The sequence below is a fragment of the Bradyrhizobium sp. USDA 3650 genome (assembly GCF_054057395.1).
The window spans coordinates 1-56531 of sequence record NZ_JBSRZG010000001.1 but is presented as its reverse complement, the minus strand read 5'-3'; the positions used below and the strand labels follow the sequence as shown (position 1 = coordinate 56531).

Genomic DNA, 56531 nt, shown 5'->3' with positions numbered 1-56531 from the left:
AACATCAATCGCATAGGCAAAGCCTTCGGCAGCGATTCCGCCATGGCTCTTGACCACGATCCCGTTCAACCCCAGCAACACGCCGCCGTTGGATTTGTTCGGATCCATCTTGTTCCGCAGGGCCTGGAAGGCGTTGCGCGCAAAGAGATAGCCGAGCTTTGACAGCCAGCCCCGCTTCATCTCGTCCCGGAGCAATTCCGCCATCTGCCGCGCGGTTCCCTCCGCGGCCTTCAGCGCGATGTTGCCGCTGTAGCCTTCGGTGACGATGACGTCCGCCACTCCCTTGCCGATGCCGTCGCCCTCCACGAAGCCGAGATAGTCGAGCTCGGGCAGGTTCCTGGCGCGCAGGATTTCGCCAGCCTCGCGAATTTCCTCGTGCCCCTTGATCTCTTCGACCCCGATATTGAGCAGGCCGACCGTGGGACGCTTCTTGTTGAACAACACGCTGGCCATCGCCGCGCCCATGATGGCGAGCGACACCAGATGGTGGGTATCGCCGCCGATGCTGGCGCCGAGGTCGAGGACCACGGAATCGCCGCGCCTGGTCGGCCACATGCCGGCGATGGCCGGACGATCGACGCCCGGCAGCGTGCGCAGGTGAAAGCGCGACATCGCCATCAGCGCGCCGGTATTCCCGGCCGAGACCGCGACATCCGCCTCGCCCTTTTTCACCGCATCGATGGCAAGCCACATGGAGGAGGTCCGGCGGCCGCGCCGCAGCGCCTGGCTCGGCTTTTCCTCCCCGCTGACCGCGACATCGGTATGGATGATCTTCGAGGCGGCCTTCAGCGCGGGGTGGCGGTCGAGCTCGGGCTCGATCTTGGCGCGGTCCCCGATCAGCAGGAATTCGATCTCGCGATGCCTGTGAAGCGAGATGGCGGCGCCTGGGATGACCACCGCGGCGCCGGCGTCGCCCCCCATGGCGTCAAGCGCGATGCGAACCTTGCTTGGCATAAAAGTCCTGGAAACCTGGTCTGGTGCGGTCTTGAACGAGCGGGGCCGCAAATGGGTTCGCCACGAAAATGGCGGTCGGTCAAGCGCCACGCCGCACCCGGACCGGGGCGCGACAATAGCGTTTTGCTATCCCGAAACAACCTCTTGCCCCCAGCCTTTTGCATTCGGGAGCATCGGGCCGCGGACGGACTAATTCACAAGAAACACATCGAAATCAAACAGATAATTCGACCTTTCAAACCACGATCGCAAACACCTCGCGCCCCGTAGCAAAGCGGTCCTCTGGGAAAGACGGCGCCTATTGATCTTTCTTCTTGTCCTGGAGTGCCTTCAGGTCCGCAAAGGGATGGTCCTCCGGATCGGGGGCGGTGACCTCGGGCTCAAACACCACTCCCGGCTTCCGCGGATAGGGATCGACCGCCAGGAACAGGGCGTCGGTGGCGAGCCGGCCGAGGTCGATGATGCCATTGACGATCGCCTCCGGGGGGTCGGCGACCTGCTCCTGATCGTCGTGCCCCTCCTCCATCAGGTCGGCCAGGCGGCGGACCTCTGCCTCGGGGGCAAATATCAGGTTCACCTCCTCATCGATCTCGCTCTCCATCGGGTCAAGCGTGACCACGCAGGTCTGGCCGATCCGGGCGCGGACGTGCCCCGTGACCTGGATCTGGTTGCCGCTTTTCGGCACAACATCGAAATCAGCCTGGACCGAGACAACCTCGCGCAAGCCTGCCGTCTCAGCCATGGCCTGCCGCTCGGCGGCCGAGGCCTCGAGCTTGCGATGCAGGCCGGTGTCCGGGATCTGTGCAACGACGACGGGCACCTGCCAGGGATCGGGCGCGGATGCGGTAATCGGTCGGCTCATGGCGTGACATCCTCAGGGAACGCTGGGGGAAACTTGAAAGACGCGGCCAACAATGCGGCCTCGCCGGTCCGGGCGAGGTCGGCCTCGGCAGCCCTGGCATAGGCCGCGAGCCGCTGCGCCTTGTCCATGCCGGCCCCATTCAAGATATTCTTGCAGATCGCCGATGCCAGCGCCTCGCCGCCGCTTTCCATGGCCTGATCGTAGGCCTGGACCCGGCCGTAAAACGCCTCGCCGAAAGCCCGCATCCGCTTCGGCACGGTCTGGTCGCCAATCCCCATCTCGCGCAGATTGTCGTCCATATCCTCGCAGAAGCGGTCGAACAGCGCCTGCGACAGCTCGGTGGCGCCCTGTCGGGAGGCGCCCTCGACCGTGCGCAGACGGCGCAGCAGCAGCCAGAGGTGCAGCAGCAACAGATCGAAACGCCCGTTAACGGTATCCGGCACGCCCAAGTCGCGGTAAAATATGGGTTCTCGCGCCTGCGTCACGATCATGCCATAGATGGCTTCAATGGTGCCCGGCGAGGCTAGGCGGGGTTTCCTGAAGTGATTGAACGGCCAAAGCATTGTGGTTTCCGCAAGCGGGCGCGCGCGTGTTGCATTCAGAGCCTCCGCCCGGTACTTCAGCGCCTCGCGCGACGCAAGGGGACGGAATCAGTTCCGCTATGACGATAACGAACCAGACCAGCCCGCGTGCAGACAAGCGGCGCGGCCTTCAAGCACGTTGGCGCGGCTTGCGCCTGTTCGCGGCCGCGGCCCTGGTTGGGGCTGCGCTTGCGGGCTGCACCGGCGAGCAGTTCCAGAAGGGGTACATCCTGCCGCCCAACGCGCTGGAGCAGATCCCGATTGGCGCGAGCCAGGACCAGGTGCTGATCGTGATGGGCACCCCCTCCACGGTCGCAACCCTCGACGGCGAGGTGTTCTATTACATCTCGCAGCGCTCCGAGCGCATGGTCGCCTTCATGAACCAGAAGGTGGTCGATCAGCGCGTCATCGCGGTCTATTTCGACAAGAACCGGCGCGTGCGCCGGCTTGCGAATTACGGTCTCCAGGACGGCAAGATCTTCGACTTCATCAGCCGCACCACGGCGACGTCGGGCCAGGAGATGAGCTACCTCGCGCCGATCTTCAAGCTGCTCAGCTTTAACTGAGCCTTCAGCCTGCGGCTTCGTGCGGCTTGCCGTTGCGCGTCCTGTTCCCTACGCTCCCTGCAAAACAAGCTGCAGGGAGTGGATTCGTGCCCAATAAATTGCTGTCCCGCCGTCGCGTGCTCACCGGCGCTGCCGCTATCTCGGCCGCAGCGATCTTGCCGCGATCGAGCCTGGCGGACTGGAAGCCCACCGAAAACGTCCGCCTCGTCGTGCCGGCTGCCGCCGGCGGCTCGACCGACGTGATGGGTCGGCTTCTGGCCGCGCATCTGCAGACCGCCTGGGGCCAATCGGCCGTGGTGGAAAATCGCTCCGGCGGCGGCGGCACGATCGGCACGGCCGAGGTGGTCCGCGCCAAGCCGGATGGTCACACCATCCTGATCGGCAATCCCGGTCCGAACGCGATCGCCTACAGCATCTTCAAGAACCTCACCTACAAGCCGGACCAGCTCCAGCCGGTCTCCAACATGATTCGGATCCCGAACATCGTCTCGGCGCATCCCAAGACCGGCATCAAGTCGATCGCCGAGCTGGTCGCCTATCTCAAGGCCAATCCGGACAAGCTGAGTTACGCCTCGTCCGGCGTCGGCCAGAGCCCTCACCTCACCGGCGCCTGGTTCCTGCAGCTCACCGGGCTGAAGATGACGCACATCCCGTTCCGCGGCGCCGGTCCCGCGCTCCAGGCGGCGCTCGCCGGCGACATCCAGATCCTGTTCGACAACCTCTATCCGAGCCTGCCGCAGGTGCAGAACGGCACCCTCACCGGCCTCTGCGTCACCACGACCGAGCGCAGCGAGCTCGCGCCGAACCTGCCGACCATGCGCGAGAGCGCGCCGGAGCTTGCGGCTTTCGACGTCTCGTCGTGGTTCTCCGTGTTCTTGCCGAAGGGTGTGCAGCCCGCCGTTGTCGAAGCGCTCAACCTTCAAGTGAAGGCGATGCTCGAGCGTGACGACATCAAGAAGAACATCGTCGCCATGGGCGCCCGCGCCGACTACGGCACGCCCGACCAGTTTGCCGCCTTCGTGGACGCCGAGACGAAGAAGTTCGCCGGCATCATCCAGAAGGAAGGGCTGCAGATGGACGTGCAGTGACGGGGGCGGGCTGCGGCGCCGGAGCTTTGATCCAGTTGAAAACGAGGAGCACCGCCGCCGCCAGCGCAACCGCCAGGAGGGTGCGCGGCTGAAGCGAGCCTGATCTCCTGGCTCCGGTTTGCGCTTTGCCGCAGCTTGGACAGAGGGTCGTGCCCATCGGCATATCGCTACCGCACTGATTGCACCTGGTCATCTCGAACTTCATGGTGCCCAACCTCTCCAGAAGAATCGCCGCACCCGGCTGGCAGCCGACAAAAAACCCGCGGCTTGCACCGCGGGTTTGTCGCAGGAACGCTGCCTCTGGTTCAGTGCGCGAGCACCGCGAGCAGCAGCAGCGCCACGATGTTCGTGATCTTGATCATCGGGTTCACCGCCGGGCCGGCCGTGTCCTTGTAGGGATCGCCGACGGTGTCGCCGGTCACGGCCGCCTTGTGGGCGTCACTGCCCTTGCCGCCGAAATGACCATCCTCGATGTACTTCTTGGCGTTGTCCCAGGCGCCGCCGCCCGAGGTCATGGAGATCGCGACGAACAGACCTGTCACGATCACGCCGAGCAGCATCGCTCCGACGGCCGAGAACGCCGCCGACTTGCCAACCGCCCCGCCCCCCGCGATCGCATAGATCACGAAGTAGACGAAGATCGGTGACAGCACCGGAAGCAGCGAGGGGATGATCATTTCCTTGATCGCCGCCTTGGTCAAAAGGTCGACCGCCTTGCCGTAATCCGGCTTGTCGGTGCCTTGCATGATGCCCGGCTTCTCACGGAATTGGCGCCGGACCTCCTCGACGATCGCGCTCGCCGCGCGGCCCACGGCGGTCATGCCCATCGCGCCGAACAGATACGGCAACAGACCGCCGAACAACAAGCCCACCACGACGTAGGGGTTGTTGAGCGAGAAGTCCGGTTTGACGCCGGCGAAGTAGGCGTGGTGCGCGGAGTCCGCAATGAAGAACTTGAGATCCTCGTTGTAGGCCGCGAACAGCACCAGGGCGCCGAGACCGGCGGAGCCGATCGCGTAGCCCTTGGTCACCGCCTTGGTGGTGTTGCCGACCGCATCGAGCGCGTCGGTCGATTTGCGAACCTCCTTCGGCAGGCCCGCCATCTCGGCAATGCCGCCGGCGTTGTCGGTCACCGGGCCGAACGCGTCGAGCGCGACGACCATCCCGGCGAGCGCAAGCATCGTGGCGGTCGCGATCGCGATGCCGAACAGGCCGGCGAGGCTGTAGGTGACCAGGATACCGGCGATGATGACGAGCGCGGGCAGCGCGGTCGATTCCATCGAGACGGCGAGGCCCTGGATCACGTTGGTGCCGTGGCCGGTCACCGAGGCCTGGGCGATCGACTTGACGGGACGATAGTCGGTGCCGGTGTAGTATTCGGTGATCCAGATGATCAGCGCAGTGACGGCGAGGCCGACCACGCCGCACTCGAACAGCGCCATGCCGGTGTAATCGACGCCGGCGAGCTTGCCGAAGCCGATCAGGTAATAGATCACGCCGGCAATGCCGACCAGCGACAGGACGCCGGTTGCGATCAGTCCCTTGTAAAGTGCGCCCATGATCGACTGGCTCGGCCCGAGCTTCACGAAGAAGGTGCCGATGATCGAGGTGATGATGCAGATGCCGCCGATGGCGAGGGGCAAGGTCATCATGTCGGCGAGGATCGGCGTCTTGGCGAAGAAGATCGCCGCCAGGACCATGGTGGCGACCGCGGTCACCGCATAGGTTTCGAACAGGTCGGCGGCCATGCCGGCGCAGTCGCCGACATTGTCGCCGACGTTGTCGGCGATGGTGGCCGGGTTGCGCGGATCGTCTTCGGGGATGCCGGCCTCGACCTTGCCGACGAGGTCGCCGCCGACGTCCGCACCCTTGGTGAAGATGCCGCCGCCGAGACGGGCGAAGATCGAGATCAGCGAGGCGCCGAAGCCGAGCGCCACCATGGCGTCAATGACGACGCGGCTGTCAGGCGCAAGCTTCAGCGAATGGACCAGGAAGCCGAAATAGAGGGTCACGCCGAGCAGCGCGAGACCCGCCACCAGCATGCCGGTGATGGCGCCCGCCTTGAAGGCAAGCTCGAGACCACCCGCGAGCGACGTCGTCGCCGCCTGCGCGGTGCGCACATTGGCGCGGACCGAGACGTTCATGCCGATGAAGCCGGCCGCCCCCGACAGGATCGCGCCGATGGCAAAACCGATCGCGACATAGAGCCCCAGGAAATAGGCAAGCAGCACGAAGATGACGATGCCGACCATCCCGATCGTGGTGTACTGACGCCGCAGGTAGGCCTGTGCGCCTTCGCGCACCGCTGCCGCGATTTCCTGCATGCGCGCAGACCCCGCATCCGCGCTCAAAACCGAAGACGTCGCCCAGATCGCGTAGACGACGGAAAGCACTCCGCAGAGCACAATCAACCATAATGCTGTCATGTGATTTTTTGCCTCAGATCCTTGATGAACGTACCCCCGGCGCCTTTTGTTTTTCCGTCGTGCGGTGCGGCGCCTTGATTTTGAACAAGGCCGCTCCTTGCCCGAAGGCGCGGCCCTAGTCGGTCACGACCTTGCCAAAATCAAATTGAGGGTGCAACGCCAGATAAGGCCGAAAAGCCGATCTCGGCAGGTATTTAGCCGGTCGTGGGAGCCCGGACGCCGGTTTGGAGCAATTCCTAGAAGTGGCTGTAGGACAGCCGCTTCAACACCAGCTCCTGGCCCTGCCCGTCCAGGAAGCGCGGCCCCTCATGGCCCGCGACGATCGTGCCGATGGCCGTGACGGCAAGGCCGGCCGCCCGCCCCAAGGCAATCAGCGCGTCGCCTTGCGCCGGCGGAACGGTGCACAGCACCTCGTAATCGTCACCCCCGGCCAGCAGCGTCTCAACGGAAACGACGTTGCCCGCGATCAGGCCGGCGGCGGCAGCCGAGAGCGGCACGCTGGTCACGTCGATCGTGGCCGAGACGCCTGACGCCGCACAGAGCTTGGTCAGGTCTCCGGCAAGCCCGTCGGACACATCCATCGCAGCCGTTGCATGGTCACGCACGCCGTGCGCGAGAGCATTGCGCGGCTGCGGCACGCGATAGCGCGAGATCAGCGTCTCGCGCGCGTGCGGATCGGAGGCCAGCGCATTCGCCACCGCGCCGCCCTTGAGCACATCGAGGCCAAGCGCGGCGTCGCCGATCGTCCCAGTCACCAGGATACGGTCGCCCGGTTTGGCGCCGGTGCGGCCGACCATCCGGCCCTGCGGCACGCGGCCAAAGGCGGTGATCGAGATCATCTGCGGCCCCGGCGTCGACACCGTATCGCCACCGAGCAGTGGACAGGCGAAGGTTTTCGCATCCTCGCCGAGCGCGTCCGCGAACGGCCTGAGCCAGGTGTCTTCCCTGCTGCGCAGCGCCAGGGTCAGCACGAAGCCGGCCGGCGCGGCGCCCTTGGCAGCGAGATCGGACAGGTTCACCCGCAGCGCCTTGCGCGCAATGGTATCGGGCGGATCGCTGGCAAGATAATGCACACCCTCCACCACCGCGTCGGTGGTGACGACGATGTCGCTGCCGAGCGCCTGCAGGATGGCGGCATCGTCCACCAATCCCAACGCACCGGGATCAGTCGCCAGCGGCTTGAAATAGCGCGCGATGAGGGAGTCTTCGGCGGAGGGATTGTGCGGGCTGGTCATGAGCTCGATCCGTCATCTCCCGCCGTCATTGCGAGCAAAGCGAAGCAATCCAGACTGCCTCCGGAGATACAGTCTGGATTGCTTCGTCGCTACGCTCCTCGCAATGACGACCCCATATCTACCCCCGCCCGAACTCCTCACCGCGAAACTGGCGGCCGATCTGGTCGAGCACCGCGTTGACCATGCCGGTCTCCTCGCGGTCGACGAAGGCATTGGCGACGTCGACATATTCGGACACGACGACGCGGCCCGGCACGTCCTTGCGGTGTTCCAATTCATAGGCCCCTGCCCGCAGCACCGCGCGCAGGATCGCTTCGATGCGCTTCAACGGCCAGCCCTTCGACAGCGCCTCGTCGATCAGCGGATCGAGCTTCTTCTGGTCGCGCACGACGCCGGAGACGACGTCGCGGAAGAACGCCGCTTCCGCCGGGAGATATGTGTCGCCCTCGACCTCGTTGCCGAGCCAGTGGCTCTCGAACTCCGCAAAAATGTCGTTGATGCCGGCGCCGCCGATATCCATCTGGTACAGCGCCTGGACGGCTGCGAGCCGCGCCGCACCGCGGCGGTTCGCCTTCTTCTCCGTGCCAGCCGGCGGCTTCTTGTTGTTATCGGCCATGATCAAGCCCGCGCCAGCCGGCGCTTTATGCGCAGCATCGCAATCGCGGCCCGCGCAGCATCGCCGCCCTTGTTCAACTCGCTGGCACGCGCCCGCGCCCAGGCCTGCGCCTCGGTGTTGACGGTGAGGATGCCGTTGCCGAGCGGCAGCTTGCGCGTCACTGCGAGGTCCATCAGCGCGCGGGAAGATTCCTGCGAGACGATCTCGAAATGGATGGTGTCGCCACGGATCACGCAGCCGAGCGCGATCGCAGCGTCATAGGGCTTGCCATTGGCGGCCGCGGCATCAATCGCGATGGCGATCGCCGCGGGAATCTCCAGTGCGCCGGGAACCGTGATGATGTCGTGGGTCAGACCGGCCGCCTTCAGCTCGGCCACCGCGCCTTCGAGCATCGCGTCCTGGAGATCGTCATAGAACCGTGCCTCGACAATCAGCGCGCGTGCGCCGGAAATGTCGGTCTGGTCCTTCAGGGGTGCGCGCCGCGCGTCTGCCATCGTCAAATCCGTTCCACAGGTGTTGGCGCTATGTAGTCGCCACCAGCGGGTAAGCCAAGTTTAAAGACGCCGTCACTTCATTTCCGTCAGCCGCGCCGCGTAGCGGGCCATCAGATCGACCTCGATATTAACGTCATCCCCCGCCTTCCAGCCGCCGATCGTCGTGACCGTCAGGGTGTGCGGGATGATCAGCACGGAAAAGGTCACGTCCTTCACCGTATTAACCGTCAGCGAGACGCCGTCGAGCGTGATCGAGCCCTTGGTCGCGATGAACCGCGCCAGCTCCCGCGTCGTGGAAAGTTCGAACCGCGCCATCTCGGGCAGGTCTTCGCGGCTGACGAGGGTCGCGATGCCATCGGCATGGCCGGCGACGATATGCCCGCCGAGTTCGTCACCGATCTTGAGCGCTCGCTCCAGATTGAGCCTGGTGCCGACCCTCCAGTGCTTTGCGGTCGTCAGCGCCAGCGTCTCGGCCGCGGCATCGACGTCGAACCAGGTCCTTTGAGCAGAGTCCTTGCCACCTTCGACGCCGGAAGCAACCACGGTCAGGCAGACGCCGTTGCAGGCGATCGAGGCGCCGTCCGCAATGGTGGTCTGGTCGTAGCGGCAGGCGATGCGTAGCCGGTGCAGCTGGCCCTGCGCCGTCGGCGTGAAGCCGACGATCTCGCCGATATCGGTGACAATGCCGGTGAACATTACGCGCGCTCGTAGATGGTGAGAGTATCTTTGTCGAAGGTCTCGCTAGCATGAACCTTGTAGGCCTGCGACTGCGTGATTTTCGACAGCGGCAATGCGGCGAGCGCATCCACCCCGTCGGCGCCTACCGCCTCGGCGCCGCGGAACAGCCAGATCTCGTCAACGAGGTCAGCGGCGATAAAGGACGCCGCAACGCGGCTGCCGCCCTCGACCATCAGCCGCGTGATGCCCTTGCCGGCCAATGCATGCAGCACCGCCGCAAGATCGAGTCCCGCGGCGTTGCCGGGCGGCACGCGGATCACCTGCGCGCCGGCCGCACCGAGCCGCGTGGCGGCCGCGGCCTCCGCGAGTTCGGAACCCACCACCCACAGCGGAATCTCGCGCGCGGAGCCCACGAGCTTGCTCGCGCCGGGAATGCGCAGGCTCTGATCGAGCACCACGCGCACCGGCGAGCGCGCTGCCATGCCCGGCAGGCGGCAGTCGAGCTGCGGATCGTCCGCCAGCACCGTGCCGATGCCGACCAGGATGGCGTCGCTTTGCGCGCGCAGGAGATGCACCCGGTTGCGCGCCGCCTCGCCGGTGATCGCGACCGGCTTGCCCCCGGCCGCGCCGATCTTGCCGTCGGGCGAGACCGCGAGCTTCAGGATCACATGCGGGCGGTGATCCCTGATACGACGGAAATGCCCGGCATGATCGAAAGCGGCTTCGCGCGCGCACAGACCCACATCCACCATGATGCCGGCCGCGCGCAACCGAGCATGGCCCTGACCGGCGACGTCCGGATTGGGATCCTCGATCGCGGCCACCACCCGCTTGATGCCGGCGGCGATCACGGCGTCGGCGCATGGCGGCGACTTGCCGAAATGCGAGCACGGCTCCAGCGTGACGTAGAGCGTGGCGCCGCGCGCGGCCTCGCCTGCGCGCCGCAGCGCTTCGGGCTCGCCATGCGGTCGTCCGCCTGGTTGGGTCCAGCCGCGGCCGACGATCACGCCGTCCTTGACGATGACGGCGCCGACGGCGGGATTGGGCCAGGTACGTCCCTGCCCGCGCCTGCCGAGCGCCAGTGCAAGCTCCATGAAGCGCCGGTCGGCATCCCTGGACTCGCGCGCCTTCTGCGCGAATTGATCTTCCAGGATGCGGAAGATCATTTGCGGATCGCGGCGAGCCGCGCTTCCTCCTCACCGGAGAGCTCGCCGAGCACGTCGGCGAAATCCTTGGCCTCGCGGAAATTGCGGTAGACCGAGGCGAAGCGGACATAGGCGACGTCGTCGAGCGTGCGCAGATGCTCCATCACGGTCTCGCCTATCACTTCCGAGGAGATTTCAGCCTCGCCCCCGGTCTCGAGCTCGCGCACGATGGTGGAGACCATCTTCTCCACCCTTTCAGGCTCGACCTGCCGCTTGCGCAAGCTGATCGACACCGAGCGCATCAGCTTGTCGCGGTCGAACGGCACGCGGCGGCCGTTGCGCTTGATCACCGTGAGCTCGCGCAGCTGCACGCGCTCGAAGGTGGTGGAAGCGGAAATTGCAGGCGACGCACACGCGCCGCCTGCGGATCACGGAAGAGTCCTCGGTCGGACGCGAGTCCTTCACCTGCGTATCGAGACTGTTGCAGTTCGGGCAGCGCATCCGTTGACCTTGACCGGTTGTCTTGGACCTTACTGATAGATCGGGAAACGGTCGGTGAGCGCCTTGACCCGTTCCTTGATCGCGGCTTCCACCAGCGGCGCCTTGCCGTCGGAGGATTGCGCGATCGCGTTGAGGACTTCGGCGATCATGCCGGCGACCTGCTGGAATTCAGCGACGCCGAAGCCGCGGGTGGTTGCCGCAGGCGTGCCCAACCGAATACCGGAGGTGACAAACGGCGACTCGGGGTCGAACGGAATGCCGTTCTTGTTGCAGGTGATGGCAGCGCGAACCAGCGCCTTCTCCGAGGCGTTGCCCTTCAGGCCCTTCGGCCTGAGGTCAACCAGCATCAGATGGTTATCGGTGCCGCCGGAGACGATATCGAAGCCGTGGCTCTTCATCGCCTCGGCCAGCGCCTTGGCGTTCTCGACGACGTTCTTGGCATAGACCTTGAAGTCCGGCCGCAGCGCCTCGGCGAAGGCGACTGCCTTCGCCGCGATCACATGCATCAGGGGGCCGCCCTGCAGGCCCGGGAAGATCGCCGAGTTGAATTTCTTGGTCAGCGCCTCGTCATTCCACAGCATCAGGCCGCCGCGCGGACCGCGCAGCGATTTGTGGGTCGTGGTGGTGGTGATGTGGGCATAGGGCACGGGCGAGGCATGCACGCCGCCGGCGACCAGACCGGCGAAGTGCGCCATGTCGACCAGGAGATACGCGCCGACGCTGTCCGCGATCTCGCGGAAGCGCTTGAAGTCCCAGGCGCGCGAATAGGCCGAGCCGCCGGCCACGATCAGCTTCGGCTTGACCTCCTCGGCCTGCTTGGCGACCGCGTCCATGTCGATGATCTGGTCCTCGCGGCGCACCGTGTAGTGCGCGGCCTTGAACCATTTGCCGCTCATGTTGACGGGGGAGCCGTGGGTGAGATGGCCGCCGGCCGCAAGATCGAGGCCCATGAAGGTGTCGCCAGGCTGAAGCAGCGCCAGAAACACCGCCTGGTTCATCTGGCTGCCGGAGTTCGGCTGCACGTTGGCGAAGTTGGCGCCAAACAGCTTCTTGGCGCGATCGATCGCGAGGTTCTCGGCGACGTCGACCCACTCACAACCGCCGTAGTAGCGCGCGCCCGGATAGCCTTCCGCATATTTGTTGGTCATCACCGAACCCTGCGCTTCCAGCACGGCACGGCTGACGATGTTCTCGGAGGCGATCAGCTCGACCTCATGACGCTGGCGGCCGAGCTCGCCCTTGATTGCGGCTGCGATTTCCGGGTCAGCCTGCTCGAGCGAGGCGGTGAAAAACGAATCGGGCGCGGAGGCGGTTTTGGCGAAGGTCATCTTGCGAATATCTCCACCGCCGCAGCCTTTTGGCGGGCTACGGGCGGGTCTGGTGTGGCGATCGGAAGCGGCGTGCGCGATCTACCACATCGCCCGCAACAGGCCAAGTAGTTGCGGGTCGGACCTGAGATTTATGCAAGATATGGTGGGATTGGAGGATTTGGACGACGGGGCGGTATCCGGTCGTCCATGTCCTGAAAGGCCCGCTTTGGGCTCGAAAGGCCGCGTGGATGCGAGCGGCCAGCCTCTACAGCCCGGTATACCCCGCCTTCACGGGATCCACGCTGCCGTCGAGCTGCCGCAGATAGGTGAGGCCGCAAACCGTCAACCTGTGGGTGTCTTTCTCGCCGGCTTCCATCAACGTATTGAGGTAGTTAGTCACCTTTTCCCGCGCCTCCGCGCTCGCCGCCGACGTGCGGTTGGCGAGCAAATCGTAGGTATGCATGATCCGGTCGATGGCAGCTTCCATGGCACCCTCTGGTTCTTGCCGCGTTTGGGAGTTGAGATCAGGCAACCGCTTTGGCCTCGGACTGCGCCTCGAACCTGACGATGGCCTTGTTTGCCAACCTGATCTTGTTGAATTCGCCGTGCTGGAGCAGCTTGATGACGATCTCAAGCAGGCTTTCGTCGGTGACGAGGGTGTCCCGGATCGCGCCGGAGCGGCGAAGATAGTTCGCGGCGATGGCATAGGCCTCGCTCACGAGTTCCACGTTCATCACCCCCACGCCACGCTCGACCAGCATCGTCCGCCCTCCGATCGAAGGGGATAAGCACCGAACCGGGAACTCGTTCCCTCCGGTTGGGGATTTTTTTCGCAACCGCGAAATGGAAGAAACGCACCGGTCCGGACACAGCCGGGCCGGCGCGCTTGGGGAAGTGAGGCACGTTCGGGAGGCTTGCCGGTCTTGTTGCGGGCCGGCTTGGCCTTGTCCCGTCAAAAAGAACTCAGAGACGATACAGGATCTGGTCGGTCCAGAATCGCTCGAGGCGGTGCAGCGACTTGTTGAGGGTCGAGAACTCCTCGCCCGAGATGCCACCGACCTGCTCGACCGTCTTGACGTGCTTCTGGTAGAGCGAGTCGACGATGCGGCGGACTTCCTGGCCCTGCGGCGTCAGGCGGATGCGCACCGAGCGGCGATCGACGCGCGAGCGCTGATGGTCGAGGAAGCCGAGCTCGACGAGCTTCTTCAGATTGTAGGAGACGTTGGAGCCGAGGTAATAACCGCGCGTGCGCAGTTCGCCCGCGGTCAGCTCCTTGTCGCCGATGTTGTAGAGCAGCAGCGCCTGCACCGAATTGATGTCCGCACGGCCGCGGCGATCAAACTCGTCCTTGATCACGTCGAGCAGCCGGCGATGCAGCCGCTCCACCAGAGTCAAGGCTTCCAGATAGAGCGTCTGCACCGAACCCTGCTGGCCGGAGACGCGCTCTGCGGTATCTGCCGCAGTTGCGACGGCTTTCATCATGACACTTCCCCTGTTGTCGTTTTTATCGACACTCATTCGACGAAACTTGTGTCCCGTCTGATAGGTGCAACTTAAGGGGCCCGTTTGAAGATCGGCTTAAATAAGAGAATAAAGAGATCATGAATTTAAGACAGTGAATTGCGGATTAAGCCTGTGCCACAAGCACTTTTCGCAATAGTCTGTTGACTCTCGCAAGGTCCTGTTCACCCTCCGTCCGCCGCGATTGTCGCATTCCAGAACAGCCCCGCCCCGTTTCGAAACGGCCGCGTAAGAGCTGTGGCGGAACAGGCTGGTTAGCGAAAACTTACGTCGAATTTTACGCAACCAATGGTCAACCAAGCGCGACAATCTCGTGTCCCGGTCCAGCACAGCGAAGCGCAGAGTCGGGGCACGAGAGTTTGCTATGGCGGCCGTTCGCGCGCGGCCATCCAGGCGAGTGCGAGATAGGCCGCCAGCATGAAGGCTTCGACGCCGACCACAATCAGGCTGCCGCCGTAGATGCCCGGGAACATCAGCTCGATTACCGCCATCGACACCACGGTCGTCAGCCACACCACGGCGCCCCAGGGCGTCGCCAGCCACAGCCCGACCGCGGCAACGAGTTCGATCACGGCGAAGTAGATGGTGGAGGCCTGCCAGGCCATCGACTGGTTCTCGAACGCCTCGTCCTCGCCGCCGACGAAGCCCGTCACCTGCGCCCAATGATAGAGGCCTTTGAGGATCGAGAGCAGCGCCATCACCCGCAGGAACAGCACGAGCCGGCGCGTCCAGACATTGTCGTCGGATTCAGCTCGCTCCGACGAGATCGCCGCCACCGACATTGCGCTGTCTCTGGCATTGTCTCGGACGGCGTCCCTGGCACTGTCGCGGGCCGCATCGCGGGTGGAGATCTCGGACATGCCCCCTTCTGGCTGCTTTGCCCCGCAAAATCAATCGGCTGCCATCTTTTGCGACAGGTCAAGCCGCGGTGACGGGAACCATGCGAGCTGGTATAAGAATAATTCCAGCCGGAGGAAGAGTGATGGCGATCAAATACGGACGTCCGATCGAATTGCGCGAGGTCTCGCGCCGGGATGGCACTGGGGCCTCCCCTGCCCTCGATCTGACCGTCCGCCCGCGCCGCAACCGCAAGGCCGAATGGGCCCGGCGTATGGTGCGCGAGAACGTGCTCACGACGGACGATCTGATCTGGCCGCTGTTCCTGATCGACGGCAACAACAAGCGCGAGCAGATCGCCTCGATGCCCGGCGTCGAGCGCCTCAGCGTCGACCAGGCCGTGCGCGACGCCGAGCGCGCGATGAAGCTCACCATCCCCTGCCTCGCGCTGTTTCCCTACACCGACCCGTCCCTGCGCGACGAGGAGGGCTCGGAAGCCACCAACCCGAACAATCTGGTCTGCCAGGCGGTGCGCGCGATCAAGAAGGAGTTTCCGGAGATCGGCATTCTCTGCGACGTCGCGCTCGATCCCTTCACCAGTCATGGCCATGACGGTCTGATCTCCGACGGCAAGATCCTGAACGACGAAACGGTCGCCGTGCTGGTGCGTCAGGCCCTGGTGCAGGCCGAAGCCGGCTGCGACATCATCGCGCCCTCCGACATGATGGACGGCCGCGTCGCCGCGATCCGCGAGGGTCTGGATCGCACCGGGCTTCTTGACGTGCAGATCATGGCCTATGCCGCAAAATACGCCTCCGCCTTTTACGGTCCGTTCCGCGACGCCATCGGCTCGGCCAAGACGCTCACCGGCGACAAGCGCACCTACCAGATGGACAGCGCAAACACCGACGAGGCGCTGCGCGAGGTCGAGCTCGACATCGCCGAGGGCGCCGACATGGTGATGGTCAAGCCCGGCATGCCCTATCTCGACGTCGTCCGCCGCGTGAAGGACACGTTCGCAATGCCGACCTTCGCCTACCAGGTCTCCGGCGAATACGCGATGATCGCGGCAGCCGCCAACAACGGCTGGCTCGACGGCGACCGCGCCATGATGGAGAGCCTGCTCGCCTTCAAGCGCGCTGGCGCCGACGGTGTGCTGAGTTATTTCGCACCGAAGGCGGCGGAGAAGCTTCGCGCGCAGGGGTAAGCCCCAATGTCGTCCCGGCGCAGGCCGGGACCCATACCGCGTGATCTATCGGGGGCGTGGGGTATTGGTACCGGGGAAGCGATCAACCCCTGAGCCTTCGCCAAACTGCTTGGCGTGGTTATGGGTCCCGGCCTTCGCCGGGACGACACTATTCGTGTGGCGGCGCGCCCTTTCCTCCCACCTCCGCCGCCCCCGAATCGCCGGAATATTTCGGCTTGTTAATCGCGGCACCCTTGGCACGCGGACGGCCTATTCCCATGTGCTGCCACGGGAGTTTCCCCTCGGGAGGACGGTCATGTCGTATTCGGACTCGGGCAATGCCTGGCGCAATGACGGTGGGGCGCAGCCGCATGCCTACGATCCCTATCTGCACCCGGAACTGTTCCGCGGCGTTGCGACGCGGCGGGTGTTCGCCTTCCTGATCGACATGGTCGTGATCTCGGTGCCGGTGATCCTCGGCTACCTCTTCATCGCGGTGTTCGGCGTGGTTACGCTCGGCATCGGCTGGGCGCTGTTCTGGCTGGCCTGGCCGGCCTCCGTGATCTGGGCCATCGTCTATTACGGCGCCTGCATCGGCGGTCCTTCGTCCGCGACCATCGGCATGCGCGTGATGGATCTTGAGTTGCGCACCTGGTACGGCGCGCCCGGCTATTTCGTGCTGGGCGCCACCCACGCGGTGCTGTTCTGGGTGACCGTTTCGTTCCTGTCGCCTTTCGTCGTCCTGGTCGGCCTCTTCAACGGCCGCAGGCGCTTGCTGCAGGATTTCGTGCTGGGAACGGTCGTGATCAACAATTCCGTTCGTGCGCCAGTGCCTCAGGGCGCCAGGACCTACTGATCAGCGACCTTTCGATCAAGGACCCGCTGATCAAGAACCTATCAACCTTGACCCGCTATGCTGTCCGACCTGACCTGCCGAGTAGACCGATTGACCGGGGGCTTTCGTAGCGCGATGCTGACGCACATTTTGGAGGCCCACGACGTCCCTTGACCCAGCACTCGCGCGACACCCCACAATTTTACCTCACGGCGCCCTCCCCCTGCCCCTATCTGCCGGGCCGGCACGAGCGCAAGGTGTTTACGCACCTCGTAGGTGAGCGCGCCGGTGACCTCAACGACCTCCTGACCCATGGCGGCTTCCGTCGCAGCCAGTCGATCGCCTATCGTCCCGCCTGCGACCAGTGTCGCGCCTGCGTCTCGGTCCGGGTGATCGCCAACGAGTTCCGCCCCTCCCGCAACTTCCGCAAGGTGATCGCGCGCAACGCCGACATCATCGGCGAGCAGCGCAGCGCGGTGCCGACCTCCGAGCAATATTCGGTGTTCCGCGCCTATCTCGATTCCCGTCACCGCCATGGCGGAATGGCCGACATGACCGTGCTCGACTACGCCATGATGGTCGAGGACAGCCACGTCGAGACCCGCATCATCGAGTACCGCAAGCGTGGTCCCGACAGCGGCATCACCGGCCGTGGCGAGGAGCTGATCGCGGTCGCGCTGACCGACGTGCTCAGCGACGGCCTGTCGATGGTCTATTCGTTCTTCGAGCCCGGCGAAGTCAGCCGCTCGATGGGCACCTTCATGATCCTCGACCACATCGCCCGCGCTCGCCGGCAAGGACTCCCTTACGTCTATCTCGGCTATTGGATCGAAGGCTCGAAGAAGATGGACTACAAGGCCCGCTTCCTGCCGCAGCAGCGCCTCGCGCCGTCAGGCTGGCTGCGCATCGACGCGCAAGGCGACGCCGCGTCCGAGCCGCAGGATTAGCTCTCCGTCATGCCCCGCGAAAGCGGGGCATCCAGTACGCCGCGGCTTCTCGGGTCAATCACGACCGTCTCTGGCATACTGGGTCGTCCGGTCGAGCCGGACGACGACAGCCGTGGTGTGTTCACCCGAACAGCGTATCCGCCAGCAGCTTCAGATTCAAAACCACGATGATGCCGGCGACGATCCACGCGATCGCGGCGACCCACGTTGGAATCGCGAACTTGCCCATCTTGCGGCGGTCGGACACGAAGCGGACCAGCGGGATCACGGCGAAAGGCAGCTGCATCGACAGCACGACCTGGCTGAACACCAGCAAATCCGCCGTGCCGCGTTCGCCGTAGATCGCGGTGACGATAATGACGGGGATGATGGCGATGCCGCGGGTCAGCAGCCGGCGCGCCCAGCTCGGCAGGCGCAGGTCGAGAAAACCCTCCATCACGATCTGGCCGGCGAGCGTCGCGGTCACGGTCGAGTTGAGCCCCGAGGCAAGCAGCGCCACTGCGAACAGCGTCGAGGCGATGCCGAGCCCGAGCAGCGGCGACAGCAGCTCGAACGCCTGGCCGATCTCGGCGACATCCGAATGGCCGCTCTTGTGAAAGGTTGCGGCAGCCACGACGAGGATCGCGGCATTGATGAACAGCGCCAGCATCAGGGCGACGGTCGAATCCGTCGTCGCCCATTTGATCGCCTCGCGCCGGCCGGTGTCGTTGCGCTCATAGGCGCGCGTCTGCACGATCGAGGAGTGCAGATAGAGATTATGCGGCATCACGGTGGCGCCGATGATGCCGATCGCGATGTAGAGCATCTCGGGGTTGGTGAAGATCTCGGTCTTCGGCACAAATCCCCTCAGCATCTCGGCCACCGGCGGTGCGGCCGCGGCAAGCTGGACGGTGAAGCAGACAGCGATCACGACGAGCAGTGCGATGACGAAGGCTTCGAGGAAACGGAAGCCACGGTTCATCAGGATGAGCAGCAAAAAAGCATCCAGCGCGGCGATCAGCGCGCCGCCGATCAGGGGAATGCCGAACAGCAGTTTTAGGGCAATCGCCGTGCCGATGACCTCGGCGAGATCGCAGGCGATGATCGCCGCCTCGCAGGCGAGCCACAGCATGAAGTTCACGGCCGGCGAATAGGTCGCGCGGCAGGCTTGCGCGAGGTCGCGGTCGGTGACGATGCCGAGCCGTGCCGCCAGTGATTGCAGCAGGATCGCCATCAAATTCGAGAGCAGGATGACGGAGAGCAGCGTGTAGCCGAACTTGGACCCACCGGCGAGGTCGGTGGCCCAGTTGCCGGGATCCATGTAGCCGACCGACACCAGATAGCCCGGGCCGACGAAAGCAAGCAGGCGCCGCCACCACACCCCCGCGATCGGGATCGCGACCGTGGCATTCACCTCGGCCAGGCTCTTGGTAGCCGGCGCGTCATTGCGCCAGCCGGCGGCGTCTCGGGTCAGATCGGGAGAGCGAGCATCCATGGGGCGAGAATACCGAAGTCGAGCCTTATTGCAACTCATTTGCAACTGCATCTAGCCGGATCGGTCCCTCGGCGGCCGCTATGTGCCGCCCCTGTCGGGAAGCGGGTGGGTTTGGCCGTCCTCCGAGGCGGATAGTGGCGCCGACTCGACTTTGCAGGAAATGAGCCATGTCAAATGCCCCACGCCTCCCCGAGACATTCAACCGCCTCGCCTGGTCCAATTTGGCGGCACAGTCGGCCGAACAGATCGCGCTGGCCGCAGCCCCCATCGTCGCGGTGCTGACGCTCGGCGTCGCCGAAGGCCAGACCGGCCTGCTCCAGACCGCGCTGACCCTGCCCTTCGTCCTCTTCGCCATCCCGGCCGGACTGCTGGCCGACCGCATCTCCCGCCGTTCGCTGATGGCGGGCGCCGAGGCGCTGCGGGCCGCGGCCCTTGCAGCGATCGTGCTGCTGCTCGCACTCGGCGCGCTCAATCTGCCGCTGCTGGCGCTGCTCGGCTTTGCCGCCGTGTGCGGCACCGTCGTCTACAGCGTGGCCGCGCCGGCACTGGTGCCCTCGCTGGTGAGTTCGAACCTGTTGCCGGCGGCCAATGCGCGGATCGAGCTCGCACGCACCATCGCCTTCGCCAGCGGCCCTGCGCTCGGCGGCGTGCTGGTCGGGTGGTGGGGCGCGAGCCCGGCCTTCGGCTTTGCGGCCGCGCTGTCCGCGATCGCCGTCGTGCTGCTCTCCGGCATCTACGAGCCCGCCCGCACGCCGGCGCCACGGCGGCATCCGTTCCAGGACATCCGCGAGGGCGCGGCCTTCGTGTTTCACCATCCGCTGCTCCGGCCGGTGTTCATCACCCAGTTCATCTTCAACACCGGATGGTTTCTGCAGATCGCGGTGTTCGTGCCCTACGCCGTGCGTCACCTCGGCCTGACCGCCGCCGGCATCGGCACCGTGCTGACGATGTACGGTGTCGGCATGGTGATCGGCGCGCTGTTCGCCACACGGGTGATGAAGCGCATCGCGTTCGGCACGGTCGTCGGCCTTGGCCCCGTCACCGGCTTCGTCGCCGCAATGGTGATGGCGCTGACGGTGCTGGTCCCCTCGCCCTGGCTTGCGGCCTTGAGCTTCTTCCTTCTCGGCGTCGGGCCGATCCTGTGGGTGATCTCGACCACGACGCTGCGCCAGTCGGTGACGCCGCCTCGCCTGCTCGGCCGCGTCTCCGCCATCAACATCATGAGCTACGGCGCCCGCCCGGTCGGCTCGGCGCTGGGTGCGGTCGTCGGCGGCCTCTGGAGCGCGGAAGCGTGCCTCTATCTCGCCGCCGCCGTGTTCGGCGTGCAGGCGCTGGTGATCTGGCTCTCGCCCGCGGTGATGCTGGACCGGCAGCCGGACATGGTGGGCGATGAGGTGGTGGCGCGGTGTTAGGCGCACCGTCATTGCGAGCGCAGCGAAGCAATCCAGAATCCGTCCGCGGAGACAGTCTGGATTGCTTCGTCGCAAGAGCTCCTCGCAATGACGGAGTATGTTGTAACAGCTAGCCTAGCCTGCCAGATACCGCTCGTAGCTGCCCGTCACCGGCTCGCTCGCGTCCACCTCGGGATCGAGCGTGTAGAGATCCTGCGCGCGGCCGATGCCACGCAGCGCGTAGCGGCCGGTGGAGACGAGATAGCGCCGGCCGGCGGCGTCGAGGCCCTTGTAGAACTCCGCCGAGGCCAGCAGCTCGCGATCGACCGAACGGCTCATCGAGGCGATGCGACTGACCTCGTTCACGGTCGGACCGACCACGGTGAAATCGAGCCGGTCCTCGCTGCCGATATTGCCGTAAAAGACTTCGCCGACATGCAAGCCGATATAGGCGGACGTGGTGGGACGGCCCTCGGCGCCCCGCCGCAGGTTCAGCGCCGCGACGTTCTTGCGGAACAGATGCTCGGCGCGCAGCGCCGCGCGCCGGGCATGTGCCATGTCCTCGCCGGTGAACATCGCGAGCACGCCGTCGCCGATCAGCTTCAAGACGTCGCCGCCGGCGTCGTGGATCGCATCGATCACGGCCTGCGCATAGTCGTTGAGGAACGGGATGATCTCGTCGGGGCCGATGCTCTCGCTGATTCCGGTCGAACCGCGCAGATCCGAATACCACAGCACGGCGTTGATGCGCTCGGTGACGCCGCGCGAGATACGTCCGCTCAAGACCTGCTCTGACGCATCGCGTCCAAGATAGACGCGGCCGAGCGTGCGCGCGATGTCGACCTGCTGCGCCGACTTGATCGCGAGCCCCAGCACCGGCACGAGATCGCGCAGCGCCGCGAGCTCGCCTTCGGCGAAGCCGCTGTCGCGTCGCGTTGTCCAGGAGGAGTAGAGGCAGTCCATCTGCCCGAGCGCTCCGGTCTCCCCGAAGCGGTGCACAAAGGCCAGGAAATGGCGGTGACCCGTTTCGGCGAGCTCGCCGATCTGCGAAAAATCGAGCGAGGGCGCGTCGGCGAGATCGATCACCATCTCGTCGTGACCATGCTCGAGCAAATGATAGAACACCGACCGGCGCCAATTGTTGGCCGCGTCGCCCTCGGCCGTCGAGCCGTATTCGACGACGTCGCTCTCGTTGGTCGGCGTATCGCTCCAGCGGAAGGCGCGCCCCTCGTAGATCGGGTGCAGCGTATCGATCACGACAAGCCCACGCGAGAGTTCCAGCCCCTCGGCGCGGCAGCGCTCGCAGAAGCCGCGCAGCAGTTCGGGTTCGGGCAGGCCGGTGAGCCCCTGGCCGGCCAACCAGTTCATCAGCGCAAGTCGCGAGGTCAATTGCATGCGCCATTATGCCGTGCATTCGTGACGAGCGAAAGGCGGTGCGCGGACCTTGCGTCAAGGCTCCCACCCGCGGCAGGTCGCATATGTCGCGGACGCTGTTGACGCGCTCCCGCCTCGGGCGGCAAATGCGAACGATGACACCGCCGATCAGAAATACGGGGATATGAGCCAGCGCCAGCTTCCGATCATCCTGGCGCTTGGTACCACGCAGACCCTGGCCTGGGCCTCGAGCTACTATCTGCCGGCGCTGCTCGCCGATCCCATGGCGCGCGATCTCGGCATCTCCTCCAACTGGGTCTTTGGCGCGTTCTCGGCCTCGCTGGTGATCTCGGCGCTGCTCGGCCCGCGCATCGGGCGACAGATCGATCTGGTCGGCGGCCGGCAGGTCCTCTCGGTGTCGAACCTGACGATCGCCGCCGGCCTCGTTCTGCTCGGCCTCTCGCAATCGGTGGCGGTGATGGCGATGGCCTGGCTCGTGCTCGGCATCGGCATGGCGATGGGGCTTTACGACGCCGCCTTCGCCGCGCTCGGCCGCATCTACGGCACCGAGGCCCGCAGGCCGATCACCGGCATCACGCTGATGGCGGGCTTTGCATCGACCGTCGGCTGGCCGCTCACCGCCTGGGGCCTCGCCCATATCGGCTGGCGCGAGACCTGCTTTGCCTGGGCCGCTGCCAACCTCCTGATCGGCCTGCCGCTCAACTTCTTTTTGCTGCCGACCATCAAGGGCGCCAGGCAGGCCGCAGCGACAGCGGTGAAGCCGCATCTGCCGCTCGACCGCACCATGATCCTACTCGCGTTCGTCTTCGCGGCGGTCTGGACCGTCACCGGCGCGATGGCCGCGCATTTTCCGCGCATCCTGGAGACAACAGGCGCGACGCCGGTCGAGGCGATCGCGGCCGGTGCGCTGATCGGCCCCGCGCAAGTCGCCGCGCGGGTTCTGGAGGCGGGCTTCCTCAGCCGCTTTCATCCGCTGTGGTCGACGCGGCTCGCCTGCCTCACCCACCCGATCGGCGCGGTGGTCGTGGCGATCTTCGGCGGCGCCGCGGCCAGTGCGTTTGCGCTGTTCCACGGCTCCGGCAACGGCATCCTGACCATCGCGCGCGGCACGCTGCCGCTGTCGATCTTCGGCCCCAAGGATTTCGGCTATCGCCTCGGCATTATCGGCGCGCCGGCACGGATGGCGCAGGCCGTGGCGCCGCTGGCCTTTGGCCTGCTCATCGACGTCATGGGCGCCAAGGTGCTGATCGTCTCCTCTGCGCTCAGCCTCTCGGCACTCGCCGCGCTGTTCATGATCCGCGCGCAACCGCGGCCGGATTGACCGGGCCGGAGCTTTCGCGCACAAGCGGAGCATGACCGAAGACACGCGCGCGCCCCGCACATTCAAAGGCCTCCTGCGCTGGGCGACCACGCCACCGCAGGCCTGGGGTGTCTATCTCCTCGCCATCATCCTGGTCTGGCTGATCTCCTTCTACGCCGGCTCGCTGAAGCCGAAGAAGGCGCCGGATGCGAGTCCGCCCGCCGTGACTGCACCGCGCAGCTAAGCCGGCTTCGTTTCGCTGGTCGCGATCCAGATGCCGGCGAACACGGCGACCAGCCCAATCAGCAGATTTGGCGTGATCGGCTCGCCGATCAGCAGCGCGGCGAGCAAGGTGGCGGCGATCGGGTTGACCGTCATGGTATTGGCGACCCGGGTCGGCGTGGCGCGCGCCAGTGCCATGACCCAGAGGATGAAGGCGAGCGCGCCGCCGCCGATGCCCAGATAAATTCCGGCAATCCACTGCCCCGTCGTGAACTGCCCGAGCGCTGCGAAACTGCCTTTCACCAGACCCGCGAGCACCAGCACGGCGGCGCCCGCACCCATGCCGACCGTGAGAAAGCCGAGCGGACTGGAGCGCTGCATCAGCGGCCGCGACAGCACGTTGTAGAACGCCATGCAGAACACGGCACCGGTCATGATCAGCTCGCCGCGCCAAGCCCCGGGCGGGCTTTGCGCCAGGCCCGCGGCCAGCGCCGCCGCCACGCCGAGCACCGCGATGCCGACACCGATGATCTTGCGCGCCGTCAGCCGCTCGACGCCGAGGATGGCGCCGACCACCATGGTGTGGAGCGGCAGCGTCGCCAGCGCGAGACTGGCGCGCGCGGCGGTCGTGTAGGAGACTGCGATGTTGTAGAGGATGAAGAACAGGCCGAAAAAACAGATGCCGAGCAGCGCCACGGCCGGCCAGTCGGACCGCTGCGGCCAGCGCACGCCCAGCAGAAGCGCGCACGGCAGGAGGCAGAGAAAGCCGATCCCCCAGCGCAGGATCGCGAGCAGGATCGGATCGGCGCCGCCGACCAGATAGCGGGTGATCGCCGCGGCAGTGCCGCCAAGGCTGCTCGACGCCAGCGCGATCGCAACCCCGGCCCACTCACCCACAATCGTCTCCCGTTGCGGAGCTTGTTGAGGGCGCTAGCACGCCCCTGCTGCCACCGTAGTGGCAACAGGGGCCTCGCGGAAAGCTAGTCGTAAAACTCCGGCGCCATCTTCTGGCCGTCGCGCTGAACCTTGTCGTGGTTGATCCAGAGCTGCGCCTTCTCCTTACTGAGCGTGTCGGCGATCTTCTGCATCGAGGCCGCGCTCTGGTCCTTGTTGGCATTCATGCTGGGCACACGGCGGTTGTCCCAATTGTCTTTGAAGTGCACCGCATCGCCCGACAGCACGACGGCGCCGGACTTCGGCAGCTTCACCAGCAGCGATTGGTGTCCCGGTGTATGGCCGGGCGTCGACAGAATGGTCACGCTGCCGTCGCCGAACACGTCCTTGTCGCCGGCAAGCAGCTCGACCGGATGCGAGGGCTTGAATCGTGGCTCGTTGTTGGCGCCGGGCCAGTCATACTCGGCCTTCTGCACGTAGAGCGTGGCCTGCGGGAACAGCTCGACATTGCCGGTGTGGTCGGGATGGGTGTGCGAGACCGCCATCATCTTGACGTTATCCGGCTTGAGGCCGAGCTGTTCGAGCTGGGCGGCAAGCGTCTTCGGCCGGCGCCAGGTCACGGCCTTTGGATCGGCGGGCGCAAGGCCGTTCGGCATCGCGGCGACTGCATCGGCAATGCCGGTATCCCACAGGAACCAGCCCTTGGCGTGCTTGACGAGATAGCAGCTGTCGACGAAGTCCATCGTCTTGCCCTCGTTGAGGCCGGGCGTCCAGCGCGAGATATCGCCGGCGGTGCCCTCCCCGCAATTGAGCACGTAGAGCTTTTCGACACCGGTCTTTTCCGATTGCGCCAGCGCCGCATGGCCGGACAGAGCAAGCGCGGCGACGGCGAGAGCGAGCGTGATCCTTGGCCTGATCCTTGACGTCATTCGTTCCTCCCTTGCAGCCATTGTCGGCTGTGACCGAGGGTCAACCCCGGTCCGTTCGCAGAATTCCCGCAGACCGCTTCAGTGCGGGCAGGTCTCGACCTCGACAGTGACGTGGCTCAGCCCCTTCAACCCGGCGAGCCGCTTCTTGTAGACCGCCGGCTGCTTCGGCTTGTCCGAGACCACCGACACCAGCACGGCGCAATGGCCGGGGCCGACCTGCCACAGATGCAAATCGGTGACGCGATCGTCGCCGACCTCCATGCGCGCCCGGATCACACGCTCGAGCTTCTCGTCGGCGCGTACGTCGAGCAGCACCGCGCCTGATGTCTTGATCAGACCGAACGCCCAGCTTGCGATCACGGCACTGCCGATCAGGCCGACCGCCGGATCGGCCCAGGCCCATCCCGAATACATGGCGACCACGAGCGCGGCGATCGCCAGCACCGAGGTCGCTGCGTCCGCCATGACGTGGACATAGGCCGCGCGGAGATTGTTGTCGTGATGGTGGTGGTGATCATGGTCATGATCATCGTGATCATCATGCGCATGGCCGTGATGGTGATGACCATGGTTATCGCGGAGCAGCCAGGCACTGGCGAGATTGACGCACAGGCCGAGGGCAGCGACCACGATCGCCTCGCCATAGACGATCGGCACCGGATTGATCAGCCGCAGCACGCTCTCATAGGCGATCTCGACCGCGATCAGGCCAAGGATGATCGCGCTGGCGAAGGCGGCGAGATCGCCGAATTTGCCGGTGCCGAAGCTGAAATGCGAGCTCCCCAGATGCCGCCGCGCAAAGCGATACGCGAACGCGGCAATCCCCAGCGCCGCCGCATGCGTGCCCATGTGCCAGCCGTCGGCGAGCAGTGCCATCGAGCCGAACAGCGAGCCGGCGACGATCTCGCCGACCATCATGACCAGCGTCAGGATGACGACGAGCCAGGTGCGCCGCTCGTTCTCGTCGTGCTTGTCTCCCAGAAAGGCGTGGTCATGGGTCCATTGTTCGATGGAATGGGAATGCATCGCAAAGTCTCCGAAAGGTCCGGGCCGTTGACCCCTAATATAGACCTGCGAATCTTCTGGGCAAAATCGCCGGAATGAGCCGATTGACAGGTAGGTGCCGTTTCGGTGTAATGAAGGCCATGGGGATTTGAGCGATCTCCCCACGAGGCGACATGCCCAAGTATCGCGTCCCGTTGTTTTTCACGAGGGCGCATCATGTCTTCCTACACGACGATATCATCTGACAAACTGGCACGGTTGATCGGCACGGCGAACGCCCCTGCCCTGATCGACGTGCGCACCGACGAGGATTTTGCCGCCGACCGGCGCTTAATCCCAGGTTCGATCAAGCTCAGCCACGATAATGTTCCGGAATGGGGTGCCGAATTCGCCGGCCGCACCGCCATCGTCTCCTGCCTGCGCGGCGCAAAGCTGGCGCAGGGCACGGCGGCCTGGCTCAGGCAGCTTGGGGTCCAGGCCGAGACGCTGGAAGGCGGCTTCGAGGGCTGGAAGGACGCAAAGCTGCCGCTGCTCGATACCCGCAAGCTGCCGCCGCGCGACGCCAAGGGACGCACCGTCTGGGTGACGCGGGCGCGGCCCAAGGTCGACCGCATTGCCTGCCCCTGGCTGATCCGACGCTTCGTCGATCCCAATGCGGTGTTCCTCTTCGTGGCGCCTTCGGAAGTGGTGGCCGTCGGGCAACGCTTCAACGCAGCCCCCTTCGACATCGAGAACGTGTTCTGGAGCCACCGTGGTGAGCTCTGCACCTTCGACGTGATGATCGAGGAGTTCGGGATTGCCGCGCCGGCGCTGCTCCGGCTCGCAACACTGGTGCGCGGCGCCGACACCGGGCGACCCGACCTTGCGCCGGAGGCGCCCGGCCTGCTCGCAGCTTCGCTCGGGCTGTCGCGGATGTATGATGACGACCTCGAACAGCTCGAGGCCGGCATGCTGCTCTACGACGCCTTCTATCGCTGGTGCCGTGACGCCACGTCCGAGACCCACAATTGGCCGACCAACAAGGCGAAGGCTTGATGGATACCCGTACGATCGAAGCAGGAGCTGATGCCGGTCACGGCGTCAGCTTCAGTGAAGCCTTTCGCGTCTGGCTCCGTGTCGCCTGCCTGAGTTTTGGCGGGCCCGCGGGCCAGATCGCGGTCATGCACCGCATCCTGGTCGAGGAGAAGAACTGGATCTCGGAAGCCCGTTTCCTCCACGCGCTCAATTACTGCATGCTGCTGCCGGGCCCGGAGGCACAGCAGCTCGCGACCTATATCGGCTGGCTGATGCACCGCACCGCCGGTGGCCTGATGGCGGGCGGGCTGTTCATTCTACCCGGCATCATCGCCATCATGGGCCTGAGCTATGTCTACGCCGCCTTCGGCAATGTCAGCTTCGTCGAGGCGCTGTTCTTCGGGTTGAAGGCCGCCGTGCTCGCCATCGTCGTCGAGGCCGTGGTGCGCGTCGGCAAGCGAGCATTGAAGAACCGCATCATGATCGCGCTTGCCGCGATCGCCTTCGTCGCGATTTTCTTCTTCGCGATCCCCTTCCCGGTCATCATCATCGCCGCAGGCGTCATCGGATATATCGGTGCCAAACAGGGCCGTCCGGAATTCGCGCCGGCCGGTCACGGCCCTGCCGGCAGCAGCGCCGTGATCGACAGCATGCTCGGCGACGCCGTGCCCGAGCATGTCCGCCCCAACACCGCGCGCACGATTCGCGTCGGCGCGCTTTGGCTTGCACTCTGGCTGGTGCCGGTGATGGCGCTGTTGCTCACTGTCGGACAAGACAATGTTTTCAGTCACATCGCGCTGTTCTTCTCAAAAATGGCGCTGGTCACCTTCGGTGGCGCCTACGCGGTGCTGGCCTATGTCGCCCAGCAGGCGGTCGAGCACTATCACTGGCTCAAGCCGCACGAGATGCTCGACGGTCTCGGCATGGCCGAGACCACGCCCGGCCCGCTGATCATGGTGCTTCAGTTCGTGGGCTTCATGGCCGCCTACCGCGACGCCAGCGGGCTGTCGCCGATGCTCGCGGCTACCTTGGGCGGATTGCTCGCAACCTGGGTCACCTTCACGCCCTGCTTCCTCTGGATCTTCGTTGGCGCCCCCTACGTCGAACGGCTGCGCGGCAACAAGGGCCTCGGCGGCGCGCTCAGCGCGATCACGGCCGCCGTCGTCGGCGTGATCCTCAACCTCTCGATCTGGTTCGCGCTGCACACGCTGTTCCGCGAGACCGTGCCGGTGAACGCGTTTCCGTTTACCTTCGACATGCCGGTGCTGACCAGCGTCGACATTCCCGCGCTCGTGCTGTCGATCGCGGCCGCAACCGCGATCTTCCGCTTCAAGCTGGGGATGCTGACGGTGTTGGCGGGCTCGTGCGCTGCGGGCGTGGCGCTGCGGTTGGCGGGGGTGATTTAGGACGCGGACTGATTGGTGCGTTGCGTCCAGCTTCTATCGAAAGGAGCGTTGAATCCGACTGGGCAGCATGGTGGCCTTGGGCCAGTCGCTGAGTTGAATGAGGTCGAATCTTGTTGGGCGGTCGCGGACTTATTCAACGCGTCATGTAAAACAATACAAAAAGCACCGCTACTAACAACACTAGGTCGATGCTGGACAAGACTCTATCCACGCTCGCATAGGTCTTTGCGAAACGCCGTCTGGCCCCTTGCCCAAGGCAAAATGCTGCCACAGCGAGTCCGACGAAAATGAATGAGCCGGTTAAGATCGTCCACATGATCCGGATGGATACAGGCAAAGTTATCGAACGGAAAGTCGCTTGGGATCACGAACCGTCGATGAGCAAGTTCGGCATTACGTCCCGTCGGGCAAAACAGACGCGACCACTTCCGGCATCCCGCTTGTCAAGCCCCACCTCACACAATATTCCACTTTTACCGAAATTCGGATTTGACGTACAAGCGATACACCCTGGCCCGAGACAAGGGGCGGATCGCGATCGTCACGAACCGCGGGCTGGGCAGCGATGGACGCGACGGCGTCGGGCATAACAGGCATTGCAGGGCGGCTTCGGCTGTGAGCAATGGCTTTCGTGCCTACGACACGATGCCGAAAGCGTCTTCGCATGGCTTCGGGTGTGAGCACACGCCAGCTCCCGAAGGCCCAGCGAGGACGTGCGCGGACGAACAAGTCGTGTGGTCCTGACGCCCGGGGTCTGTGCGTCAAGTCCTGCGGTGATGTGGCGGCCCGACCGGGCACGTGCATCAGTCATCTGCAAGGCGACGGGGGCAATAGTGCATCGCTCCCCGGGGAGAGCACGAAGGACACGTTAAAACCATCGCGCAGGGAAGGCCGGGCGATCCGGCGAACCTGTGGTCCACCCCGTGTGCATTTCTATCGCGCACGGACCTGCGGGTGCCAGCCGGCGCCCGGCCTTCCCTGCGCCCTTGTCTCAACGAGGGCAATGCGACGAAGCAAAACTCGGGCGGAAGGAGCCGCGAGATCGCGAACGCTCGTCCGCTGTTTGGATCGTATATCGGCGCGAAGACCAGTCATTCCACTCTCGCTGTCGTCGCCCGGCTTGACCGGGCGACCCAGTCCTCCGAGACGATCGTGATTGAGAAGAGAAGCCGCGGCGTACTGGATGCCCGGTCGAGCCGGGGCATGACAGCCTAGCGCGATCCCATCAGTTCCAATGTGGAAAGATTGGAACGGGGAGAATTCGCCCCGGTTAGCTCCCACTGCCGAAGAAATCCACTTCTTGGATGAGCCATGACCGATCTATCTATCGATGCTCGACTGCTTGCCCCTGACAATGATCGGCACGGCGCCAATTTCACGGTCGTCGTTGTCGCGGCGGCAATTCTTCTGGCGGGCGCAGCGGCCTTGTCAGGCACTATCTCGTGGCAACAGGGATTGTTGTTTCTTCTCGGAGGCGCACTTGGCCTGACGCTGTACCATGCGCTGTTCGGGTTCACCTCGGCCTGGCGCGTCTTCATTGTGGCGCGACGGGGCGCCGGTCTCCGTGCGCAAATGGTCATGCTGGCGCTGGCGACGGCCCTGTTCTTTCCGGCCCTCGCACAAGGTACGCTGTTCGGCGTCGCCGTGCATGGCGAGCTCGGCGCGGTGGGCGTGGGCATGCTGACCGGGGCGTTCCTGTTCGGCCTTGGAATGCAGCTCGGCGGCGGCTGCGCGTCGGGAACGCTTTATACCGCCGGCGGCGGCAACACCCGCATGCTGGTGACACTGGCGGCCTTCATCGCCGGATCGACGCTCGGTGCGTTGCATCTGCCGTGGTGGAGCGCGCTGCCGAACATCGGCGCCGTCTCGTTGATCGAACGGCTCGGATGGCTGCCGGCGCTCGTGCTCTGCTGGGCCGTGATGGCTGCGATCTACCTCACCACCGTCAGGGCCGAGATCGGCCGGCATGGCGAACTCGAGCCGGGAGCGCGGACGAAGCTGCAAGGCCTACGCCGCTTCATGCAGGGGCCGTGGCCGCTGCTGTGGGGCGCGATCCTGCTCGCGATCGGAAATTTCGCCACGCTGTATCTCGCAGGGCGCCCATGGGGCATCACCTCCGCTTTCGCGCTCTGGGGATCGAAGATCCTGATGGGCGTCGGCGTCGACGTCGCGTCATGGCCCTATTGGCAGGGCCCGCGCGCTCTATCGCTGCAGCAAAGCGTCTTCGCCGACATCACCTCCGTGATGGATTTCGGCATCATCCTCGGAGCGTTGCTGGCCGCTGGCCTCGCCGGCAAATTCCATCCGACCTGGCGCATCTCCGCATCCTCGCTCCTCGCCGCCATCATCGGCGGCCTGCTGCTCGGGTATGGCGCCCGGCTCGCCTATGGCTGCAATATCGGCGCCTATTTCAGCGGGATCGCATCGGGCAGCCTGCATGGCTGGTGCTGGCTGGTCGCGGCTTTTCTCGGCAACATTCTGGGGACACAGCTCCGACCGCTGTTCGGCCTGGCCGTCGAGCGGTAGGTCTTCGTCTGCGTGCTGTTTCGTCAGACCGTCATGGCGGGACCGGCGATTGAACTCAACGCATCATCATCCGCGCGATCGCTTCCCCGATCACTACCGTCGTGAAGTGGGTGTTGGCCCGGCAATCCGACGGCATGATCGAGGCGTCGGCGACGCGCAGGCCCGCGACGCCCTTCACCGTACCATCAGGATTGACCACGCCGTCGGCGTCGTTGACGCCGGTCATCCGGCAACTGCCGGCAGCGTGCTGGATATCGCCGGTCTCACGGCGCAGCAGCGCGTCGAGCTCGTGATCCGGCAAGGCCGCAGCCTGCGGCAGCGTCAGATCCGTGTCGGCGAGCCGGATCCAGTCGGCGATGCCTGATAGCGCCGGCTCGGAGGTGATCACGGCCAGCCGCCTCACCGCATTCATCATGCGCAGCATGTCGCGGGGATCGGCCAGCATGTTCTCCTCGACGACAGGATCGATCGCGGGATCGGTCGAGGCCAGCTTGAGCGTGCCACGAGAATACGCGTTGAACAGCCCGGCGCCGATCGCGCCCGGCACGCCGATGCCGCGGTGGTTGAAGGCGATCAGGATCATGTCGCGCTTGCCGCCGTCGGCGAGGCCCGACGAATAGGTCACGCAGCAATTGGTGTGGCGGGTGTCGGGATCGGTGGGCCGCAGATTTTCGTGGAGCTGGATCGTGGCGCGAAACAGCGGATGGTCGAAGAAGTGCTTGCCGACCGGCAGGTCGCGCTCGACCGCGATGCCGATCGCCTTCAGCTCATCCGCGGGTCCGATGCCCGAGCGTAGCAGGATCGCCGGACTGTGGATGGCGCCGGCGCACAGCACGATCTGGCGCGCGCTGATATCGCTGGTGCCCTGCCCCTCGATGTGGACGCGGAGGCCGGTCGCCCTTCCGTCGCTGATCAGCACGCGGTCGACCAGCGCATGCCCGCGAATTTCCAGATTGGCGCGACCGCGCGCGGGCTCGAGATATCCCTCGTTGGTGGTGATGCGGCGGCTGTCGCGGCTGTTGATGGGATAGCAAGCGACGCCCTCGCCATCAGGGCCGTTGACGTCGGCGCACCAGGGATAGCCGCTCGCCAGCGCCGCATTGCGCAAGCCCCGATCGATCGGCCCCCATTTCTCGGGCGGCGCGCGATAGACCGGCAGCGGTCCGCCGCGCCCGTGGCCGGCGGCGGCGCCGAATTCCAGATCATCCTCGATCAGCGAGAACAACGGCATGACGTCCCTGGCCGACCAGCCGGTGCAGCCATTGGCAGCCCATTCGTCGAACGCATCGGCGACGCCGCGGATGGCGATCTGGCCGTTCATCATCGACGAGCCGCCGAGCCCCTTGCCGCGCCAGTAGAAGCGCGGCTCCTGGCCGGCCACACGGCGCGTCAGAAGATGCGGCCACTGCCATTTCTCCTGGTACTCGCGCTTGTGGATGATCGGGATCGGATTTGGCGTCATCACTTCCCAAGGCGCCTCGTCGGCGCGCCAATCGAGGCCCGCCTCGAGCAGCAGGACGCGCCGTGCGGGATCTTCCGACAGCCGTGCCGCAACAGCGGCACCGGCAGAGCCGCCGCCGACAACAATGACATCGTACATTGCGCTATTTCTCAACATTCCAGAACACCGGGATGGCCGACGGTATCAGACCGCGCAAGGTCGCGCGAGAGGCGGCCGGCTGGGCGAACTGGCCCCACGGTATAGCGGGTGCCTGATCGTACATGACGGTCTGGATCTCGCCTGCGATCTTCTTGCGATCCTCCTCGGCGGGCGCCTTGGCAAAGGCCTCCATCAGCGGCGTGATGCGCGCATCGCATTGCCAGCCGGTGAAATCGGCGCAGTTGAAGGCGACCATGACGTTGGTCAAGGGCGAGCCGAGGTCGAAGCCGCCGGCGTGAACGCCATAGACGCTCCAGCCCTCCTTCTTGGCGCGGCGCGCCAGCACGCTCGCCCAGTCCATCACCTGGAGGTCGACGTTGAAACCGGCCTGCTTCAGCCGCTCGGCCAGCACCTGCGCCGAGACGCGCGGGGCTTCGAGATCGTTGGCCTCCATCACGACAACAGGCTCGCCGGCATATTTCGTCGCCTTCAGCGCGGCCTTCGCCGCTTCGATCGACGGCCTGGCGGCGGCTTCCGTGCCGGCCTTGCTGTCATAGGTGGTGCCGCAGGTGAAGTACGTCGCGCAAGGAGCCGCGTATTTGGCATCGAGGCCGAGCGCATCCAGCACCTCGCGCTGATCGACCAGCTTCCACAGCACGCGCCTGATGGCGGGGTCGTCGAACGGCTTTGATGCCGCGTTGAGGCGATAGGCGCCCGCGAACATGTTGCCGCCGGTGAAATTGACCAGTTTGACCCGTGAGTTTTTCTCCATCGTCGGCAGCAGATCGAACGGCGCGTATTGCATGAAATCGACTTCGCCGGCCTGCAGCGCGGAGGCTGCGGTCGCGCCATCCGGAATGACGCGGATCTCGAGCGTGTCGACGTTGACGCGCTTGCCGCCGGCGAGGAAGTCGGCAGGCTCGGGACGCGGCACATAGTCGGCGAATTTCTTCAGGACCATGCGGTCGCCCGTGCGGTGATCGGCCTTGCTGTAGACGAACGGACCGGAGCCGACGATCTCGGTAATGCGCTGATCGCCGGGCGTTTTGGCAATGCGCTCGGGCATCATGAAGGCGACCGGGCTGACGGGATTGCCGAGCGCGTCGATGACGAGACCGGACGGCTCCTTCAGCGTCAGCACGAAGGTTTTTGCGTCGGTCGGTTCGAGCGAGGCCGTGATCGCGAAGATGCGGCGGCCGAGCGCGCTGCGGGTGCCCCAACGGCGCAGCGAGGCCACGCAATCGGCGGCGGTGACCGGCTGGTCGTCATGCCATTTCAGGCCATCGCGCAGCGTGAAACTGTAGGTCAGGCCATCGGCCGAGACTTTCCAGTCCTGCACCATCTGCGGCTTGATCTCGCCTTTGGAATCCTTCGCAAACAGCGTGTCGAACACCATGTAGCCGAACGTGCGCGTAATGTAGGCTGTGGAGAAATGCGGATCGAGCGTGACGATCTCCGCCTCGAGCACCGCGACGAGATTGCCTGCGGCATGCGCGGGTGGCGCGGTCAGCCCCAAGGCGAACAGCGCCGGAATGAAAGCCTTCAGTTTGGACATGGAATGAATTTGCCTTTTGACGGAGACGTTTAAAGCCGCCAGACAAAAAGCAATGTTCATGCCCGGAGGGCCGAAACACGTATGCGCTCACGGCTATCTGCCGCGCGTTTGCGCGCCACACCCTCGCTGTCATCGTTCGGCTTGACCGGGCGATCCAGTATTCCAGAGAAAGCTATGATTGAGCCGAGAGGCCGCGGCGTACTGGATGCCCCGCCTACGCGGGGCATGACACTGTCGATATGGCGACGGCCGCGGACTACCCGATCACCCTGCCGAACTTGTTCGACTTCGGGAATCCCTTCGGCGCGAGGCGGCCGGCATCACCGCGGTTGCCGCGCCACTCCGCGAGCTCCTTCATGGTCGCGGAGAATTCCCGGCCCGCGGAATCCTTCCAGGTCAGGCCCGCCTTGGCGTCGAACACAGCGACGTCGGAAAGACCGCCATCCTTGTATTTCTGCAGGCGCGCACCGCGGCCACGCGGCATCTCCTGCACCTGGTCGAGCGGGAAAAGCAGCATCTTGCGGTTCTCGCCGATGACCGCGACCGTGTCGCCCAGCACCTCGGTGACCGTGCGCGCCTCGTTCGGCATGTCGACGTTGAGGACCTGCTTGCCCTTCTTGGTGGTGCCGACGCAATCGTCCTCGTTGACAACGAAGCCCTGGCCCTCGTGGCTCGCGACCAGGAATTTGCGCCCGCCCTTGTTGACGAACAGCGTGACCGGCGCGGCCTCCGGCTCGAGATCGATGAACTGGCGAATCGGCTCGCCATGACCGCGGCCGCCCGGAAGTTTTGCGACATCGAGCGAGTAGAATTTTCCGTTGGTGGCGAACAGCAGCAGCTTCGAGGTCGTTTCCGCGAAGAACGCGAACCCGAGCTTGTCATCCTGCTTGAAGGCGAGCCCCGAGAGGTCCTCGACATGGCCCTTGAGGGTGCGGATCCAGCCCTTGTCGGAGACGACCACGGTCACCGGTTCGCGCTCGACCAGGGCCTCCTCGATCGCGGCGAGATCGTGCTCGGGCGCGTCCGCAAAGGTGGTGCGGCGCTTGCCGAGCGGCGTCTTCGGTCCGAACATGTCGCGGACCTTGCCGACCTGCTCGGCGACCTTCTTCCACTGCTCGGGTTCGGACCCCAGCAATCCCTCGATACCCTTCAGCTCCTTGCGAAGATCCTTGTCCTCGCTGCGGATCTCCATTTCCTCGAGCTTGCGCAGGCTTCGCAGCCGCATGTTGAGGATGGCTTCGGCCTGCACCTCGGTGAGCTTGAACGCCTTGATCAGCGCCGGCTTCGGCTCGTCCTCATTGCGGATGATCCTGATCACCTCGTCGATGTTCAGATACGCAATCAGCAGGCCGCCAAGAATCTCCAGCCGGCGCTCGATCTCGGCCCTGCGATGGTTGGTGCGGCGGATCAGCACGTCGCGCAGATGGTCGAGCCATTCGCGCAGGCACTCAGCGAGCCCCACCACCTTGGGGACGCGGCCCTTGATCAGCACGTTCAGGTTCAGCGGAATCTTGTTTTCGAGCTCGGTCAGCCGGAACCAGCGATTCCATCATCAGCGCGGGATCGACGTTCTTCGACTTCGGCTCGATCACGATGCGTACGTCTTCGGCCGATTCGTCCCTGATATCGCCGACCAGCGGCAGCTTCTTCTGGTCGAGCAGCTCGGCGATCTTCTCGATCAGCCGCGACTTCTGCACCAGAAAGGGTATCTCGGTGACGACGACGACCCAGGTGCCGCGCGCACCCTCCTCCTGCTCCCATCGGGAGCGGACGCGGAACGAGCCGCGGCCGGTGGTGTAGGCTTCAGCGATCGCCTGCTTGGAATCGACGCAGATGCCGCCGGTCGGGAAATCCGGACCCTTGACCCATTTCAGCAGCGCTTTGGATTTCGCGTCCGGTTTCTCGATCAGATGCAGCGCGGCCTCGCAGAGCTCGGCCGCGTTGTGCGGCGGGATCGAGGTCGCCATGCCGACCGCGATACCCTGCGCACCGTTGGCGAGCAGGTTCGGGAAGCCGCCGGGCAGCACAATCGGCTCTTTCGACTGGCCATCGTAATTGGGGCGGAATTCGACCCCGTCCTCATCGATGCCGTCGAGCAGAAGCCGCGCGACGTCGGTCATGCGCGCTTCGGTGTAGCGATAGGCGGCGGGATTATCGCCGTCGATATTGCCGAAATTGCCCTGACCGTCGACTAGCGGGTAGCGCGAGGAGAAATCCTGCGCCAGACGCACCATGGCGTCGTAGATCGCCTGGTCGCCATGCGGATGGAACGAGCCCATCACGTCGCCGACGATTTTGGCGGACTTCTTGAAAGCCGTGCCCGGATCAAGCCGTAGCAGGCGCATGCCATAGAGGATACGCCGGTGCACCGGCTTCAGGCCGTCGCGGGCATCCGGCAGCGCGCGGTGCATGATGGTGGAGAGCGCATAGGCGAGATAGCGCTCTTCCAGCGCCTCACGCAGCGGCACCTCGTGAATTTCGGCCGGTTCCTCCGGCGGAATCAATCGTTTTCCCATGCCGCCCGGTTAAACCGTGGAAGCGAATCGGGCAAGGATCGATTGGTTCCCTGTGGGCGGCCTACTGGCCGGCCCAGCCTGCGGTGAAGGTCTGGGTGGGTTGGGCGTTTTTGGCCTGCGTGGTGGCCGGGGCATTGGGCAGGCACCGCCGCGCCGTCTCGATCTCGGCCTCCGTCGCGCCCTTGGACCGCGCCCATGCCTCTGCGGCCGCAGCGGAATATTTGGCCACGTAGAATCTGACGACGGTACAGGAGGCACGGCGAAAGACGCCCGGCTGCTCACCCGCGAGGGCGTCCGGCGCCAGCGCCATCAGCGCTGCCGATATCACAAGTCCCTTGATCAGCATCAGGATATCCCCGGTTGGAACCCCGAGGGCAAGTCAGGGAAACCCGATTTCGTTCCAACGCGGGCCGGCCTATTACGACAATGCAGAACCGCGTCAAGCTCATGGCGCGGGAATCGCGGCCTTTGCCTGTTGTCGCGTCAGCGCGTTGATAAAGCCTGCCCGCGCGTCGGAATGGCCCTGCCCGCGCGGCTCCAGCACGTGGCGCAACAGGAAAAGGCCGGTCAGTCGAAAGCCGTCCTGAAGATCCTCGTCGGTGAGGTCGCCCTGCACCTCGCCCTGGCGCAGGAACGGCGGCAGCCGCAACAGGCGGTCGCGCCACGGCTCGCCGGCTCCGCGCGACACCGCGCCGCCGGATTTGGGCGAGACGTAGATCAGGTCGTTGGTTTCTCCGGTCACCGCGCAGTTTTCCAGCGCCAGCCCGAAGCCGAGTTCGGTGAGCATCGCCAGCTCGAAATGGATCACGTGTACGGCGGCGCTGCCGATGTCGTCGAAATCGTCCAGCGCATGTTCGAGCAGCGCCAGCAGGTTTTCGTGCGGGTCGCGCTCCGGCAGCAATCGCGCGATCGAGGCGAGATGGGTGATGCCGTAGACGCCGTGGGATGATCCCAGCAGCGTCGCCGCCCGCAGCTTGAGGCCCTCGATGGCATAAGTGCCGAGATGCTCGTCGAGCCGCGCCCGCCACACCACGCCGAGGCTGTTGCCGGGCTGCAGCAAGGGCCGCATCCGCGAGCCGGCGCCGCCGCGGACGAGACCGAGATGGCGGCCGTGCGCACGGGTCAGCAGCTCGACGATGGCGCTAGATTCGCCATGCCGCCGCACCCCCAGCACGATGCCTTCGTCGGTCCATTCCATCGGTGAAGTCTAGCGGATTCCGGTCTTCAATCGTAGCGCGGATTGGCAGGATTGCGCGCCGCCAATCCACCCGACGCCTTACGCGTTGAACCAGCCCTGCGCGTCGCCGCGGAACGAGAAGTACAATCCCATCGCCGTCAGCACGCAGGAGACGATCTCGATGGCGCTGTCGAGTTCCATGCCTTTCTCGCCGATGATCTGGCCGAGCGAGATCACCGACAATACGAGCGCTGCCGCCAGCACCCAGCGCGGCCAGTTCTTGCGCCCGCGCGCGGCCAGCCGGACGAAATACACCAGCAGCAGGATCATGCCGCCGGCAAGCAGCGACGACGTCATGATCATCTGTTCGGTCATCTCGGCATTTGGCGTGCGGTCCTGCACCGCCACCGACAAGGCATCCAGCATCAACGATGCATAGAGCAACGCTTCGAAGCGCCGTACGTTGCTGGGTACGCTCATCGCCGACCGATCTTTTCTTGGTTATTCTTTGGGAAATTCCAGGCCCATCTCGCGGTAGCGATCGGGATCGTCGCTCCAGTTCTCGCGCACCTTGACGAACAGGAACAGGTGCACCGGCACGCCCAGGATCTCGCCGATCTCCTTGCGCGAGTCCGCTCCGATCGACTTGATGGTGGCGCCGCCCGCGCCGAGCACGATCTTGCGCTGGCTTTCGCGCTCGACGAAAATCGTCTGCTCGATGCGCACCGATTTGTCCTTGCGCTCCTCCCACTTGTCGGTCTCGACCGTGGACTGGTAGGGCAATTCCTGGTGCAGCTTGCGAAAGATCTTCTCGCGCGTGATCTCCGCCGCGAGCTGCCGCATCGGCGCGTCCGACATCTGGTCTTCGGGATAGAGGAACGGCCCCGGCGGCACGATCTCGGCCAGTGTATGCCTGAGGTCGTCGACGCCGTCGCCGGAGATCGCCGCGATCATGAAGGTCTTTGCGAAGGCCATGCGCTCGTTGGCGGCCTGCGCCAGCGCCAGCAGCTTCTCGCGCTGGACCAGGTCGACCTTGTTGATGACCAAAATCTTCTCGTGCTTGACGCTGGCGACCTTGGTGAGGATCGCCTCGGCCTCCTCGTCGATGCCGGCCTTGGCATCCAGCAGCACGCAGACGAGGTCCGCGTCATGCGCGCCGCTCCAGGCGGTCGAGACCATGGCGCGGTCGAGCCGGCGCTTGGGCAGGAAGATGCCGGGCGTATCGACCAGGATGATCTGCGAATTGTTCTCGATCACGATGCCGCGGATCAGCGCGCGCGTGGTCTGCACCTTGCGCGAGACGATCGTGACCTTGGCCCCGACCAGCGCATTGACCAGCGTGGATTTGCCGACATTGGGCGCGCCGATCAGCGCGACGAAGCCGCAGCGCGTGGCAGTGGGCGCTTCGCCGCTTGCTTCAACCGTCATTGCCGCCGCCAACGCCTTCACGTTCGATCATCACTGAAGCTGCCACCTTCTCTGCCGCGCGCTTGCTGCCGCCGATGCCTTCCGCCGGAGCGAGTCCCGGAAGATCGACCGCGACGCGGAATTGCGGATCATGATGCGGGCCGGTGCGCTCGACCTCGCGGTAAACGGGCGTCGGCAATCCCTTGCCCTGCGCCCATTCCTGGAGAACGGTCTTGGGATCGCGCAAGGGACGTCGCGGCTTGTGCATGCGCTCGGTCCAGTTGCGCTTGACGAAATCGGCCGCCGCCGCGTAGCCGCCATCGAGGAAGACGGCGCCGATCACGGCCTCGCAGATGTCGCCGAGCACGCTCTTGCGCAGGCGCGCGTCGGCGCTGGGGCCGACCGAGCCGAGCTTGATGTCGTCGAGCAGACCGAGCGACTTGGCGACATCGGCGCAGCTCTCTTTGCGCACCAGTTCGGCAAGTCGCTTGGACATCTCGCCTTCATCGGCGTTCGGGAAGGCGTGATAGAGCATGTCGGAGACGACGAGCCCGAGCACGTGGTCGCCGAGGAATTCCAACCGCTGATAGCTGTCGCCGCGCTTGCGCCCGGACTTCAGCGCGGAGACATGCGTGATGCCTTGCATCAAGAGGTTCGGATCGGCAAAGCTGTAGCCGATGCGTGCCTCGAGCCCCGCGTTCGCATCCGAGCCCCTGGCCTTGCTGCTCCGCACCCGCTTCTTCTTTGCAGGCGTTTTGTTTTCAGGCGTCTTGCTCTCAAGGCTCTTGGTCGCAGCTTCGCCGTCGGGGCCCGCTTGCGCCTCGGTCGGCAGGGTCGCGATGTCCTTGGCTTCGTCTTTCATCGGACGATTTTGAAGAAGCGATTCCAGCGCACCGCCCACGGCCAGCGCCAGAACATCCAGGCATGCTCGCCTTCGGCGATCGAGAAGAAGATCATCTGGGCGCGCCCAATCAAATTCTCCTGCGGCACGTAGCCGACCTGGCCGAGGAAGCGGCTGTCGGTGGAATTGTCGCGGTTGTCGCCCATCATGAAGAAGTGGCCGGTCGGCACGGTGTAGACATTGGTGTTGTCGACGTAGCCGTTGTCGGCGCAGTCCAGCGTCTCGTAGGACACCCCGTTCGGCAGCGTTTCCTTCCAGCGCTTCACCCGGGAGACGCCGCTGCCTTCGGCGCCGCAGGGGTCCTCGCCGACAAATTCGCTCATGCGCTGCCGCTCGACCGGCGTGTCGTTGATGTAGAGCAGCCCGTCCCGCATCTGGATGCGGTCGCCGGGCAGGCCGATCACGCGCTTGATGTAGTCGGTGGAATCATCCTTCGGCAGGCGGAATACGACGATGTCGCCGCGGTTCGGGTCCGAGCCCCAGATCCGCCCCGAGAACAGCGGCGGCGAGAACGGGATCGAATAGTGGCTGTAGCCGTAGGAATATTTCGAGACGAACAGATAGTCGCCGACGAGCAACGTCGCCTTCATCGAGCCGGATGGGATGTTGAACGGCTGGAACAGGAAGGTGCGGATCACCAGCGCGATCAGGAGAGCGTGGATCACGACCCGGATCGTTTCGCCGACGCCGCTCTCAGTTTTCGTTCCTGAAGTCACGCTCATTGCTCTCTCAATTCCGGCCGGCGGTCACAGAGCGCCCTCCTCGCGCGAGCAGCCCATCGCTCGCGGCCCAAGGAGATTGTCCTGATTCTGATAATGAGGGCCAATTCCGGCGTAAAGCCGAATTCGCCCAGCCTGATTTGCGTCCGTGGACTTTTAGACGGTTGTCGGAGGCCACGCAATCAAGGATCGCATCAAAACTGCATAAGCGTTTGATTTTGAACGCGAATTATAAAATGATCGGAGTACCGTCAGGGTTTGGCCAGCGGCACGGCGGAAATGATGACGAAGGCCTGTGCCAACGGCCAGTCATCCGTGATCGACAGGTCGATCTGCGCCGCGAACCCCTCCGGCGTCAGGGCCTGGAGCCGGGCCAGCGCCCCGCCCGTCAATTGCATGGTTGGCCGCCCTCCCGGCAGGTTGACCACCCCCATGTCGCGCCACCACACGCCGCGCCTGATGCCGGTGCCGAGGGCCTTGGAGCAAGCCTCCTTGGCGGCGAAGCGCTTGGCGTAGGTCGCCACCACCATCTTCTCGTTCTTGGCGCGCCGCTCCGCCTTGGCCCGCTCGGCCGCTGTGAAGATGCGGTCGAGGAAGCGCTCGCCATGGCGGTCGATCACCTTGCCGACACGGGTGATGTCGATCAGATCGGAGCCGATACCGATGATCATGCCCGGCTCCGGCCGCGGTCCATCGCCGCGCGCATGCTGCGCACCGTCTCGGCGAGACCCACGAACAGGGCTTCGCCGATCATGTAGTAACCGATGTTGAGCTCCATGATCTCAGGCAAGCCTGCGATCGTCTCCGCCGTCGCGTAGTCCAGCCCATGTCCGGCGTGAACCTCCAGCCCCGCTTCCCTCGCCAGCTTCGCCCCCGCCACGATCCGCCGCCATTCGGCCTCGGCCTTGTCGGTGTGACCGTCGACGACGGCGTCGCACCAGGCGCCGGTGTGGATCTCGATCACGGGCGCGCGCAGCCGCGCTGCCATCTCGATCTGGGCGGGATCGGCCGCGATGAACAGCGACACCCGGATGCCGGCATCGTTCAGCCGCGCGATATAGGGCGCCAGCGCATTGTGTTGGCCGACGACGTCGAGCCCGCCTTCGGTCGTCACCTCCTGGCGCCGCTCCGGCACGAGGCACACCGCGTGCGGCCTGGTGGCGAGCGAAATGCGCATCATGTCGTCGGTCGCCGCCATCTCGAAATTGAGCGGCTTGGAGATCTCGGCTTTCAGCCGCGCCATGTCCTCGTCGCGGATGTGCCGGCGATCCTCGCGCAAATGGGCGGTGATGCCGTCGGCACCGGCCTCGATCGCCAGCAGCGCCGCGCGCACCGGATCGGGATTGCGGCCGCCGCGCGCGTTACGCAGGGTCGCGACATGGTCGACATTGACGCCGAGGCGGAGCGGAGGTGCAGGCATTTCGGGACTCACGGAATCACAGGGATAGACCGGGACGGAAGGCGTCTATCCATTAACACGTTCGGCGCGGGCGACGACCGCCTTCGCGCGCAGCTGGGCCAGGATCGCGCTCAAATGCTTGAGATCGTAGACTTCGAGATCGATCGTCGTCTCCGTGAAGTCCGGTGAGCGGCGCTGCATGCTGATATTGTCGATGTTGCCGTCGTGCTCGGCGATCACGGTCGCGATCTGCGCCAGCGCGCCGGGCTCGTTGACATTCTCGACCTTGATGCGGGCCGGGAAGCGCTGTGGCGTGGAGTCCTCGATGTCCCAGCGCACGTCGAGCCAGCGCTCCGGCTCTTCCTCGAAATCCTTCAGGGCCGGCGCCTGAATCGGGTAGATGGTGATGCCCTCGCCCGGCGTGACGATGCCGATGATGCGGTCACCGGGCACTGCGCCGCCGTTCGGCGCGAACTTCACCGGCAGGTCGGAATTGATGCCGCGGATCGGGATCGCGACCGGGCTGCGCGGCGGTTCGGACGACTTCTCCTTGAGCTTGCTGGTAAGCCCCTTCTTGACGCCGTAGCGCGCGATGCGCTCCTCCTTGTAGTCGGGATACATCGCACGCGCGACGTGGGAGGCCTTGATCTCGCCGCGTCCCACAGCCGCCATGACGTCCTCGATCGAGGTCCGCGCGAGTCGCGGCAGCGCGCCTTTGAGCTTGTCGTCGGCGTATTCGATCTTGGCGCGCTCGAACAGGCGCTCGACGATGCGCCGGCCGAGACCGACATATTGATCGCGCACCGCAGTCCTGGTGGCGCGGCGGATCGCGGCACGCGCCTTGCCGGTGACCGCGAGCGTTTCCCAGGCCGACGGCGGCGCAGCTTGCGCTTCCGAGGTCAGCACCTCGACCTCGTCGCCGTTCTGAAGCTCCGAGGACAGCGGCGCAAACTGGCCGTTAATCTTGCAGCCCACCGCACTGTTGCCCACGTCGGTATGCACGGCATAGGCGAAGTCGATCACATTGGCATGGCGCGGCAGCGCGATCAGCTTGCCCTTCGGGGTGAAGCAGAACACCTGGTCGTGGAACAGCTCGAGCTTGGTGTGCTCGAGGAATTCCTCGGGGTTGGCGCTCTCCGAGAGGATGCCGATGGTGTGGCGCAACCAGGCGAACGCATTGGACTCGCGCTTGAGAAATTCGGTCGGCGAGCCCACGCCTTCCTTGTAGAATACGTGCGCGGCGATGCCGCGCTCGGCGATCTGGTCCATCGCCTCGGTGCGGATCTGCAACTCGACGCGCTGGTTGCCGGGGCCGATCACGGTGGTGTGGATCGAGCGGTAGTCGTTCTGCTTCGGCGTCGAGATGTAGTCCTTGAACCGCCCGGGTACGACCGGCCAGTTTGTGTGGACGATGCCGAGCGCGCGGTAGCAAGCCTCGATGTCGTTGACCACAACGCGGAAGCCGAAGATGTCGGACAATTGCTCGAAGCCGACCGACTTGCGCTCCATCTTGGTCCAGATCGAGAATGGCTTCTTGCGGCGGCCATAGACCCGCGCCCCCAGGCCCCGATGCCGCAGATTGTTGGAGAGCTGGTCCTCGATTTCGCCGATCAGATTGCGGTTGCGCTCGGCCAGCGCATCGAGCCGCTGCATCACCACCGAATAGGCTTCCGGGTCGAGGGTCCGGAACGACAGGTCCTCCAGCTCCTCGCGCATTTCCTGCATGCCCATGCGCCCTGCCAGCGGCGCATAAATGTCGAGCGTCTCCTCGGCAATGCGCCGTCGCGATTCCGTCGGTACGAAGTCCAGCGTGCGCATGTTGTGCAGGCGGTCGGCGAGCTTCACCAGGAGCACGCGGACGTCGTCGGCAATGGCCAGCAACAATTTGCGCAGATTCTCGGCCTGCTTGGCCTCCCGCGACACCAGCTCCAGCCGCTTCAGCTTGGTCAGGCCCTCGACCAGTGCGCCGATCTCGGGCCCGAAGATCTGGTCGATCTCGGCCCGCGTCGCTTCGGTGTCCTCGATCGTGTCGTGCAGCAGCGCAGCCACGATGGTGGCGTCGTCGAGCTTCAGGTCGGTCAGAATCGCCGCCACTTCGAGCGGATGGGAGAAGTACGGGTCGCCCGAGGCGCGGGTCTGCGAGCCGTGCGCCTTCATGGCGTAGACATAGGCGCGGTTCAGCAAATCTTCGTCGGTGTTGGGATTGTAGGACCTGACGCGCTCGACGAGGTCATATTGACGCATCATGCGTGCGCGAGGCTTCGCCGGGCGAGCCACCGGCGCAGTCGGGGCCACGGCAACCGATTCGGTTGCGGCCTGCATCTGCGCTGGTGTGCGGCGTCGATATACCATGCCGTCCTGCCTTCAAACGGACCACCACACAGCCCGTTGTATACATCTTAGCTCCGATCGCGCGCGTGTCCGATCAATTCAGTGACAGGAACAGGCGCGAACCGACCACGCTATGGTAACCACGAAAACGCCAACAAAAGCAAAGGCCCGAACAACGGTTCGGGCCTTTGATCAGATCACAAAGAAGTCGATGAGCGCGATGGGACGATTACTCGTCCTCCTCGGGCTGCTCCTCGGGCGGCGCCAGGCCTTCGAGACCCTTCAGGAGCTCCTCTTCCGTCATGCGCTCAACGGCGACTTCGGTATCGTCTGCATCCACGCTCGCACCGGCGGAACCGATCAGCGGCACGGTGTCCGGCTCGGGCTCGTCGACCTCGACGAACTTCTGCAGCGAGTGCACCAGCTCCTCGCGGAGGTCCTCCGGCGAAATGGTGGTCTCAGCAATTTCGCGCAAAGACACAACAGGGTTCTTGTCGTTATCGCGGTCAACCGTTAGTTGTGAACCAGACGAAATCATGCGGGCGCGGTGGGCGGCCAGCAGGACCAGGTCAAACCGGTTGTCGACCTTGTCGATACAATCTTCTACGGTGACGCGAGCCATCGACTGTCGCTCCGTTGTGGGTGGGACGAAATATGTGGATGAATGGCGGTAGTTATAGGGGCCGGGAGGGTTTCGCAAGGCCAATTTGTGATTTGGCCTCGCCAAACGGCTCTGCTACCCCCACATTGGGGCTGGGATGGGTGGTTTCCCGGGCCGCTGGGGACGGCGGCGCCGGGAGTGTGCAAGTTGGCCATAACTATACCTTGATTGCCCCGACTTCTCCGGATTTGCGGTTTCGACGGGTTTCGGCGGGACTTTAGAAGTGCGCGGCTTGCTGTCGCCGCGCCAACAATAAACGATCAATCACGAACTCTACGCGAGCAAACTGAATGTCACCTTCCTCTTCCGACAAGATCGCGCTCTTCATCGATGGAGCCAATCTCTACGCGACGGCGAAAACTCTGGGCTTCGATATCGATTACAAGCGCCTGCTGAAGGAGTTTCAGAGTCGCGGGACGCTGCTGAGGGCGTTCTACTACACCGCCATCATCGAGGATCAGGAGTACTCCTCGATCCGGCCGCTGATCGACTGGCTCGACTACAACGGCTACACCGTCGTCACCAAGGCGACCAAGGAGTTCATCGACGCCTCCGGCCGCCGCAAGGTCAAGGGCAACATGGACATCGAGCTCGCCGTGAACGCCATGGAGCTCGCCGAGCACATCGACCAGATGGTGCTGTTCTCCGGTGACGGCGACTTCCGCTCCCTGGTCGAGGCCGTTCAGCGCCGCGGCGTGCGGGTCACCGTGATTTCCACGATCGCGAGCCAGCCGCCGATGATCGCCGACGAGCTGCGCCGCCAGGCCGACGTCTTCACCGACCTCGTCGAGCTGCAGTCCAAGCTCGGTCGCGACCCGTCCGAACGCCCCGCCCCGCGTGACCGCGGCGACCGCGAGGCGCGCCACCACGCCCCGCAGTTCCTCCAGCGCGCGACCACGATGGCGCCGGCGAGGGGCGATGACGACTTCGAGGAGTGAGGCGGCCCGGTCAAGCCGCCAGCCTCTCAGCCTCGTCCCCGACCGTGACTGTCCGCTCTGTCCGCGCCTGGTCGCCTTTCGCGAGGCGAACCGCGCGCGCGAGCCATTGTGGCACAACGCACCGGTTGCGCCTTTCGGCGACATCAAGGCGCGCCTGCTGATCGTCGGCCTTGCGCCGGGAATGCAGGGCGCCAACCGCACCGGCCGTCCCTTCACCGGCGATTATGCCGGCGACCTGCTCTACGCGACGCTGCTCGAATACGGCTTCGCCAGGGGCAAATATCAGGCGCGTCCCGACGACGGCCTGAAGCTGGTCGACTGTCGGATCGCCAATGCGGTGCATTGCGTGCCGCCGCAGAACAAGCCGCTGCCGGTCGAGATCAACACCTGCCGGCAGTTCCTCGCGGCGAATCTCGCAACGATGCCGAACCTGCGCGCGATCGTCGCCCTCGGGCGCATTGCGCACGACACCGTGCTCAAGCCGCTGAACCTGAAGGGATCACAGGCCCCCTTCGGCCACGGCGCCGTGCATCAGGCCGGCGCATTCAGGCTCTACGACAGCTATCACTGCTCCCGCTACAACACGAACACCCGCGTGCTGACGCCGGACATGTTCCGCTCCGTGTTCGCGAAGGTGAAGGCCGACCTCGACTAATCCTTCGACTAGCCCGTGGCGGGATTGGCCTTCAGCCAGTCCAGGACATCGCCGGCGTTTCGGTCGGGCGGAAACACCGGATAGAACACATGCGTGATCCTGGCGTCGTCGACGATCAGCGCGAGGCGCTTGATCAGCGTCAGGCCCGCGACCTCCATGGTCGGCAAATTCAGGGCGCGCGTCAGCGCCAGCTTCTCGTCCGAGAGCACCGGGAACGGCAGATGCAGCCGCGAGGCCATCTCGGTCTGGTATGCGTTGCTCTGGGTCGAGAGGCCGTACACCTGCGCGGCGCCGACGGCCTTCAGCTCGGCGAACAGATCGCGAAATGCGCAAGTCTGCGGCGTGCAACCGCGCGCGCCCGGGATCATGTCCCAATCGTCGACCAGCGCGATCTTGCCGGGCTCGCCGGTGCGCGGATAGGCGAACACCACAGTCCGGCCACGCAGCGCCGACAGCGCGACCGACGTGTCGTCAGTGGCGAGCAGGCTGACCGGCGGCAGCGTCATGCCTTTCAGGTGCGCGGCGCCGCCGTCATCCGCGGGTGCGGGAATCCGGGTCCAATCGACCTCGAGCAGGTTTCTCTGAGTCATCCCGCTATCCCCTCGCCCGCATCAGGCGGCCCTTCTCCCGGCTCCAGTCGCGCTTCTTCTCGGACTCGCGCTTGTCGTGCAGCTTCTTACCTTTTGCAACCGCGAGCTGCAGTTTCGCGCGACCACGCTCGTTGAAGTAAAGCTTGAGCGGGATCAGCGTCATGCCTTCGCGGTCGACCGCGCCCATCAGCTTGTTGATCTGCTTGCGATGCAGCAGCAGTTTTCGCGGCCGCTTGGGCTCGTGATTGAAGCGGTTGCCCTGGAGATATTCCGGAATGGTGGCGTTGATCAGCCAGATCTCGCCGTTCTTGGAATCGGCGTAGGATTCCGCGATCGTGCTCTTGCCGTTGCGGATCGACTTGACCTCGGTGCCGGTCAACGCAATGCCGACCTCGATCGTATCCTCGATCGCATAGTTGAAGCGGGCCTTGCGATTTTCCGCCATGACCTTGATCGGACGTTCGTTCTTGTCGGCCATGGAAAACAAACCTGATCGAGATGCGCGAGGACGCTAACAGTTTGGATGAAGCGCGCGCGTCAAGACTTCTTGAGGAGATCGCGGATCTCGGTCAGCAGCTCGACCTCGGCCGACGGCTTCGGCGGAGCGGCAGGCTCTGCCTCGTCCTTGCGCTTCAACTTGTTCATGGCACGGATCACCAGGAACAGCACGAAGGCAATGATGATGAAGTTGATCGTCAGCGTGAGGAAGTTGCCCCAAGCCAAGACGGCACCCTGCTTTTTCGCGTCCGCGAGATTTGCGGCGGTGACCTTGCCCGAAAGCGGCGTGAAGTAGTTCGAGAAGTCGAGACCGCCGGTGGCCGCACCGATGATCGGCATGATCACGTCGCCGACCAGCGACGTCACGATGGCGCCGAAGGCCGCGCCGATGATAACGCCGACCGCGAGGTCGACGACGTTGCCCTTCATGGCGAACTCGCGGAACTCCGTGAGCATCCGCGTGCCTCTTTCCTCGATCGCCATGAAAAGCTCCCTCATCGGCTAGCGCGTCAGTTGATGAGGCCAGCATGAACCATCGCGCTACGCACGGCAACGCGGGTCGGTTCGGTGACCGGCACCATCGGCAGCCGCAGCGTCTCGTCGAGCTTGCCGAGCAGCGACAGCGCGTACTTGATCGGCGCCGGATTGCTCTCGATGAAGAGGTTGTTGTGCAGCGGCATCAGCTTGTCGTGCAGCTTCAGCGCGGTGGCATGATCGCCCTTCGCCCAGGCGGCCTGGAACTCCGAGCACAGCCGCGGCGCGACGTTCGAGGTCACCGAGATACAGCCATGGCCGCCATGGGCCATGTAACCGAGGATGGTCGCATCCTCGCCCGAGAGCTGGTTGAAGTCCTCGCCCATCGCCGCGCGCTGCTGCGAGACGCGGACCATGCTGGCGGTGGCGTCCTTGACGCCGGCGATGTTCTTCAGCTCCCACAGCCGCGCCATGGTGTCGACCGACATGTCGATCACCGAGCGCGGCGGAATGTTGTAGATGATGATCGGAATCCCGATCGCGTCGTTGATCGCCTTGAAGTGCTGGTACATGCCTTCCTGGGTCGGCTTGTTGTAGTAGGGCGTCACGACCAGAACCGCATTGGCGCCCGCCTTCTCGGCGTGCTGGGCGAGCTCGATCGCCTCCTTGGTCGAGTTGGAGCCGGCGCCGGCGACGACAGGCACGCGGCCTTTCGCTTCCTCGATGCACCATTCGACGACCTTCTTGTGCTCGTCATGGCTCAGCGTCGGGCTCTCTCCGGTGGTGCCGACGGGAACCAGGCCGTTGGTGCCCTCTGAAATCTGCCAGTTGACCAGGGAGCGAAACGCCGCCTCGTCCAGCGAGCCGTTCTTGAACGGCGTGACCAAGGCGGTGAACGATCCCCGGAATTTTGTCTTGGCTGCCATGGACTTCCTCCGTACGCGGCAATCTTGAGCGCAGGCCGCATTCATATCGGGTCTATCCCGTCGGTAAAAGACCCGCTCCCGTCTCACGCACCGTTTAGGCCGCGATTTTGCCGCGGTGGTGGTGCAAACCGGGCGAAGGTAAGCGGCTGTTGGTAATTTGTCCGCATATTCAATCAAATACAGCCAGATCTTGTACAGCTAGGTCTTGAGCCAATTGACTGATTCGGGGCGACGAAACGCCGTGATCTCATTTCCGCGCGCCGCATGGCGATCCACCGGCCTGATCGTGTGCCTGATGGCAGGGCTGTCGGCCGGCTGCGCCGCCTGGGCCAAATCCAACGAGACAACCGCGGAAACCGCCAAGGATACCGCGAAGCCAGCCGCCAAGGACACTGCGAAAGGTGCGTCCAAGGGAACCGGCAAGGAAACTCCGAAGGACGCCGCCAAGGGGGCAAGCAAGGGGGCAAGCAAGGGCGCGCCCAGTGCCCCCGCCAAGGATGTTGCGAAGAAGCCTGCCAAGGATGCGGGCAAGGATGCTGGCAAGGATGCTGGCAAGACCGCAGGCAAGGAACCTGCGAAGGACAAGCTGAAGCCTACGGCTGCCGCGCCAAAGTCAACGTCGACCGCTGGCGGCTCGGCCCCGAAGACCGCCCCCGCGCCGGCGGCGACGGCCACCGTCAGACCGACCGCCCCGGCCGCCACCAAGCCCGTCGCTGCTCCTGTCCTGGCTCCTGCGACCCGCCAGCATGCCGCCCCGCGCAAGCCGATCACACCGGCTGCGGTTGCCGCGACCTCGTCGACGTCGCAAGCCGACAAGGACACGCTGGAGACCGTGATCGAGCTCGTGCGCAAGCGCAAGGCGGGCGACGCTACCAATGCCGCGGCCACGATCTCGGATCCCGTGGCGCGAAAACTCGCGGAATGGATCATCCTGCGCAGCGAGGACAATGGCGCGACCGTGGAGCGCTACCGCGCCTTCCTCTCCGCCAATCCGAGCTGGCCGTCGCAGACCTTTCTGCGCCGGCGCCTGGAGGCCGCGATGTGGGACGACAGGCGCGACGACCAGGTCGCGTGGTCGTGGTTCGAGAACGAATCGCCCGTGTCCGCCAAGGGCCGCTTCACGCTCGCCAAGGCGATGCTGGCGCGCGGCGACCGCGCCAACGCCGAACGTCTGGTGCGCGATGCCTGGCGTAGCGACCCGATGTCGGAAGACACCGAGAACAACGCACTCGACCAGTTCGGCGCGCTGCTGACGCCCGGCGATCAGAAGGCACGGATGGACACGCTGCTCTACGGCAGCGAGAACGAGGCCGCACTGCGTGCTGCAAAGCGCCTCGGGGCCGGCTATGTCGCACTCGCCAAGGCCCGCATCGCCTCCCTCAAGAAAGCGCCGAACGCTCGTGCGCTGCTCGAAGCCGTGCCGCGCGAGCTGCACGGCGATCCCGGCTTCATCTTCAGCAAGATTCAGCTGCTGCGCCGCGAGGAGAAATTTGCGGAAGCTGCCCAGCTCATGCTGTCGGCACCGAAGGATCCGGGCCGGCTCTACAATCTCGACGAATGGTGGATCGAGCGGCGCCTGCTGGCGCGCAAGATGATCGACACGGAGGAATTCCGCAGCGCCTATCTGATCGCGCGCGATGCCGCCCTGCCCTCGCGCGACATCTACAAGACCGAGCAGGAGTTCACGGCCGGCTGGATCGCATTGCGCTTCCTCAACGATCCCGCGGCCGCCACCCAGCATTTTGCCCGCATCGGGATCGGCAGCGTCAATCCGACCACGCTGGCGCGCGCCGGCTATTGGCAGGGCCGCGCCGCCGAAGCCGCAGGCCGTCAGCAGGAGGCGCGCAACGCCTACGCGCGGGCAGCCGAGCAATCCACCAGCTATTACGGCCAGCTCGCACGCGCCAAGCTCGGCCTGCCGCAGATCGAGCTCAACGCTCCGCCGCGCAGCCGCGGTGCCGAACGGCTGGAGATCGTGCGCGCCGCGCAGCTGCTCTACGAGCTCGACGAGCGCGAGATGGCGATACCTGTTCTCGCCGACATGGGCGAGAACGGCGATCCCGAAGCGCTAGCCGGCCTCGGCGAGCTCACCCAGCGCCACAGCGACGCGCGCGGCATGCTGCTGCTCGGCAAGGCCGCGCTCAATCGCGGCCTGCCGTTCGATTTCTACGCCTATCCCGTCAACGGCATTCCGCAGTTCACGCCGATCGGCCCCGAGGTCGAGCGCAGCATCATCTACGCCATCGCGCGGCAGGAGAGCGCCTTCAATCCCCGTGTGGTCTCGCCGGCACAGGCCTATGGCCTGATGCAGGTGACGCCGGACGCCGCGCGCTATGTCTGCAAGCGGCACGGCGGGACCTACGATCTGGGACGTCTGAAGAACGATTCGGCCTACAACGCCACGCTCGGCTCGGCCGAGCTCGGTGGGCTGCTCGAGGACTATCGCGGCTCCTACATCATGACCTTTGCGGCCTATAATGCCGGCCGCGGCAGTGTGAAGAAGTGGATCGATCGCTACGGCGATCCGCGCGATCCCAAGGTGGACGCGGTCGACTGGGTCGAGCTGATCCCGTTCTCCGAGACACGCAACTACGTGCAACGGATCATGGAGAACCTTCAGGTCTACCGCGCGCGCTTCGGCGGCGGCACGCGGTTGCAGATCGAGGCCGATTTGCGCCGCGGCGCCGGCAGCGTGGAATAGCGGCATCTTCTTTCGAAGCGAAAGCAGGTCCCCCGATCACCCAGATATGCCGAATTGAGTGAGACAGCCCACGCTCGCTTTGGTAGTATCCATTTCGGGACAGAGATCTGCCGTCCCAACCACCAAGAAAAGGAGGAAAGCTATGAAGACGTTGGCAATGTCCGCTTTTGCTCTTGTCTCGATGTCGATCGTGCCGTTGAGCGCCGCCCCGCTGAAAGTCGCAGCCGAAACCAGCAATGATCCTAGGGTCCAATGCTCCCTGTCCAGTGGTGTGGGTCACAATTGCAGAAACGTTCTCAACTTCAAAACCTTCTACGAGTGCCAAACCAACAGGATGGAGAGGGGCTGGACCAGCATTGAGAGCTCCAACTACTGCCGAACCCTCGACGTGAAATAACGACGGTTTCTGTTTGGACTCCAGGAGGCCGCCTCTCTTGGCGGCCTTTTTCGTACCAAGAGCCGGGCATCGAGACCGCCTCTGCGCCTCAGAGGCGCGATGACGATCATCCCAATCTCATCGCGCTTTACCGACCATCGCCTGCTCTTCGACCCCAGGGATAAGACCACCAAAAAAAAGCCCCGGCGGTTTCCCGCCGGGGCTCTCTGTCAGGTCGTTAGACCGAACTTACCAGTTGCGCTGAGCGCGGAGGAGCAGAACGAGCGTGTCCTGATCCTTCAGCTCGTACACAGCGGCCGGCTTGGCCGTGGCGCCGGCACCAGCGTAAGCAACAGTGCCCGCGTACTTCTGGTCGAGATGGGTCCAGGAGAGGTCGGCCGAGAACGTCAGGTTCTTGACCGGGGTCCAGCGGGTGATGAGACCGACCTGGCCGATGGCGAAGTCAGGATTACAACCCGTCACACCCGCGAGGCCACCGAACACGCCGCCAGCACCACCAGCGCCGCAAAGCGTGGTCTTGGCAAGCGTGCCGTACTGGGCCTGAGCGTAGGCACCGTAGATCGCGGTGTTCCAGTATGGATCCCAGTTATGGGTGTAAGCACCGCGGAAGCCCCAGGTCTTGACCGACTCCTGCGAGCTGCCCGTGACATACACCGTGTCCGGAGCATTGGCGAAGCCGACGCTCTGGTAGGCAATGCCGGAACCGCCGAACATCGAGTAGCTGCTGCCCGCGAGGTTCTGGAAGTTGTAGCGGGTCGCGCCATCGGTGTAGACGCCCTGGATGTTGATCACGTCACCCGCACCAGTCGGGATGTTCTTGATCGACAGAGCGAGCTGAGCAGCCCAACCCCACTTGTCGTCGGGGTGGCCAGTCGGCTCGGTGGCGCCGTAGTAGGCAACGTGGTTGTCATGCGCAGCCACCGACGCCTGGAACAGACCCCAGGCCTGGTCGACACGGACCATAGCGACGAGGTTCGGCGAACGGGTAGCGCCGATGCCGTTGGAGCCATAAGCGCCACCGATCATGCCGCCCGCAGTCGCGCCGGTCATGTTCAGGTTGCCGGCATCATAGTAGGCCGCCCGGTCTTCCGCCGAGAACGCTGCCGTCACGCCCTGACCGAAGTCAGCGGTGTAGGAGAACTGGTTGACACCAGTGACCGTGCCGCTGCCGCCGACGAGGCTGTCGAAGTTGTTGCCGGGATAGTTGGTCCAGGGCGCGTCGAACTGCGACACGGCCTTACCCATGGTGAAGCCAGCGAACTGGATGAAGGCGTAGTACACGCCGAGCGAACCGCCCGAGGTGCCGCCGTCGTTGCCGTTGATCGACCCACCGACGAGCGCCGGGGCCGCGCCGGAGGTGTTGAGCGCCAGCGTGCTGCTGTAGGCAGTGCCGCCGGTCGCGCTGCCGGTTCCCTGATAATTGCCGGTCGTCCACGAGAACACGCCGTCAAAGAAGGTACGGACGACGCCGTATTCGGTCGCGGTGCGCGTGTCGATGTTGAGATCTTCACGAGCGCGCATGGTGTAGTAGTTCGTCAGGCGGTTGCGCGCACCGTTGTTACCGGATTGCTGACCGCTGTAGTCCGAGTTGGTGTTCAGCGCGACTTCAGCGCGCAGATAACCACCCAGCTTGATGCAGGTGTCAGTGCCGGGGATGTAGTAGAAACCCGCACCGTACAGGGAGCAGATCTTCACGTATTCGACCGCTTTGGCCTTCACGGGGAGATCGGCTGCCTGCGCTCCGCCAACAGCGATCAGACCCGCTGCGGAACCGAGCAAAAGGCTCTTAACCAACTTCATGTTAAACCTCCAAGTTTGCCATAGGGAAGGTTCCGGATCCGCTGGGTGAAGACACCCTAAGGTTGGTTCCCTTGTCCCTTAAATTCACCGCTTAGTCGCTTCGCGCCTTCGGACACACCCGCTGAACGCGAGGGACTTAAGCGAACCACCTAAGACGGGACGACCTCGGGATGCCCCCCTCCGTCGCTCAGTCACAATTACCGAACGCCCTTGCACACACAACAACAGAACGCTTCAGAACCGGCCGATGGAGCGTGTTTTCCGGCGGGTGTTGCACAAATAACACGCAGATGTGATCAGAGCGGCTTTGTAAGGCATTGAATCTGCTGTGCTTTTTCGGCAGGTTTCATTGCCGTCAAAAGTTCCGGCAAGGACTGCCCACATCCGCGGAGACGCTCTGCTCTGGGTCTGAGCCGGTCGAATCGTGGAATCAACCAAGGACTCCCAAGGACTCGGCGCGGGCCACCGCTTCGGGAACTGGCTGGCCTGACCATTAAGCGGCTGCGATCCGCGCGCTTGAACTTCGATATGATCCGGCGCCAAGCCGTCCTGATGTCGTTGATACATAGCCTCGAAAGCTGTCTCCAGCCGCTTGGCGTAGAGCGCGGCATCAAACAGTGATGCGGCCAGGTGGCTCCCTTGCAGCCTTCGGCGAATATCCGCCAGCTTCTGTTTATCAAGCGCCAGTTCGATCGCGAGTGCTTCATAATCCGCACGCGTTCGCGTGATCAGCTCAGGGAGGCCGACAGCGCTCAGCAAGCTCGCCGCCACGCGACCGGCGAAACTATTCCCGATATGGGTCACTACCGGCAGACCAGCCCACAACGCATGCCTGGCCGTCGTATGTGCGTTGTAGGGCAGCGTATCCAGGAAGAGGTCGGCGAGGCGATGGCGCGCCAAGTGTTCGGATGAAGACTCGATTGGGCGCAGCACCGTCGATTGTCGCGACGTGATTATCACGCGGCATGAAGCTGCCGGGCAAACGGACGACCTTCTCGTCGAAGAATTGGCTGTTTTGATCTGGCAGCACGATTTGATCGGCAATGATGCAGCGGAAGAGCTCCCCTGCTCCCCGACGTTCCCGCGAACCCAAGATAGTTGACGACGATCGGAGCCGGACTGGATGCAAACAACGACAGCCTGGCATTGTGCGTATGGCCTGCAAGATCAACAAGACTATCGATCTGCGCATCGTCGATCGCTTTCAGGACTTGGCCGTCGAGCTTGTGCTCGCAATCGACAAAGCGATGAAATGACTTTTCGAGCCGCTTGCGGAGATCGCTGTTGTCGTCAGGACCGACTGAAAAGGCATAAGTCTCGAAGCGCTGCGGATGTTGCCTATCGATATCTCGCGGTGAGGTACCGAGCTGGATGCTCTGCGTCCTGACATCGTAAGTAAGATGAGATCCGTAGCGGCGCAGCCGGGCAGTCGAAGGAAGAGCAAGCGTGCAAGCCCGGCAGCCCTTCCCCGCTTTGATCTCAAGGGCGCTGTTCCAACCGAAAGAGCGATCGCCCCCAGAACAGGCCCTCCTGATTTGCGGCGACGCCTGGCGCGAGGGGGTAGCTCCTCAGCCGGCGAGCGAGTTATCCCGACTAATATAGTGAGAGCGCCCTTCCCGCAGCCTGACAGGGGACCCGGTCGGCCGATCTGAGAGCGATCACCGCTCCATAGCTTGTGGCGAATCGCGGAAAGAGACAATTAAAACAATCACTTGCAATTGAATCACTCGATGGGGGCGGTCGGCGACAAGGGCAGTCGCCCCCGCAAACCGCTTGGTTTCGGAATTCGCTGGGAATATTCGAGCAAAAACACACGCTTCCAAATTGACCAGCCCGAGTAATTAGATGCATAAGGCTCGCACCGGAGAGGTGGCCGAGTGGCTGAAGGCAACGCTTTGCTAAAGCGTCATACGGTCTCAAGCTGTATCGAGGGTTCGAATCCCTCCCT

52 protein-coding genes and 2 pseudogenes (1 of these 54 running past the window's edge) are annotated in these 56531 nt (G+C 64.6%); 14 read left to right on the top strand and 40 right to left on the bottom strand.

The window, feature by feature from the left end; all coding sequences use genetic code 11:
- From plsX to ACVIN2_RS00260, 3 genes are all read right to left on the bottom strand, one after another.
- Positions 1–954 carry the 5' portion of a phosphate acyltransferase PlsX gene (gene plsX, locus ACVIN2_RS00270; protein ID WP_247397223.1) on the bottom strand. 108 nt of this gene lie to the left of the window's left edge, so only the first 954 of its 1062 coding nucleotides appear in the window; the start codon lies at positions 952–954; its stop codon lies beyond the left edge, outside the window.
- Positions 955–1252: 298 nt separating this feature from the next.
- Positions 1253–1816, bottom strand: a complete 564-nt coding sequence (locus ACVIN2_RS00265) for a YceD family protein (protein ID WP_456764043.1) — start codon at positions 1814–1816, stop codon at positions 1253–1255.
- Positions 1813–2379: a ubiquinol-cytochrome C chaperone family protein gene (locus ACVIN2_RS00260; protein ID WP_456764042.1), complete on the bottom strand. Its 567-nt coding sequence runs from the start codon at positions 2377–2379 to the stop codon at positions 1813–1815. The genes ACVIN2_RS00265 and ACVIN2_RS00260 overlap by 4 nt, the downstream gene beginning before the upstream one ends.
- Positions 2380–2477: 98 nt before the next feature.
- Here ACVIN2_RS00260 and ACVIN2_RS00255 point away from each other — a divergent pair, with 98 nt between their 5' ends.
- Positions 2478–2963, top strand: a complete 486-nt coding sequence (locus ACVIN2_RS00255; RefSeq protein ID WP_456764041.1) for an outer membrane protein assembly factor BamE — start codon at positions 2478–2480, stop codon at positions 2961–2963.
- A gap of 86 nt (positions 2964–3049) precedes the next feature.
- Positions 3050–4051 (top strand): Bug family tripartite tricarboxylate transporter substrate binding protein, encoded by a 1002-nt coding sequence (locus ACVIN2_RS00250; protein WP_456764040.1) that lies wholly within the window; start codon positions 3050–3052, stop codon positions 4049–4051.
- 305 nt (positions 4052–4356) lie between these two features.
- Here the strand turns inward: ACVIN2_RS00250 and ACVIN2_RS00245 are convergent, their stop codons facing one another.
- The 12 genes and pseudogenes from ACVIN2_RS00245 to ACVIN2_RS00190 form a co-directional block, all read right to left on the bottom strand.
- Complete coding sequence (locus ACVIN2_RS00245) at positions 4357–6477, bottom strand: sodium-translocating pyrophosphatase (protein ID WP_456764039.1); 2121 nt, start codon at positions 6475–6477, stop codon at positions 4357–4359.
- Between the two features lie 236 nt (positions 6478–6713).
- A complete protein-coding gene (gene thiL / locus ACVIN2_RS00240; protein ID WP_456764038.1) occupies positions 6714–7712 on the bottom strand; it encodes a thiamine-phosphate kinase in 999 nt (332 codons plus the stop codon).
- Between the two features lie 118 nt (positions 7713–7830).
- On the bottom strand, positions 7831–8328 hold the full coding sequence (gene nusB, locus ACVIN2_RS00235) for a transcription antitermination factor NusB (protein WP_456764037.1): 498 nt from the start codon (positions 8326–8328) through the stop codon (positions 7831–7833).
- Positions 8329–8330: 2 nt separating this feature from the next.
- Positions 8331–8822: a 6,7-dimethyl-8-ribityllumazine synthase gene (gene ribH / locus ACVIN2_RS00230; protein ID WP_456764036.1), complete on the bottom strand. Its 492-nt coding sequence runs from the start codon at positions 8820–8822 to the stop codon at positions 8331–8333.
- A 72-nt stretch (positions 8823–8894) separates the two neighbouring features.
- Entirely contained in the window at positions 8895–9518 is a 624-nt protein-coding gene (locus ACVIN2_RS00225; protein WP_456764035.1) for a riboflavin synthase, read from the bottom strand.
- Positions 9518–10666 (bottom strand): bifunctional diaminohydroxyphosphoribosylaminopyrimidine deaminase/5-amino-6-(5-phosphoribosylamino)uracil reductase RibD, encoded by a 1149-nt coding sequence (ribD, locus tag ACVIN2_RS00220; protein ID WP_456764034.1) that lies wholly within the window; start codon positions 10664–10666, stop codon positions 9518–9520. Before ribD ends, ACVIN2_RS00225 begins: the two co-directional genes overlap by 1 nt.
- A pseudogene (nrdR, locus tag ACVIN2_RS00215) lies at positions 10663–11146 on the bottom strand (transcriptional regulator NrdR). Before nrdR ends, ribD begins: the two are co-directional and overlap by 4 nt.
- Positions 11147–11175: 29 nt before the next feature.
- A complete protein-coding gene (gene glyA, locus ACVIN2_RS00210) occupies positions 11176–12474 on the bottom strand; it encodes a serine hydroxymethyltransferase (RefSeq protein WP_456764033.1) in 1299 nt (432 codons plus the stop codon).
- 247 nt (positions 12475–12721) lie between these two features.
- Positions 12722–12943 (bottom strand): hypothetical protein, encoded by a 222-nt coding sequence (locus tag ACVIN2_RS00205; RefSeq protein WP_007603423.1) that lies wholly within the window; start codon positions 12941–12943, stop codon positions 12722–12724.
- Between the two features lie 37 nt (positions 12944–12980).
- Positions 12981–13217, bottom strand: a complete 237-nt coding sequence (locus tag ACVIN2_RS00200; RefSeq protein WP_456764032.1) for a hypothetical protein — start codon at positions 13215–13217, stop codon at positions 12981–12983.
- Between the two features lie 202 nt (positions 13218–13419).
- Positions 13420–13938 (bottom strand): transcriptional regulator LdtR, encoded by a 519-nt coding sequence (ldtR, locus tag ACVIN2_RS00195; RefSeq protein WP_007603420.1) that lies wholly within the window; start codon positions 13936–13938, stop codon positions 13420–13422.
- 401 nt (positions 13939–14339) lie between these two features.
- Positions 14340–14837: a DUF6163 family protein gene (locus tag ACVIN2_RS00190; RefSeq protein WP_027518332.1), complete on the bottom strand. Its 498-nt coding sequence runs from the start codon at positions 14835–14837 to the stop codon at positions 14340–14342.
- Between the two features lie 122 nt (positions 14838–14959).
- Between ACVIN2_RS00190 and hemB the strand changes: the two genes are divergently transcribed.
- From hemB to ACVIN2_RS00175, 3 genes are all read left to right on the top strand, one after another.
- Positions 14960–16021, top strand: coding sequence for a porphobilinogen synthase (hemB, locus tag ACVIN2_RS00185; protein WP_247289350.1), 1062 nt, complete (start codon positions 14960–14962; stop codon positions 16019–16021).
- 295 nt (positions 16022–16316) lie between these two features.
- Positions 16317–16856 (top strand): RDD family protein, encoded by a 540-nt coding sequence (locus ACVIN2_RS00180; RefSeq protein ID WP_007611123.1) that lies wholly within the window; start codon positions 16317–16319, stop codon positions 16854–16856.
- 149 nt (positions 16857–17005) lie between these two features.
- Positions 17006–17782, top strand: coding sequence for an arginyltransferase (locus tag ACVIN2_RS00175; protein ID WP_007603416.1), 777 nt, complete (start codon positions 17006–17008; stop codon positions 17780–17782).
- A gap of 121 nt (positions 17783–17903) precedes the next feature.
- On the opposite strand, the gene ACVIN2_RS00170 is transcribed toward ACVIN2_RS00175, so the two are convergent.
- Positions 17904–19256 (bottom strand): Nramp family divalent metal transporter, encoded by a 1353-nt coding sequence (locus ACVIN2_RS00170; protein ID WP_456764031.1) that lies wholly within the window; start codon positions 19254–19256, stop codon positions 17904–17906.
- 167 nt (positions 19257–19423) lie between these two features.
- Here ACVIN2_RS00170 and ACVIN2_RS00165 point away from each other — a divergent pair, with 167 nt between their 5' ends.
- A complete protein-coding gene (locus tag ACVIN2_RS00165; protein WP_456764030.1) occupies positions 19424–20668 on the top strand; it encodes an MFS transporter in 1245 nt (414 codons plus the stop codon).
- Positions 20669–20782: 114 nt separating this feature from the next.
- Here the strand turns inward: ACVIN2_RS00165 and ACVIN2_RS00160 are convergent, their stop codons facing one another.
- Positions 20783–22042 carry an adenylate/guanylate cyclase domain-containing protein gene (locus tag ACVIN2_RS00160; RefSeq protein ID WP_456764029.1) on the bottom strand — a complete coding sequence of 420 codons (1260 nt, stop codon included), beginning with the start codon at positions 22040–22042 and terminating at the stop codon, positions 20783–20785.
- Between the two features lie 163 nt (positions 22043–22205).
- On the opposite strand from ACVIN2_RS00160, the gene ACVIN2_RS00155 reads away from it, so the two are divergent.
- Complete coding sequence (locus ACVIN2_RS00155; RefSeq protein WP_456764028.1) at positions 22206–23363, top strand: MFS transporter; 1158 nt, start codon at positions 22206–22208, stop codon at positions 23361–23363.
- A gap of 31 nt (positions 23364–23394) precedes the next feature.
- Positions 23395–23586 carry a hypothetical protein gene (locus tag ACVIN2_RS00150; RefSeq protein WP_456764027.1) on the top strand — a complete coding sequence of 64 codons (192 nt, stop codon included), beginning with the start codon at positions 23395–23397 and terminating at the stop codon, positions 23584–23586.
- Here ACVIN2_RS00150 and ACVIN2_RS00145 read toward each other — a convergent pair.
- The 3 genes from ACVIN2_RS00145 to dmeF all read right to left on the bottom strand — a co-directional run bounded on the left by ACVIN2_RS00145 (position 23583) and on the right by dmeF (position 26413).
- Complete coding sequence (locus ACVIN2_RS00145) at positions 23583–24461, bottom strand: DMT family transporter (protein WP_456764026.1); 879 nt, start codon at positions 24459–24461, stop codon at positions 23583–23585. The two genes, ACVIN2_RS00150 and ACVIN2_RS00145, sit on opposite strands and share 4 nt — an antisense overlap.
- 83 nt (positions 24462–24544) lie before the next feature.
- Positions 24545–25387, bottom strand: coding sequence for an N-acyl homoserine lactonase family protein (locus tag ACVIN2_RS00140; protein WP_456764025.1), 843 nt, complete (start codon positions 25385–25387; stop codon positions 24545–24547).
- 78 nt (positions 25388–25465) lie between these two features.
- Positions 25466–26413: a CDF family Co(II)/Ni(II) efflux transporter DmeF gene (gene dmeF / locus ACVIN2_RS00135; RefSeq protein ID WP_456764024.1), complete on the bottom strand. Its 948-nt coding sequence runs from the start codon at positions 26411–26413 to the stop codon at positions 25466–25468.
- A gap of 195 nt (positions 26414–26608) precedes the next feature.
- Here dmeF and ACVIN2_RS00130 point away from each other — a divergent pair, with 195 nt between their 5' ends.
- The 3 genes from ACVIN2_RS00130 (at position 26609) to ACVIN2_RS00120 (ending at position 31338) form a co-directional block, all read left to right on the top strand.
- Entirely contained in the window at positions 26609–27427 is an 819-nt protein-coding gene (locus ACVIN2_RS00130) for a chromate resistance protein ChrB domain-containing protein (protein WP_027567276.1), read from the top strand.
- Positions 27427–28812, top strand: coding sequence for a chromate efflux transporter (chrA, locus tag ACVIN2_RS00125; RefSeq protein WP_456764023.1), 1386 nt, complete (start codon positions 27427–27429; stop codon positions 28810–28812). The genes ACVIN2_RS00130 and chrA overlap by 1 nt, the downstream gene beginning before the upstream one ends.
- Before the next feature lie 1311 nt (positions 28813–30123).
- On the top strand, positions 30124–31338 hold the full coding sequence (locus ACVIN2_RS00120; protein WP_456764022.1) for a YeeE/YedE family protein: 1215 nt from the start codon (positions 30124–30126) through the stop codon (positions 31336–31338).
- Positions 31339–31393: 55 nt separating this feature from the next.
- Here the strand turns inward: ACVIN2_RS00120 and ACVIN2_RS00115 are convergent, their stop codons facing one another.
- The 13 genes and pseudogenes from ACVIN2_RS00115 to rpoZ all read right to left on the bottom strand — a co-directional run bounded on the left by ACVIN2_RS00115 (position 31394) and on the right by rpoZ (position 45565).
- Complete coding sequence (locus ACVIN2_RS00115; protein WP_456764021.1) at positions 31394–32938, bottom strand: GMC family oxidoreductase; 1545 nt, start codon at positions 32936–32938, stop codon at positions 31394–31396.
- Positions 32939–32942: 4 nt separating this feature from the next.
- On the bottom strand, positions 32943–34493 hold the full coding sequence (locus ACVIN2_RS00110) for an ABC transporter substrate-binding protein (RefSeq protein WP_456764020.1): 1551 nt from the start codon (positions 34491–34493) through the stop codon (positions 32943–32945).
- Between the two features lie 256 nt (positions 34494–34749).
- Positions 34750–37009: pseudogene (gene parC, locus ACVIN2_RS00105) on the bottom strand (DNA topoisomerase IV subunit A).
- Positions 37010–37070: 61 nt separating this feature from the next.
- The gene (locus ACVIN2_RS00100; RefSeq protein ID WP_456764019.1) at positions 37071–37355 is read right to left on the bottom strand and encodes a hypothetical protein; all 285 of its coding nucleotides are present in this window, start codon (positions 37353–37355) and stop codon (positions 37071–37073) included.
- Between the two features lie 99 nt (positions 37356–37454).
- The gene (gene recO / locus ACVIN2_RS00095) at positions 37455–38207 is read right to left on the bottom strand and encodes a DNA repair protein RecO (protein ID WP_456764018.1); all 753 of its coding nucleotides are present in this window, start codon (positions 38205–38207) and stop codon (positions 37455–37457) included.
- A gap of 78 nt (positions 38208–38285) precedes the next feature.
- Positions 38286–38666: a hypothetical protein gene (locus ACVIN2_RS00090; protein WP_456764017.1), complete on the bottom strand. Its 381-nt coding sequence runs from the start codon at positions 38664–38666 to the stop codon at positions 38286–38288.
- A 21-nt stretch (positions 38667–38687) separates the two neighbouring features.
- Entirely contained in the window at positions 38688–39614 is a 927-nt protein-coding gene (gene era, locus ACVIN2_RS00085; protein ID WP_456764016.1) for a GTPase Era, read from the bottom strand.
- Positions 39604–40455: a ribonuclease III gene (gene rnc / locus ACVIN2_RS00080; protein WP_456764015.1), complete on the bottom strand. Its 852-nt coding sequence runs from the start codon at positions 40453–40455 to the stop codon at positions 39604–39606. The genes era and rnc overlap by 11 nt, the downstream gene beginning before the upstream one ends.
- Complete coding sequence (lepB, locus tag ACVIN2_RS00075) at positions 40452–41216, bottom strand: signal peptidase I (protein WP_007603395.1); 765 nt, start codon at positions 41214–41216, stop codon at positions 40452–40454. The genes rnc and lepB overlap by 4 nt, the downstream gene beginning before the upstream one ends.
- Positions 41217–41464: 248 nt before the next feature.
- Entirely contained in the window at positions 41465–41884 is a 420-nt protein-coding gene (gene acpS, locus ACVIN2_RS00070; RefSeq protein WP_007611179.1) for a holo-ACP synthase, read from the bottom strand.
- Complete coding sequence (locus tag ACVIN2_RS00065) at positions 41881–42633, bottom strand: pyridoxine 5'-phosphate synthase (protein WP_456764014.1); 753 nt, start codon at positions 42631–42633, stop codon at positions 41881–41883. Before ACVIN2_RS00065 ends, acpS begins: the two co-directional genes overlap by 4 nt.
- A gap of 45 nt (positions 42634–42678) precedes the next feature.
- A complete protein-coding gene (locus tag ACVIN2_RS00060; RefSeq protein WP_456764013.1) occupies positions 42679–44964 on the bottom strand; it encodes a RelA/SpoT family protein in 2286 nt (761 codons plus the stop codon).
- Between the two features lie 208 nt (positions 44965–45172).
- Positions 45173–45565, bottom strand: a complete 393-nt coding sequence (gene rpoZ / locus ACVIN2_RS00055; protein ID WP_007603391.1) for a DNA-directed RNA polymerase subunit omega — start codon at positions 45563–45565, stop codon at positions 45173–45175.
- Between the two features lie 329 nt (positions 45566–45894).
- On the opposite strand from rpoZ, the gene ACVIN2_RS00050 reads away from it, so the two are divergent.
- Positions 45895–46542 (top strand): LabA-like NYN domain-containing protein, encoded by a 648-nt coding sequence (locus tag ACVIN2_RS00050; RefSeq protein ID WP_106944133.1) that lies wholly within the window; start codon positions 45895–45897, stop codon positions 46540–46542.
- Positions 46523–47197: a uracil-DNA glycosylase gene (locus tag ACVIN2_RS00045; protein WP_456764012.1), complete on the top strand. Its 675-nt coding sequence runs from the start codon at positions 46523–46525 to the stop codon at positions 47195–47197. Before ACVIN2_RS00050 ends, ACVIN2_RS00045 begins: the two co-directional genes overlap by 20 nt.
- Positions 47198–47205: 8 nt before the next feature.
- Here the strand turns inward: ACVIN2_RS00045 and ACVIN2_RS00040 are convergent, their stop codons facing one another.
- The 4 genes from ACVIN2_RS00040 to dapA are packed head-to-tail and all read right to left on the bottom strand — an operon-like array spanning position 47206 to position 49685.
- Complete coding sequence (locus ACVIN2_RS00040; protein WP_456764011.1) at positions 47206–47787, bottom strand: peroxiredoxin; 582 nt, start codon at positions 47785–47787, stop codon at positions 47206–47208.
- Positions 47788–47791: 4 nt separating this feature from the next.
- Entirely contained in the window at positions 47792–48265 is a 474-nt protein-coding gene (gene smpB / locus ACVIN2_RS00035) for an SsrA-binding protein SmpB (protein WP_027518360.1), read from the bottom strand.
- Between the two features lie 59 nt (positions 48266–48324).
- Positions 48325–48741 carry a large conductance mechanosensitive channel protein MscL gene (mscL, locus tag ACVIN2_RS00030; RefSeq protein WP_027567293.1) on the bottom strand — a complete coding sequence of 139 codons (417 nt, stop codon included), beginning with the start codon at positions 48739–48741 and terminating at the stop codon, positions 48325–48327.
- 53 nt (positions 48742–48794) lie between these two features.
- Positions 48795–49685, bottom strand: a complete 891-nt coding sequence (dapA, locus tag ACVIN2_RS00025) for a 4-hydroxy-tetrahydrodipicolinate synthase (protein WP_007603384.1) — start codon at positions 49683–49685, stop codon at positions 48795–48797.
- Between the two features lie 295 nt (positions 49686–49980).
- Here dapA and ACVIN2_RS00020 point away from each other — a divergent pair, with 295 nt between their 5' ends.
- Positions 49981–52386 carry a transglycosylase SLT domain-containing protein gene (locus ACVIN2_RS00020; protein WP_456769614.1) on the top strand — a complete coding sequence of 802 codons (2406 nt, stop codon included), beginning with the start codon at positions 49981–49983 and terminating at the stop codon, positions 52384–52386.
- 625 nt (positions 52387–53011) lie between these two features.
- On the opposite strand, the gene ACVIN2_RS00015 is transcribed toward ACVIN2_RS00020, so the two are convergent.
- From ACVIN2_RS00015 to ACVIN2_RS00005, 3 genes are all read right to left on the bottom strand, one after another.
- Positions 53012–54583 carry a porin gene (locus ACVIN2_RS00015; RefSeq protein WP_456764010.1) on the bottom strand — a complete coding sequence of 524 codons (1572 nt, stop codon included), beginning with the start codon at positions 54581–54583 and terminating at the stop codon, positions 53012–53014.
- A 234-nt stretch (positions 54584–54817) separates the two neighbouring features.
- Positions 54818–55516 (bottom strand): O-linked N-acetylglucosamine transferase family protein, encoded by a 699-nt coding sequence (locus ACVIN2_RS00010; RefSeq protein ID WP_456764009.1) that lies wholly within the window; start codon positions 55514–55516, stop codon positions 54818–54820.
- A gap of 23 nt (positions 55517–55539) precedes the next feature.
- On the bottom strand, positions 55540–55929 hold the full coding sequence (locus ACVIN2_RS00005; protein ID WP_456769613.1) for an O-linked N-acetylglucosamine transferase family protein: 390 nt from the start codon (positions 55927–55929) through the stop codon (positions 55540–55542).
- Positions 55930–56531: the final 602 nt, after the last annotated feature.

Excerpts from the sequence above, each read along its gene's own strand:
- ACVIN2_RS00265 (WP_456764043.1), bottom strand. The coding sequence starts at position 1,816 with ATGAGCCGACCGATTACCGCATCCGCGCCCGATCCCTGGCAGGTGCCC.
- ACVIN2_RS00260 (WP_456764042.1), bottom strand. The coding sequence starts at position 2,379 with ATGCTTTGGCCGTTCAATCACTTCAGGAAACCCCGCCTAGCCTCGCCG.
- ACVIN2_RS00255 (WP_456764041.1), top strand. The coding sequence starts at position 2,478 with ATGACGATAACGAACCAGACCAGCCCGCGTGCAGACAAGCGGCGCGGC.
- ACVIN2_RS00245 (WP_456764039.1), bottom strand. The coding sequence starts at position 6,477 with ATGACAGCATTATGGTTGATTGTGCTCTGCGGAGTGCTTTCCGTCGTC.
- thiL (WP_456764038.1), bottom strand. The coding sequence starts at position 7,712 with ATGACCAGCCCGCACAATCCCTCCGCCGAAGACTCCCTCATCGCGCGC.
- nusB (WP_456764037.1), bottom strand. The coding sequence starts at position 8,328 with ATGGCCGATAACAACAAGAAGCCGCCGGCTGGCACGGAGAAGAAGGCG.
- ribH (WP_456764036.1), bottom strand. The coding sequence starts at position 8,822 with ATGGCAGACGCGCGGCGCGCACCCCTGAAGGACCAGACCGACATTTCC.
- ACVIN2_RS00225 (WP_456764035.1), bottom strand. The coding sequence starts at position 9,518 with ATGTTCACCGGCATTGTCACCGATATCGGCGAGATCGTCGGCTTCACG.
- ribD (WP_456764034.1), bottom strand. The coding sequence starts at position 10,666 with ATGATCTTCCGCATCCTGGAAGATCAATTCGCGCAGAAGGCGCGCGAG.
- glyA (WP_456764033.1), bottom strand. The coding sequence starts at position 12,474 with ATGACCTTCGCCAAAACCGCCTCCGCGCCCGATTCGTTTTTCACCGCC.
- ACVIN2_RS00205 (WP_007603423.1), bottom strand. The coding sequence starts at position 12,943 with ATGGAAGCTGCCATCGACCGGATCATGCATACCTACGATTTGCTCGCC.
- ACVIN2_RS00200 (WP_456764032.1), bottom strand. The coding sequence starts at position 13,217 with ATGCTGGTCGAGCGTGGCGTGGGGGTGATGAACGTGGAACTCGTGAGC.
- ldtR (WP_007603420.1), bottom strand. The coding sequence starts at position 13,938 with ATGATGAAAGCCGTCGCAACTGCGGCAGATACCGCAGAGCGCGTCTCC.
- ACVIN2_RS00190 (WP_027518332.1), bottom strand. The coding sequence starts at position 14,837 with ATGTCCGAGATCTCCACCCGCGATGCGGCCCGCGACAGTGCCAGGGAC.
- hemB (WP_247289350.1), top strand. The coding sequence starts at position 14,960 with ATGGCGATCAAATACGGACGTCCGATCGAATTGCGCGAGGTCTCGCGC.
- ACVIN2_RS00180 (WP_007611123.1), top strand. The coding sequence starts at position 16,317 with ATGTCGTATTCGGACTCGGGCAATGCCTGGCGCAATGACGGTGGGGCG.
- ACVIN2_RS00170 (WP_456764031.1), bottom strand. The coding sequence starts at position 19,256 with ATGGATGCTCGCTCTCCCGATCTGACCCGAGACGCCGCCGGCTGGCGC.
- ACVIN2_RS00165 (WP_456764030.1), top strand. The coding sequence starts at position 19,424 with ATGTCAAATGCCCCACGCCTCCCCGAGACATTCAACCGCCTCGCCTGG.
- ACVIN2_RS00160 (WP_456764029.1), bottom strand. The coding sequence starts at position 22,042 with ATGCAATTGACCTCGCGACTTGCGCTGATGAACTGGTTGGCCGGCCAG.
- ACVIN2_RS00155 (WP_456764028.1), top strand. The coding sequence starts at position 22,206 with ATGAGCCAGCGCCAGCTTCCGATCATCCTGGCGCTTGGTACCACGCAG.
- ACVIN2_RS00150 (WP_456764027.1), top strand. The coding sequence starts at position 23,395 with ATGACCGAAGACACGCGCGCGCCCCGCACATTCAAAGGCCTCCTGCGC.
- ACVIN2_RS00140 (WP_456764025.1), bottom strand. The coding sequence starts at position 25,387 with ATGACGTCAAGGATCAGGCCAAGGATCACGCTCGCTCTCGCCGTCGCC.
- dmeF (WP_456764024.1), bottom strand. The coding sequence starts at position 26,413 with ATGCATTCCCATTCCATCGAACAATGGACCCATGACCACGCCTTTCTG.
- ACVIN2_RS00130 (WP_027567276.1), top strand. The coding sequence starts at position 26,609 with ATGTCTTCCTACACGACGATATCATCTGACAAACTGGCACGGTTGATC.
- chrA (WP_456764023.1), top strand. The coding sequence starts at position 27,427 with ATGGATACCCGTACGATCGAAGCAGGAGCTGATGCCGGTCACGGCGTC.
- ACVIN2_RS00120 (WP_456764022.1), top strand. The coding sequence starts at position 30,124 with ATGACCGATCTATCTATCGATGCTCGACTGCTTGCCCCTGACAATGAT.
- ACVIN2_RS00115 (WP_456764021.1), bottom strand. The coding sequence starts at position 32,938 with ATGTACGATGTCATTGTTGTCGGCGGCGGCTCTGCCGGTGCCGCTGTT.
- ACVIN2_RS00110 (WP_456764020.1), bottom strand. The coding sequence starts at position 34,493 with ATGTCCAAACTGAAGGCTTTCATTCCGGCGCTGTTCGCCTTGGGGCTG.
- ACVIN2_RS00100 (WP_456764019.1), bottom strand. The coding sequence starts at position 37,355 with ATGCTGATCAAGGGACTTGTGATATCGGCAGCGCTGATGGCGCTGGCG.
- recO (WP_456764018.1), bottom strand. The coding sequence starts at position 38,207 with ATGGAATGGACCGACGAAGGCATCGTGCTGGGGGTGCGGCGGCATGGC.
- ACVIN2_RS00090 (WP_456764017.1), bottom strand. The coding sequence starts at position 38,666 with ATGAGCGTACCCAGCAACGTACGGCGCTTCGAAGCGTTGCTCTATGCA.
- era (WP_456764016.1), bottom strand. The coding sequence starts at position 39,614 with ATGACGGTTGAAGCAAGCGGCGAAGCGCCCACTGCCACGCGCTGCGGC.
- rnc (WP_456764015.1), bottom strand. The coding sequence starts at position 40,455 with ATGAAAGACGAAGCCAAGGACATCGCGACCCTGCCGACCGAGGCGCAA.
- lepB (WP_007603395.1), bottom strand. The coding sequence starts at position 41,216 with ATGAGCGTGACTTCAGGAACGAAAACTGAGAGCGGCGTCGGCGAAACG.
- acpS (WP_007611179.1), bottom strand. The coding sequence starts at position 41,884 with ATGATCATCGGTATCGGCTCCGATCTGATCGACATCACCCGTGTCGGC.
- ACVIN2_RS00065 (WP_456764014.1), bottom strand. The coding sequence starts at position 42,633 with ATGCCTGCACCTCCGCTCCGCCTCGGCGTCAATGTCGACCATGTCGCG.
- ACVIN2_RS00060 (WP_456764013.1), bottom strand. The coding sequence starts at position 44,964 with ATGGTATATCGACGCCGCACACCAGCGCAGATGCAGGCCGCAACCGAA.
- rpoZ (WP_007603391.1), bottom strand. The coding sequence starts at position 45,565 with ATGGCTCGCGTCACCGTAGAAGATTGTATCGACAAGGTCGACAACCGG.
- ACVIN2_RS00050 (WP_106944133.1), top strand. The coding sequence starts at position 45,895 with ATGTCACCTTCCTCTTCCGACAAGATCGCGCTCTTCATCGATGGAGCC.
- ACVIN2_RS00045 (WP_456764012.1), top strand. The coding sequence starts at position 46,523 with ATGACGACTTCGAGGAGTGAGGCGGCCCGGTCAAGCCGCCAGCCTCTC.
- ACVIN2_RS00040 (WP_456764011.1), bottom strand. The coding sequence starts at position 47,787 with ATGACTCAGAGAAACCTGCTCGAGGTCGATTGGACCCGGATTCCCGCA.
- smpB (WP_027518360.1), bottom strand. The coding sequence starts at position 48,265 with ATGGCCGACAAGAACGAACGTCCGATCAAGGTCATGGCGGAAAATCGC.
- mscL (WP_027567293.1), bottom strand. The coding sequence starts at position 48,741 with ATGCTCACGGAGTTCCGCGAGTTCGCCATGAAGGGCAACGTCGTCGAC.
- dapA (WP_007603384.1), bottom strand. The coding sequence starts at position 49,685 with ATGGCAGCCAAGACAAAATTCCGGGGATCGTTCACCGCCTTGGTCACG.
- ACVIN2_RS00020 (WP_456769614.1), top strand. The coding sequence starts at position 49,981 with ATGGCAGGGCTGTCGGCCGGCTGCGCCGCCTGGGCCAAATCCAACGAG.
- ACVIN2_RS00015 (WP_456764010.1), bottom strand. The coding sequence starts at position 54,583 with ATGAAGTTGGTTAAGAGCCTTTTGCTCGGTTCCGCAGCGGGTCTGATC.